Below are 57,671 nucleotides of genomic sequence, written 5' to 3'. Positions count from 1 at the left end.
TTCATCAGCCATTGCCCCGCTCCCAGCGTTTGGAGTCGCGGCGATGTGATGACCATCCCCACGGTGGCGAAATCGTCACCATGCGCGAACCACATAGCCGAACCTAGAACCCTGCCGATCTCGTCGAGGGCCACGACCCCCTCTCCCGATTCACGCAGAAATTGCCAGTCCTCGGCGCGATGCGGCCATCCCACAGCGAGCGAGTGCGCGTGCAAGCGGTCCAGTTCGACGCCTTCGATGTCGCCGATCCGCATCGAGAAAGTGTCGATCTTCAAGCTTCCCGACGGCTTCAAGTCCATGCCCCTAAAAGATTGTCGTCCTGAGCGCCGCACACCGATGGCCACCCTCTGCCCGCCAACGCTAAACGAGCGGACCGGTACGATTAGCTCGAAAGCCGTGCAGCAACGCAAGATTCAACTGAAACATTTCAGCTTTCGGCACGCAATAGCGCAAGAATGCACACACTCTCTCCGGAAATCTAGCAGCATATGGTCGACGGCACTGATCCCGGCGAACCCGAACGTTTTGAGGGCAGGAATGGACGTCTTCGACATCCTCGACCGTCTCGTCGCCTTTCCATCGGTCGCCGGCAAACCGAACGGCGACATCGCTGGCTGGATCGAAGCCTATCTCGCAAAACACGCGACGCAGGTCACGCTGCTTCCAGGGCCGGAAGGCGATCGTTCCAATCTTTTCGCGACGATCGGCCCCTGTGATGTCCCGGGCTATATCCTGTCCGGCCATATGGATGTCGTTCCCGCTAGCGAGCCGCAATGGAGTTCGAGCCCTTTCGCGCTGCGCAAGGAGGGCGAACGGCTCTACGGACGCGGCACCACGGACATGAAGGGGTTTCTGGCCGCAGTGCTCGCCGCCGTGCCCACGCTGGCGGCACTGCGCCTTGCCAGGCCGATCCATTTCGCCTTCTCCTATGACGAGGAGGTGGGATGCCGCGGCGTGCCGCATTTGATCGCCCGCCTTCCCGAACTCTGCGCCAAGCCGCTCGGCGTGATCGTCGGCGAGCCGAGCGGCTTGCGCGCCGTGCGCGGCCACAAGGGCAAGGCAGCCGCCCGCTTGATCATCAATGGGCGCTCCGGCCATTCGTCGCGGCCCGATCTCGGCCTCAACGCCATCCACGCCATGGCCGGCGCGCTAAGTGCGGCCGTGAGCGAAGCGGAGCGGCTGACGAACGGTCCGTTCGACCCTGATTTCGAGCCGCCATACTCCTCGCTGCAGGCCGGCGTAGTGGCGGGTGGACATCAGGTCAACATCGTTCCCGACACCTGCACGCTGGACCTTGAGGCGCGCGCCGTACCCGGCGTCGACCCTGCCAGCCTGCTCGCGCCCGTCAAGGCACGGGCAGAGGCGCTTGCGGCCCAAGGCTTTCGGGTCGAGTGGAAACCGATGAGCGCCTATCCGGCGCTGTCGCTCCCACAAGACGCGGCACTGGCGGCACTTCTGCGCGAGTTGACAGGCGAGGTGCCGCTTGCCGCCGTCAGCTACGGCACAGAGGCCGGACTTTACCAGGACGCCGGGTTCGATGCGATCATCTGCGGACCAGGCGACATCGATCGCGCCCACAAGCCTGACGAATACATTCTCGCGAGTGAACTCGCCGCCTGCCAGCGGTTGACCGAGGCGCTGGGCGCCCGCTGCGCGGCTTGAAGGGAACCGGAATGACATTCCTGTTCAATTCCGACGCGCGGCGCGGGGCGATCTTCGCCGAAGCCTTCGCCAAAGAACTGCCGGACGTACCCTTCACGATGGATGCCGCAACGGTCGATCCCGACGCGGTGCGTTATCTCATTGCCTGGACTGCACCAGAAGACCTCGCGCGCTACAGGAACCTGGAGATCCTGTTTTCCATTGGCGCCGGCGCGGACCAGTTCCACCTCGATACCGTACCGGAACAGGTGAAGATCGTGCGGACGATCGAGGCAGGCATCGTGCGCATGATGCAGGAGTATGTGACGCTTGCCGTGCTCGCCCTGCACCGCAACCTGCCGGCCTATCTCGCGCAGCAGCGCGCCGGCCAATGGCGCGACATCACCCAACTCCAAGCCGGGTCGCGCCGGATCGGCGTGCTCGGCCTCGGGCAACTCGGGCAGGCCGTCCTCGATCGCCTGAAACCCTTCGGCTTTCCGCTCGCCGGCTGGAGCCGCTCGCCACGGCAGATCGAGGGCGTATCCTGTCATCATGGCGAGCTTGGACTGAAGGAGATGCTCGCGGCCAGCGACATACTCGTTTGCCTGCTTCCGCTGACCAGGGATACGCGTGGTTTCCTCGATGCCGACCTGTTCGCGAAACTGCCCAAGGGCGCGGCGCTCGTTCACACGGGCCGGGGACCACAGCTCGACCACGAGGCGCTTGTCGCCGCGCTCGACCACGGCCACCTTTCGGCGGCGATGATTGACGTCACGGATCCCGAACCGCTGCCTGTGGGCCATCCCTTCTGGCGGCATCCGAAGATCATCCTGACCCCGCATGTCGCCAGTGTCACCCAGCCCGCGACAGCCGCGCGGGCCGTCATCGAAAACATCCGACGCCACCGCGCCGGCCTCGAGCCCATCGGGCTCGTCGACCGGTCGCGCGGCTATTGAATCCAACCTGAAAGGCCATCCCTTGTCCCTGCTCAAGACCGTCGACACCAGCCCCGCCTTCCCGCCGCGTGAATCCCAGGCGCTGCCCGAACGGCTGATTGCCGGCAACCCCGCCTTCAAGACCTGGGCGCAGGACACGGCCAAGGGCGATCTCGTCCATACCGGCGTCTGGGAAGCGACACCCGGCGAGACGCGCTCGATCAAGGGGGAGACCTTCGAGTTTTGCCATATCCTCACCGGCGTGATTGAGATCACGCCCGATGGCGGCGAGGCGGTGACTTACCGCACCGGCGACAGCTTCGTGATGAAGCCTGGCTTCACCGGTGTCTGGAAGACCATCGAAACGGTGCGCAAAATCTACGTCACAGTAGGGTAACGGCTCCGCCTGAGGTGCTGGCCTCCGCAACAGATTTTGCCGTCCCTCATTGCCAGCACGCAACAATCATCCGCGACCGATCGCCGAACGGCGCATGCTGCGCTCCTGCCCGCGCTAGGGTCGTCCAGCATAGCTGAAAGTAGGCGCCCATGGGCCTGAGCTTCGACCCGGATACCGTCTCCCTTCCCGTCGGCCATTTCATCGGCGGAGAACTCATCGCGACCGAGGGTGCGCTCGAGATGCGCCGACCGTCGGATGGCAAGGCATACGCCGCCAGCCCGGTGGCGGACGTTGATATGGTCGACCGCGCGGTGGCGAGCGCCAAGGCGGCGCTAAAGGCCAGCAACTGGGGCGGCGTCCGGCCGCGCGAGCGCACCAGGGCACTCCAGGCTTGGGCCGACCTGATCGAGGCGGAAGCCGAAACGCTGGCAAAAATCGAGGCGCTGTGCTCGACCCGGCCCGTCGGCCAGCTCGTCGCCGGCGACATCGGCGTGACTGCCGAGCAGATTCGCTTCTTTGCCGAATTCGCCGACAAGGAAGGCAGCGAGCTGGTGCCGACCGACGACACCACTCTCGGCATGATCATGAGCCAGCCCTATGGTGTGGTCGGCGCGATCACGCCCTGGAATTTTCCGATCTCGATGGCCGGGTGGAAGCTTGGTCCGGCGCTGGCGGCGGGCAATGCGGTCGTGCTGAAGCCGTCGGAAATGACGCCCTTTTCGGCAGTCTACATGGCACAACTCGCCGTCAGAGCAGGCTTGCCGGCGGGGCTCATAAATGTGGTGCTGGGCGACGGTTCGACGACCGGCACGGCACTGACCGGACATCCCGAGATCGCCAAGGTCAGCTTCACCGGCTCGACCCGCGCCGGCTCGGCCATCATGGAGAATGTTGCACGCACCGGCGTCAAGCCGATGACGCTGGAACTCGGCGGCAAGAGCCCGCAGATCGTCTTTGCCGATGCCGATCTGGCCAAGGCGGCGACCGCGATTGCCGGCAGCGTCACCTTCAACGCCGGCCAGGCCTGTGTGGCCGGTACGCGCCTGATCGTCAAGAAGAGTGTGGCAGACAGGCTGACGGCCGCGATCCTGGAGAAGATGAAGGCGGTACGGCCCGGCCCGACCTGGGACGAGGCGACGCAGTATTCGCCCATAATCTCGGAGCGGCAGCGGGCGCGTGTCGACGGCATCGTGCGGGCCGCGGTCGAAGCCGGCGGCCAATGCCTGACCGGCGGCGGGGTCATGGACAGCCCAGGCTATTTCTACGAGCCGACGCTGATCGCAGATGTAGACCAAGCCAATCCGGCGATCGTCGAGGAAATCTTTGGCCCGGTCTTGACCGTCCAGACCTTCGAGACCGAGGAGGAGGCGCTGGCGCTGTCCAGCCACCCGACCTACGGACTGGCTTCCGGCCTGTTCACTTCAGACCTGTCCCGCACCATCCGCTTCGCGCGCAAGCTCGAAGCGGGCACCGTCTGGGTCAACCGCTACAGCCGCTCGCGCGACCATATCCTGCCGACCGGCGGCTACAAGCGCTCCGGCATCGGCAAGGATCTCGGCCGCGAGGCCTATCTCGCCAACCGCAGGACCAAGAGCGTCCTGATCAGCCTCTAGAGAGATGCCGATGAAGTCCTATTCGATCGCCCTGATCCCCGGTGACGGCATTGGCCGCGATGTGACCGCCGCCGCCTGGTCAGTGCTGGAGACCGCAACCAAACACGCGGGCTTTGCCTTGACCGGAACCGAGTTCCCCTGGTCCTGCAAATTCTACAAGGAGACCGGCCGCATGATGCCGCAGGACGGCATCGAGACCTTGCGCGGCTTCGACGCCATCCTTCTCGGCGCGGTCGGCTGGCCGGCGGAGGTGCCGGATTCCGTTTCGCTGCACGGCCTGCTGCTGCCGATCCGCAAGGCATTCGTGCAGTACGCCAACATCCGCCCGCACCGGCTGCTGCCGGGCGTGACAGGGCCGCTGCGGGCGGAAGGTTTCGACATATTGTGCATCCGCGAGAACACCGAAGGCGAATATTCGGGCGCCGGCGGGCGCGTGCATCAAGGCACGCTGGACGAGGTCGCGGTGGAGACCTCGATCTTCACCCGCGCCGGTGTCGAGCGCATCCTGCGCTTCGGCTTCGAACAGGCGCGGTCGCGGCGGGGCAAGCTGGCCTCCGTCACCAAGTCCAACGCGCAGAAATACTCGATGGTGTTCTGGGACGAGATCGCGCGAAAGCTGGCTGCGGATTACCCTGACGTCGAAGTGACCAGCTATCATGTCGATGCGCTCGCCGCGCGCATGATCATGGCGCCGGAGAGCCTCGACGTGGTGGTCGCCTCCAATCTGTTTGGCGACATCCTCACCGACATCGGCGCAGCGATCCAGGGCGGGCTCGGTTACGCCGCCTCCGCCAACATCAATCCCGACCGCTCGGCGCCGTCCATGTTCGAGCCGGTGCATGGCTCGGCGCCCGACATCGCGCATCTGGGCATCGCCAATCCGATCGCCACCATCTGGTCCGGCGCCATGATGCTCGATCATCTCGGCGAAAAGGCCGCGGCCGACCGCGTCATGAAGGCGGTCGAAGCCGCAACCGCCAGAGGCATAGGCACCGTTGCCGGCAAGGACCGCACGGAAGCCATCACCGCCGCGGTCGTCGCGGCGCTCACCTGATTGCAAGGTCGTTTTCGATGAAAAACCTGAAAGACAAATATCTCTTCCGCGAAGCCGGCCTGATCGGCGGCGAATGGGTCGCTGCCGGCTCCGGCAAGACCGTCAATGTCATCGATCCGGCGACGCAGGTTGCCATCGGCACCGTACCGGACATGGCCGGCCCGGAGACCCGCGCGGCCATAGACGCCGCCTCCTCCGCCTATGGCGACTGGAAGAAGAAAACCAACGCCGAGCGTGCTGGCCTCCTCGAGGCATGGCACGGCCTGATGCTGGCGCATCTGGACGATCTCGCGCTGATCCTGACGACGGAACAGGGCAAGCCGCTGGACGAGGCCAAAGGCGAGATCCGTTACGGCGCCTCCTTCGTCAAATGGTTCGCGGAGGAGGCGCGCCGCATCAACGGCCACACCATCCCCTCGCCGACGCAAGACCGTCGCATCATCGTGCTGAAGGAGCCGGTGGGCGTTTGCGGCATCATCACGCCGTGGAATTTCCCCAATGCGATGATCACTCGCAAGGTCGCGCCGGCATTGGCCGCCGGCTGCACCGTGGTGATCAAGCCGTCCGAGTTCACGCCCTATTCGGCGCTGGCGCTCGGCGTGCTTGCCGAACGGGCTGGTATTCCCGCCGGCGTCATCAACATCGTCACCGGCATGCCCACGGAGATCGGCAACGAGATCATGGCGAACGAAACCGTCCGCAAAATCTCCTTTACCGGTTCGACGCGCGTCGGCTCGCTGCTGATGCGCGGTGCGGCCGACAGCGTGAAGCGGCTCAGCCTCGAACTCGGCGGCAACGCGCCCTTCATCGTCTTTGACGACGCCGATCTCGACCTCGCCGTCGAGGGCGCGCTGGTGTCAAAATTCCGCAATGGTGGCCAGACCTGCGTCTGCGCCAACCGCATCCTCGTCCAGGCCGGTGTCTACGAAACCTTCGCCGCCAAGCTTTCGGCTCGCGTCAGCGCCATGACGGTGGGACCGGGCACGCAGCCCGGCGTCGCTATCGGGCCGATGATCAACATGGCGGCGGTCGAGAAGATCAACCGCCACGTCGAGGACGCGCTCGCCAAGGGTGCTGCCATCATCACCGAGAAACCGGTGCTGCCGGAGGGCCCTCAGTATGTCGCGCCGCTGGTGCTGAGCGGCGCCACAAAGGACATGCAGCTTGCCGGTGAAGAGACGTTCGGTCCGGTCGCGCCGCTCTTCCGGTTCGAGACGGAACAGGAAGCGATCGCGCTGGCCAATGGCACGCCTTACGGACTTGCCTCCTATTTCTACACCGAGAATTTGAAACGCGCCTGGCGCGTCGGCGAGGCGCTGGAGTTCGGCATGGTGGGCTTGAACACCGGTTCGGTCTCCATCGAAGTCGCCCCCTTCGGCGGCGTCAAGCTGTCCGGCCTCGGCCGCGAGGGCGCGCAGGCCGGCATCGAGGAATATCTCGAGATGAAGAGCTTTCACATGGGAATAGGGCAGTAAGGGAGTAAGGGAGTAAGGCAATACGGCAGTACGGAAGACAGCACCCTACTGCCCTACTGCCCTACTGCCCTACTGCCCTACTGCCCTACTGCCCTACTGCCCTACTGCCCTACCGCCCTACCGCCCTACTGCCCTACCTCACCCGGTCGAGCGCCTTGTAGTAGAGGCCTACCATCGGCAGGAACCAGGGTTTGCCGGAATAGCCGGGAATGGATGGCCATTCGAGGCCCTTGAGCGGATTGCGGTCCTCGCGGCCGAGCATGGCATCGGCCAGGATCATGCCGAGATGGGTGGAAAGCTGCGCACCGTGGCCGGAATAGCCCATCGCGTACCAGACACCGTCATGGTAACCGGCGCGCGGAAAGCGGTCCTTGGTCATGTCGACCAGCCCGCCCCAGCAATAGTCGATCTCAACCTTGGCAAGCTGCGGAAAGATCGCCGCGAGGCCCGCCCGCAAGATCTGTCCGCTCCTTGCGTCGGAGCGCTGATCCGATGTCGCCGAAAAGCGTGCGCGGCCGCCGAAGATCAGACGATTGTCCGGCGAGAGCCGGAAGTAGTTACCGATGTTCATCGAGGTCACGCATGTCCGGTTGCCGGGCATGGTGGCAGTGATCTCGGCGTCGCTTAGCGGCCGCGTGGCGATGATGAAGCTGCCGACGGAAATGATCCTGCGGCGGAAATAGCTGAAGTCAGGCGTGGTGTAGGCGCCGGTCGCCACCAGCACGTTGTCGGCGCTAATGCGGCCGCGCGAAGTGGTCAGCTCATGCCTGCTGCCGGCCTGCTTGCGATCGGTCACCGCCGTGTTCTCATGGATGACGGCGCCATGGCGGGTGGCAGAAGTGGCGAGACCCGCCACATAGCGGCCCATATGCATCATGGCACTCTTCTTCGACAGCATCGCGCCATGGAAGGGCGAGCCGATCTCGGATTTGAGATCGGCCGCCGACAGCAGCGCCGTATCCGGGTCCACCTCGGCATGGAGGGCTTCGAAGTTGCGGGCGATCGCTTCGAAATGCTGCGGCTTCGAGGCGAGCTTCAGCTTGCCGGCGCGGCGGAAATTGCAGTCGATGCCCTCTTCGGCAACCAGCGCGTCGATGGTGTCGACGGAACTGTCGAGCGCCCGGTAGAGCGCGATTGCCCGCTCCTTGCCGAGCTCCGCCTTGGCCGAGAGATAGCTGTGGGCGAGGCCGTTGTTGAGGTGTCCGCCATTGCGCCCGGACGCGCCCCAGCCAACACGCTCCGCCTCCAGCACGGCCACCTTGGCACCGGCCTTCGCCAGCTGGCGCGCGGCGGCAAGGCCGGTGAAGCCGCCGCCGATGATGGCGGCATCATAGTGCCCCTCGACCGGGCCTTGCGCCCCGCCGGAAAAGACCGGGGCGGTATCGTGCCAGTAGGAGACGAACTTCATCGGCAATCCGCCTGTTTCAGAGCCCAACGACGCCCGCCAGACCGGAAATGTCCGATATCTCGACATAGCCGTAGTACGGGTTGGCCGGTTCGTGGCCGCGATTGACCCAGACCTTGTTCTTGATGCCGAGATCGTGCGCGGACATCAGGTCGTAGCGGAACGAAGACGAGCAGTGAAGCACATCCTCCGGGCCGCAACCCAACCTGTCGAACATGTATTCGAAGGCCTTGAAACGGGGCTTGTAGGCCTGCGCCTGCTCGGCCGTGTAGACTGCATGGAACGGCGCGCCGAGCTTCTCGACATTGGACATGATCTGCGCGTTCATGGCGTTGGAGAGGATGACCAGCGGAATTTCCTTGGCGACCTTCGCCAGGCCCGCCGGAACGTCGGCGTGCGGCCCCCAGGTCGGAACGCGCTCATAGACCATCCTGGCGTCGTCGTCGCTGAAGGCGACGCCGTTGCGCTTGCAGGTACGCTCGAGCGCGCTATGGACGACGTCGGCATAGGGCTTCCAGTCGCCCATGATCTCGTCGAGCCGATACGCCGAGAAATTCTTGATGAACTCCTGCATGCGCGGCTCGTCGAGGCGGCTGCCGTAGAGGTCGCGCGCCGCTTCCGCCATCTGGAAATGGATCAACGTGCCGTAGCAGTCGAAGGTGATGTATTTGGGCCTGAAGGAAGCCATGTCCGTCGATCTCCGGTGGAAGCACATCCGCGTTGGGATGTATTCATCATAGGACGGCAGGCAGCGGCCCACCTGACCGAAATCACCCTCTCGAAAGCAGAAAGTTCCGTATCCGCGGTCCGGTTTGGCACGCTGTAGCATCTGGCGTGCCGATTGTGGTGCCGCCCGCGGCGTGAGGCGCCTGCACCGCCAGCACAAGATGCGGCGCACCGCCTGCGCTACGGCGAAAGATACCGTCGAAGCCAGGGCCTTCAGACGATCTGCGGCGCGCTGATGGTCGAAACTTGGCATCAGACGGAAGGATGCCTCATGCCGCAGGGCGAGATCGAACTCCAGGCCTTCGGGCCGCACCATATCGAGGGCGCCGTGGCGCTTTCTCGCCAGGAGAATTGGCCGCATCGCCCGCAGGATTGGCAGATGGCGTTGCAGCTTTCGAGCGGCGCGGTCGCGCTCGATGGTCAGGGCCGCGTCACCGGAACCATCCTGGTCACGCCCTACGGCATGGATTGCGCCATGATCAACATGGTGATCGTCGACAGGAACGCGCGCGGCAAGGGGCTTGGACGCCAGCTTATGGATCAGGCCTTCGCCTTGGCCGGGAACCGTCCGCTGCGGCTCGTCGCGACGGCAGACGGCATGCCTCTCTATGAGAAATTGGGCTTCGTGCCGTCCGGCACCATCCTGCAGCATCAGGGCAAGGTTGCGGAGCTTGGTGCGCCCGGTGGCGTGGCAGCCGCAGGCATCGACGATCTCCCTGAAATCAAGGCGCTGGACCGCGACGCCTATGGCGCCGACCGCGAAGCTCTGATCGATGCGCTGGCGGAGCGCGGCCAGTTCGCCGTCATCCGCCGCAACGGCGCCATCGAGGCCTATGCCGCGATCCGCCCGTTCGGACGCGGCGAGGTGATCGGTCCGGTCATCGCGGGAAGCGCCGACGAGGCGAAGGCCCTGATCGGCTTCTTTGCCGCGCCGCGTCCCGGCGCCTTCCTGCGCGTGGATACCGGCAGCGTGACCGGCATCGCCAGCTGGCTCGAGGAAATCGGCCTCACCCATGTCGGCGGCGGTGTGGCCATGGACCGTCCACCCAGGACGGGCGCGGACCGGATCAGGCCGAAAGTTTACGCGCTCGCCAACCAGGCGCTCGGCTAGGAGGATAACAATGCTCGCCAATTCGCTGATCGAACTCGACCGCGCCCATCTCATCCACCCGGTCGCTTCATATCGTGGCCACGAGGCGCTTGGCGTGCGTGTGCTGAAATCGGCGAAAGGGGCGACCGTGACCGACGCGTCCGGCAAGCAACTCGTCGATGGCTTCGCCGGGCTGTGGTGCGTCAATGCCGGCTACGGCCATGACAGCATCGTCGAGGCGGCGGCCCGGCAGATGCGCGAGCTTCCCTACGCCACTGCCTATTTCGATCTCGGTTCGGAGCCCGCCATCCGGCTCGCCTCAGAACTGGCCGAGCGGGCGCCGGGCGACCTCAATCACGTCTTTTTCACGCTTGGCGGGTCGGACGCGGTCGACAGCACGATCCGTTTCGTCCGCTACTACTGGAATGCCAAAGGCGAGCCGCAACGCGACCAGTTCATTTCCATCGAACAGGGTTACCATGGGTCGTCGGTGGTCGGCGCGGGCCTGACCGCCCTGCCCGCCTTTCACGCCGGTTTCGGCATTCCCTTCGAATGGCAGCACAAGATTCCTTCACCCTATCCCTATCGCAACCCGGTCGGCGAGGACGGCAACGCGATCATCGCCGCATCGCTCGCCGCGCTGAAGGCCAAGATCGAGGCGATCGGGCCGGAACGGGTCGCCGCCTTCTATGCCGAGCCGATACAGGGCTCGGGCGGCGTCATCGTTCCGCCAAAAGGCTGGATCAAGGCCATGCGCGGACTCTGCCGGGAGTACGGCATCCTGTTCATCGCCGACGAGGTGATCACCGGTTTCGGCCGCACGGGACCGCTGTTCGCCTGCACCGACGAGGAGATCGTCCCCGATTTCATGACGACCGCCAAGGGGCTGACCTCGGGTTATGTTCCCATGGGCGCCGTGTTCATGGCCGATCATGTCTACAATGTCATTGCCGATGGCGCGGGCAGTTCGGCCGTCGGCCACGGCTATACCTATTCCGCCCATCCCGTCAGCGCTGCCGTCGCGCTCGAAGTGTTGAAGCTCTATGAAGACGGCCTTCTGGACAATGGCATCAAGGCCGGTGCTCGCCTGATGGCGGGATTGCAGGGCTTGAGGGGCCATCCGCTTGTCGGCGATGTACGCGGTCGCGGCATGCTTGCCGCCATCGAACTGGTGGTCGACAAGGACAAGAAGACGCCGCTTCCGGCGTCGGCAATGCCGGCACGGCGTATCTTCGACAGGGCGTGGGACAACGGCCTCATCATCCGTGCGTTTGCCAACGGGGTTCTCGGCTATGCTCCCCCGCTCTGCTGCACCGACGCCGACATCGACGCGGTCATCGAGCGCACACGCCGGACGCTCGACCAGACGCTGGCCGATCCCGATGTCCGCCAGGCTGTGGCATGAAGGCGGCGGAATATGTCGCGTCTCGAAATATCGCCGGGGCGGATGATTTCGCAATTTTGTGCCGCCCCTTCACGCCTTTTCGGCGAATCCAGCGCGGGGGAAGTGCCAGACTGCTCATAAGACAAGGCCAGAAAGCTTGGATCTCCGGGCCTTCGAAAGGCCACGCCCCAGGCAGCACGGAATTTTGTTCTGTTCAACACATGCAATTCGGCCGAACGCAGAGGAGAGCCAGTCTTGGCCAGGGGCTTTAGCGAATTCAAATATATGACCTTCGACGTGGTTGGTACGCTGATCGACTTCGAAGGCGGGATCACGACCTGCCTGGCGGGAATTGCCGCCGAGGCCGGCGTTTCGATCGATGGCGAGGAAGCGCTGAGCCTCTACCGGCAGGCCCGTTACATGCCCGATGCCGGCCTGTTTCCCGACGATCTCGTGCGTGTCTACACAGCCATCGCGCCGCAACTCGGCCTGCCGGCCGAGGAGAAATACGGCATCCGGCTGCGGGACTCGGCCAGCGTCTGGCAAGGCTTCCCCGACAGCGCGGCGGCATTGGCGGACCTTGCGAAGTCGCACAGGCTGATCGCCATGACCAATGCAAGACGTTGGGCACTAGATCATTTCGAAAAGCAGCTCGGTTCGCCCTTTTTCGCCACCTTCACGGCCGATGATACAGGCACGGAGAAACCGGACCCGGCCTTCTTCCAGAAGGTCTTCGATTTCGTGGCCTCCCGGGGCGACAGCAAGGATGACATCCTGCACGTCGCGCAAAGTCAGTACCACGACATCGGCATATCCCGAGCGCTTGGCGTGACCAATTGCTGGATCGAGCGCCGGCACACGCCCAGAAGGGCTATGGCGGCACGATCGAGCCCGATCGCTTCACCGCGCCGAACTACCACTTCACGTCAATGGCCGCCCTTGCCGCAGCCGTGCGGGAAAGCCTGAAGGAACGAACCTGAGCCCAAACCCGGAAAGCCGCAGCAAGACGAGCAAGCCGGAAAACAAACAGAAAGGGGAATGATATGACCGACAAGATCACGAACTGGACCAGCGCAGACGATGCCATGGTCGAAAATGCCATCCGGCGGGGCGCGAGCCGCCGCGAACTCCTCAAGATGCTGCTGGCCGGCGGCGCCGCAGTCGCCGCGGGCAGCATAGTGCTTGGCCGTGCCACCAATGCGGTCGCCGCCACACCGGTTTCCGGCGGAACGTTCAAGGCCGCCGGCTGGTCGTCCTCGACCGCCGACACGCTCGATCCGGCAAAGGCGTCGCTGTCGACCGACTATGTCCGCTGCTGCTCGCTCTACAACCACCTGACTTTCCTCGACAAGGACGGCGTCACGCAGATGGAGCTGGCTGAAAGCTTCGACAGCAAGGACGCCAAGACCTGGACGGTGAAGCTGCGCAAGGGTGTCACCTTCCACGATGGAAAGGCTCTCACCGCCGATGACGTGGTGTTCTCGCTGAAGCGCCATCTCGATCCGGCGGTCGGTTCCAAGGTCGCCAAGATCGCAGCGCAGATGACCGGCTTCAAGGCGGTCAACAAGTCGACCGTGGAGATCACGCTCGCCGACCCGAATGCCGACCTTCCGACCATCCTGGCGCTACACCATTTCATGATCGTCCAGGACGGCACCACGGACTTCTCCAAGGGCAACGGCACCGGCGCCTTCGTGCTGCAGACGTTCGAGCCGGGCGTGCGGTCGGTCGTCACCAAGAACAAGAATTATTGGAAATCAGGCAAGCCCTATCTCGACTCCTTCGAGTTCATCGCCATCAGCGACGACAGCGCCCGCGTCAACGCCCTGCTTTCTGGTGACATCAATTTTGCGGCTTCGATCAATCCACGCGCGATGAAGCTCATTGGCGGGCAGCAGGGCTTCGAGTTGTCGAAGACGACCTCGGGCAACTACACCGACCTCAACATCCGGCTCGACATGGATCCGGGCAACAAGGCCGACTTCGTGGCTGGCATGAAGTATCTGGTAAACCGCGAGCAGATCGTCAAATCGGCGTTGCGTGGACTTGGCGAGATTGGCAACGACCAGCCTGTCTCCCCGGCAAACATCTTCCACAATCCCGACATCAAGCCGAAGGCTTTCGACCCGGACAAGGCCAAGTTCCACTTCCAGAAGTCAGGCTTGCTCGGCCAGTCCATCCCCGTGATTGCTTCCGACGCCGCGACCTCGTCGATCGACATGGCTGTTATCATCCAGGCCGCCGGCGCCGATATCGGCATGAAGCTGGACGTCCAGCGCGTTCCGTCGGACGGCTACTGGGACAATTACTGGCTCAAGGCGCCGATCCATTTCGGCAACATCAATCCGCGCCCGACGCCGGACATCCTGTTCTCGCTCCTCTACGCCTCCAACGCGCCCTGGAACGAAAGCCAGTACAAGTCCGAGAAGTTCGACAAGCTGCTCGTCGAGGCGCGCGGCTCGCTTGATCAGGCCAAGCGCAAGGAAATCTACAACCAGATGCAGGGCATGGTCTCAGAGGAGGCCGGCACCATCATCCCGGCCTACATTTCCAACGTTGATGCTCTCTCCAGCAAGGTGAAGGGTTTGGAGGCGAACCCGCTCGGTGGCATGATGGGCTACGCAATGGCGGAATATCTCTGGCTCGAAGCCTGAGAGGCACCTGCCGGGGACCGGACAGCCGGTCCCCGGCACCTATTGCGCAACATGGCTTGGCCGAACGCAACCGCAGGAGCGCTTCAATGACGTCTGGGGTTCTAAACCTCGTGCTGAAGCGGCTGGCGATCGCGGTCGTCACGCTTCTGATAGTGCTATTCGCGGTTTTTTTCGCCACCAGCATGTTGCCTGGCGATACCGCGTCGATCCTGCTCGGCCAGGCAGCCACCCCGGAGGCGGTCGCCGGCCTGCGCGAAGCCATGCATCTCAACGATCCGGCAATCCTGCGCTTCCTGCGCTGGCTTCTCGGCCTGCTCCACGGTGACCTCGGCACCTCCTATGCCAATGAGATGCCTGTCGCGGCGCTGATCGGCGGGCGCTTTGTCAACACAATGGAGCTCGCCGGCATCACCACCCTGCTCTCGGTGCCGCTGGCGCTGACGCTCGGCATCACCGCCGCCATGCTGCGTGGCTCCCTCTACGACCGAACCGTCACCATCCTTTCGATCGGCGTCATCTCGGTGCCGGAATTCATGGTCGCGACCCTCGCGGTCCTGCTTTTCGCTGTCTATCTCAAATGGCTGCCGGCACTTTCCTCGGTCAATGAGGCGCACACGCTGACCGACCTGGTGCGCATCTATGCAATGCCCGTGATCACACTCACCTTCGTCATCTCCGCACAGATGATCCGCATGACCCGTGCGGCTGTGATCGAAACGCTCTCCACGCCTTATGTCGAGATGGCGCTTCTCAAGGGCGCTTCACGCGGCCGCATGGTGCTCAAGCACGCGCTTCCCAATGCGCTCGGGCCGATCGTCAACGCGGTTGCGCTGTCTTTGTCCTATCTGGTCGGCGGCGTCATCATCGTGGAGACGATCTTCAACTATCCCGGCATCGCCAAGCTGATGGTCGATGCGGTTGCGACCCGCGACCTGCCGTTGATCCAAAGCTGCGCAATGATCTTCTGCCTCGGCTATCTCTTGCTCATCACCGTCGCCGACATTATCGCCATCATGTCCAACCCGAGGCTCAGGTGACAATGGCGCGTGTGGCAGCTTCCCCACGGTCCTTCCTGGGCCACAGCTACAATCTCGTGGGCGTCGTGGCCGCGCTGGTCATCCTGGCGTGGACGCTGATCGCCATCTTCGCGCCCGCCATCATTCCCCATTCGATCGGCGACATAGTCGACGACGACTATTTCGGCCCGATGCGTCAGGGTCTATGGCTCGGCTCCGACTATCTGGGGCGCGACATGCTCTCACGGGTGCTCATGGGCGCGCGCTACACTGTCGGCATATCGCTCGCCGCCGTCGCCATCGCCTGCTTTTCGGGCGTGGTGCTGGGGATGGTCGCGGCCGTCACCGGCGGCTGGCTCGACACCTGCCTAAGCCGATTCCTTGACGCCATGAACTCCATCCCCAGCAAGCTGTTCGGCCTTGTGGTCGTCGCCGCGGTGGGCTCGTCGATCCCGGCGCTGATCCTGACGCTCGCCGTCATCTACATACCCGGCGCTTACCGCTTCGCACGGGCGCTCGCCGTCAACATCAATACCATGGACTTCATGACCGTCGCCCGCGTCCGCGGCGAAAGCACCGCCTATCTCATCGGGTCCGAGATCCTGCCCAACATCATCCGCCCGGTTCTGGCCGATTTTGGCCTGCGCTTCGTCTTCATCGTGCTCTTGCTCTCAGGCCTGTCCTTCCTCGGACTCGGCCTGCAGCCGCCGCTCGCCGACTGGGGCGCCCTGGTACGCGAGAACATCGGCGGCCTGCCCTTCGCGGCTCCCGCCGTCATCATTCCCTCGCTGGCGATCGCCAGTCTCACCATCAGCGTCAACCTGCTGATCGACAACCTGCCGCAGAAGATCAGGGACAGGGATACATGACCAATCTCGTCGAGGTCAGGAACCTGAGGATCGAGGCGACGACGGACGCCGGACGCATCGTCGAAATCATCAAGGGCGTCAGCATCGACATCGCCGACGGCGAGATCGTCGCCCTGATCGGGGAGAGCGGCTCCGGCAAGACAACGGTGGCGCTCTCCCTCATGGGCTATGCGCGGCCCGGCTGCCGGATCACCGGCGGCGAGATCAATGTGAACGGCAAGAACATGGCGGCACTGTCCGAAAAGCAGCGCGCCAAATTGCGCGGCACCGACATTGCCTATGTTCCGCAAAGTGCCGCCGCCTCCTTCAACCCCTCGTCGACGATCATGGAGCAAGTGATCGAGGTCACGCGCATCCACGGCCTTATGCCGCCCGAGCAGGCGCGAAAGCGCGCGGTCGAACTGTTCCGGGCTTTGTCGCTGCCGGATCCGGAAGGGATTGGCGCGCGCTACCCGCACCAGGTTTCAGGCGGGCAATTGCAGCGGCTGTCGGCGGCCATGGCGCTTATCGGCGATCCCAAGCTGGTCATCTTCGACGAGCCGACCACCGCGCTCGACGTGACCACGCAGATCGACGTGCTGAAAGCATTCAAGGCGGTCATGCGGGCGGGTGGGATAGCGGGGGTCTATGTTTCGCACGACCTCGCCGTCGTCGCCCAGATCGCCGACCACATCGTTGTGCTGAAGGGCGGCGAAGTGCAGGAGACCGGCACCACCGCTCAGATTCTTTCGGCCGCCCAGCACCCCTATACGCGCGAACTTTTGGCTGCCTTCGAGCCGAAGCCGCGGCAAGCGCACGCGGACACGGATGCCGGCGCGAAGCCGTTGCTGCGTATCGACAATGTGACCGCCGGCTATGGCGCGGTGCGGGATAACGGGCTGCCACTCATCCGGGCCGTCGATTCCGTCAGCCTGGTCGTCGAGAAGGGACGCAACCTCGGCATTATCGGCGAATCCGGCTGCGGAAAATCGACGCTGGCGCGAGTCATCGCCGGCATCCATCCGGCGGCGGCCGGCGACATCATATTCGACGGCAAAGAACTGCAGCGCGCCGCGGGGAAACGCAGCCAGGACCAGTTGCGCGAGATGCAGATCGTGTTCCAGTATGCCGATACCGCGCTCAATCCGGCCAAGCCTGTGGAGGACATCATTGCCCGGCCGCTGGCCTTCTATCACCAACTCGACAGGCAGGCGCGCTCGAAGCGCGTCGATGAACTGCTCGACATGGTTCGCCTGCCCAGGACGCTGCGCTACCGTCGGCCGTCGGAGCTCTCGGGCGGCCAGAAGCAGCGCGTGAACTTCGCGCGCGCCCTGGCGGCCGGACCCAAGCTCATCATCTGCGACGAAATCACCTCGGCGCTCGACACGGTGGTGGCGGCCGCCGTGATCGACCTGCTCAAGGAGCTGCAGCGCGAGCTGGGCCTTTCCTACATTTTCATCAGCCACGATCTCTCCGTCGTCGAAGCGATCTGCGACGAGATCATGGTCATGTATAACGGGCAGCGGGTTGAACAGATCACGCCCGACAGGCTGCAAGCGCCAAGCCACCCCTATTCGAAGCTTCTGTTCTCCTCCGTGCCCAAGCTCGATCCGACGTGGCTCGATGGCCTCGTCCGCGACCCGGAGCTCGTCAGCCAGTACGGCCATCGCTGATTACATCGGAAACAGGCTGGGCAGCGGCATATGCGCCTTGATGATGGGTGACTTCAGCACCACGAAGCTGAAACACTTGTCGATGCCGATATCCATGTCGGTGAGCCGCTCGACGATCGCCTGATATTCGGCAATCCCACCCGTGACGAATTTCAAGAGATAGTCATAACGGGCGGACACGCGGTGGCATTCGACGGCGGCATCAACCTTGTCGACGGCGGCAAGGAAGCGCGCGAAGTCGATCTGACGATGGTTCTTCAGCGTGATTTTCGTGAAGACGGTGAGCGTGCGCCCCAGCTTGGCGACGTCGATCTGCGCCGAAGAGCGGACGAAATAGCCTTCGGCCTGCGGCTTCTTTACCCGCATCAGGCAGGGGTTGGGGGAGAGATTGACCAATTCCGCCAGCTCCACATTTGTGATGCGGCCGTTCTTCTGCAGCTCGTACAAAATCTTGATGTCGATCCGATCGAGTTTCATAGGCCCTGCCTACAATTGCGAGCAGAGCCGGTAGGCCTCGTAGATCGACGAGTAGATGTCCCTGCTAGCAACGGCGTCGCCGATGCGGTGCAGGACGAAAGAACCGGCAGCTTGGGGACCTTTGTCCCCCTTCGTTTCCGTTCCCGTCATCAGTGCTATGTCGGTGACGCCGTTATTGGCTGAGCGCGCGCGCAATTCCTGGTAAGTGTCCTCCATCGGCACCGTGCCGCGCTCGACAATGAGTTGGGCCGCCGTCATTTCCGTTTCCGCACCGGTGAGTTCATGCCGAAACGTGGCGGCGATGCCGTTGCCCTGGCGTACCGCCTTGACCAGACGCACATCACAGACAACGCGGATGCCGCGTTCCGTGGCGCGTTTGCGAAAACTCACCCGGTCCGGATAGGGCGTCTCGATCGCCAAAGTGTCGTCGGCTATGGCCAGGCTGACCACGCGCCCCGGACGGGCCAGATGCAGGGCGCAGGAAATTGCCGCCTGGCGTCCGGTCTCGTCGTAGATGAGCACGTCGTCCTTTGCCGGCACGACCCCGGTCAGGACGTCCCAGACGCTGTCGCAATGTTCGGCACCCTCCAGCCATTCCATATCAGGAATGCCGCCGGTGGCCACGATGACCGCGTCCGGTCTTGCGGCAAGGACGATTTCTGCGTCCGCATAGGTGTTGAGACGGACTTCCACTCCAAGCCGAGCGAGTTCGTCGACGCGCCAGTCGACTATGCCGATGAGATCCTTGCGGTCGGACGCTGCAGCCGCGACGAGCACCTGCCCGCCGAGCCGTGCCGCGGCTTCGAGCAGGCTCACTCTGTGTCCGCGCTCGGCGGCGACCCTTGCCGCTTCCATCCCACCCGGACCACCGCCGACCACGACCACCCGTTTCGGCGTCTCCGCCCGGTCGATGATGTGGTTGACGATGGTCTCATGGCCGCTGGCCGGGTTGTGGATGCACTGCACCTTCTTGTACAGGCAGTAGGACGCGCCGACGCAGGGGCGGATGCGTTCTTCCTCTCCGCGCATCACCTTGTTGACGATGTGCGGGTCGGCGATATGCGCGCGCGTCATGCCGACCAGGTCGACAAGGTTTTCGCGGATCGCATGACGAGCCGTGGCGACATCCCTGATCGCTGCGGCGTGGATGACGGGCAGTTTGGTTTCCCGTTTGAACTGCCCGACCAGCGGCAGAAACGGCGCGCTCGGGCTGAACATGCCGGGCATGTTCTGCTCGGCCAGCGACAGGTCGGTGTCCATGCGGCCGAAGATGCAATTGAAGAAATCGACATGGCCTTCCCGCTCGAACAGCCTGGCGAAGGCTAGGCATTCCTCGAAATCCGACCCGTCGTCGACCGCCTCGTCGATCACCAACCGGATGCCGACAGCGAAGTCGTCACCCACCGCGCGGCGTATTGCCTCGTGAACCATCAGGCCGAAGCGCGCGCGGTCTTCCAGCGAGCCGCCGAAGCCATCCGTGCGCCTGTTGGTTCTGCGTGAGAGGAATTGCCCGATCAGATGGCCGCCGGTGACCGTCTCGACGCCATCCAGACCGCCGTCCACGCAGCGCCTTGCCGCTGTGGCGTAATCCTTGATGATCCTGTCGATGTCGGCGGCGTCCATCTCCTTCGGGAAATTTCGGTTTCGCGTCTCGCGAATGCGCGATGGCGCCACTGGCGGCAGCCAGTTTCCGGCATAGGCGGTGGCGCGCCGTCCAAGATGCGAGACCTGGCACATGACGGCGGCGCCATGGCGATGAACGCGCTGCGACAGCGACTGGAGATGAGGCACGATACGATCGCTGGAGAGGTCCAGCTGACCGCCGCCCCAACTGGAGTCGGGCGAGGTCATGGCCGAGCCGCCCGCCATGCTCATCGCCAGGCCGCCGCGCGCTTTCTCCTCATGGTAGCGCTGGTAGCGCTCGAGCGGCAGGCCGCCATCGTCCAGCATCGAAGCATGACTGGTGCTGACGACACGGTTGCGGAGCCTCAGGCCCTTGAGCCGAAACGGCTGCAGCAGGGGATCGCCGGATGTGCCGTCCGCTTGAGATGCCGCTGTCTTCACGCCCTGCTCCACCCCATTCATGAAGCTTATAGTTCGTCATTTGCGGAGCCGGAGAAAGCTTGAAAATTGTTGGGGTAGCTATACGCTGAGCGTATGGCTGGTTTCGCAAAACTCGTTCCTTCCGCACGCGGACTGCTGGTCTTCGAAGCGGCTGCCCGGTCGGGCAGTTTCACCGCCGCCGCGCGCGAATTCAACGTCACGCAACCATCCATCAGCCGCAGCATCGCCCAGCTCGAGGCCGATTTTGGCATCGCTCTTTTCACGCGGGGGCCAACCGGGTTGGCGCCGACCGCGGAAGGGCGTGCCCTTTACTCGGCCGTGCGGGAGGGATTTGACGGCATCGAGGAGGTGATCCGGAGAATCAAGCAGAACGATGCGGCAAAGCCGGTGGTTACCCTTTCCCTTTCGAGTTCTCTGGCGACGTATTGGTTCGTTCCCAGGTTAGGGGCTTTCAACACCAGGTTTCCCGATGTGGACCTGAGGTTCGAGCTGATCGCGGGCGTTCTGAGAGGCCCCGCCGAGAATGTCGACCTTGCCACGAGAATCCTGGCCGATGACGATACGCACTATCATCATTGGCCATTCTCGCCGGAAGTCATCGTTCCGGTGTGCAGCCCAGCCTATCTGGCGGCCCACGGTCGGCTGATCCACGCCGGAACCGGGGAAGGTCATGTCCTGCTGCACCTGAGCGACGCCAAGGAGCAGTGGCTGGACGCCTGGGGCAGCGTCGCAGACCGCAAGACCAGCAGGGCAAAATGGCTCGAATTCTCGGACTACGCGGTCGTGCTGCAGGCCGCGATGAACGGGGAGGGCGTGGCGCTCGGCTGGCTCAGCAACGTTTCAAGGGCGTTGCTTCAGGGAACCCTGGTCCCAGCCTCGGACAGGCAGATCAACACGGGCCGGATCCATCAGCTGATTGCACCGCGCTCACGGCCGGTGCGGCCTGTGGTCTCCGATATCCAGGCCTGGATGATCGCCGAGATGCAAGTCGAATTGAAAGCACTGCAGCCGATCTTGCGGCTGGACATCGCGTAGCGAGCCGCAGGCGACAGATGTAGCGCGGCGCTGCCACCGCCGACTACCTCGGAAACAGGCTGGGCAGCGGCATGTGCGCCTTGACGATGGGGGACTTCAGCACGACGAAGCTGAAATACTTGTCGATGCCGATATCCATGTCGGTCAGCCGCTCCATGATCGTCTGGTACTCGGCTATTCCGGCGGTCACGAATTTCATCAAATAGTCGTAGCCGCCCGACACGAGGTGGCATTCGATGACCTGATCGATCTTCTCCACCACGGCGAGAAAGCGGGCGAAGTCCACCTGGCGATGGTTCTTCAAGGTGATTTCGGTGAACACGGTCAGCGTCTGGCCAAGCTTGCCGATATTGACCTGTGCGGAATAGCCCTCAATGTAGCCCTCCGACTGGAGCTTCTTGACCCGCATCAGGCACGGGCTTGGCGACAGATGCACCAGGTCGGCCAATTCCACATTGGTGATGCGGCCGTTCTTCTGCAATTCGTGAAGAATCTTGATATCGATCCGATCCAGCTTCATGGTCGTCTCCGCAGAACGCACGCCACAGCACAAAATGCTGCCTTGCTTGTAGACATTGACACTACCACAGCCCGTTGGCCTGTCCATCCAAGCGGACAGCGCTTTGAAACGCAGTCGCTCCCGATTTTGACCGAGCTGCCGGAATAAAATTCTGCTTCGGCTTCAACTGCGGCAGCGGCTGCCTGCGCAACACGGTAGATTGGCGCTTCAAGGCAGAGAGACCATGCGCGCGCCGCTACAGCAAATCGAGACATCTGGCGAACTGCCGCGATCCGCGGACGCGGTGGTGATTGGCGGCGGCATCGTGGGTGTCTTCGCGGCCTATTATCTGGCCAGGCGCGGCATGCGGGTCGCGCTTGTCGAAAAAGGGCGCATCGGCGCCGAGCAGTCCTCCAGGAACTGGGGATGGTGCCGCCAGCAGAATCGCGACGCCCGCGAGTTACCGATGGCGACACGCAGCCTCGATTTGTGGGACAGCTTTGCCACGGAAACCGGCGAAGACACCGGCTTTCGCCGATGCGGTTTGCTTTATCTCAGCAATGACGAGGCAGAACTGGCCGGCTGGGCACGCTGGCGTGACTTCGCCAAAACGGCTGGCGTCACCACGCACATACTCGACGGCGCCGAGGCCAGCAAGCGGGGCTGTGCCACCGGCCGGGCCTGGAAGGGCGGTGTCTTCTCCCCGACCGACGGCACCGCCGACCCGTCGCGAGCTGCCCCATCTGTCGCCCGGGCCATCCTCAATCTCGGGAGCACCGTACATCAGAATTGCGCCGCGCGCGGCATCGAGACCGAAAGCGGGCGCCTGAGTGGGGTGGTCACCGAAAGCGGAACGATCAGGACGAAGGTGGCAGTGCTGGCCGGCGGCGCCTGGGCTTCGTCCTTTTGCCGGCAGTTTGGCTTCCGCTTTCCGCAAGCATCTATCCGCTCCTCCATCCTGTCCGTCTCGCCGGGCGCGGAGGGTCTGCCGGATGCGCTGCACACGGCAAGGATCTCGGCCACGCGCCGCGGCGATGGCGGCTACACGCTCGCCATAAGCGGACGCGGCCGCGTGGACGTGACGCCGCAGCAATTGCGTTTCTCCTCGCAGTTCCTGCCCATGTTCCTGAAGCGGTGGCGAAGCCTCGCGCCCGGCGGGGTGCAGGGCGCGCGCTCGGGCCACGAAACGCTCCGGCATTGGCGGCTCGACCAGCCGACGCCGATGGAGCGGATGCGCATTCTCGATCCGGTTCCGGACCAGGCAACAATCCGCTTGACCCATGCCCGGGCGCTCGAACTTCTGCCCGAGCTTCGAAAGACCAGGATAAGTGCTTCCTGGGCCGGCTACATCGACAGCACGCCGGACGGTGTGCCCGCCATCGGCGAGATTCAAAGCGTTCCGGGCTTCTTCCTGGCTGCCGGGTTTTCGGGACACGGCTTCGGCATTGGACCCGGCGCCGGTCACCTCATCGCCGATCTGATGATCGGGTCGCAACCGATCGTCGATCCGAAATCCTACGATCCGCAGCGCTTCGATGTTTCGGCCTGGGGAAAGGTCGCCGATTTCTAAGACGTGACCGATGCCGAGGCGCGGTTTTCGCAATGGCATCAGCCTTTCCGGAGAAAGGCGTCGACAGGCGCAGGCCGCGCAGGGGCCTGCCCGCGAAACCGGCCGACGGCGTCGGGCGTGCAGCCGGCGTGCGCCGCTGCGAGTTCGACGGCCGCCAACTGGCAGTAGCGCCCTTGGCAGCGGCCCATGCCTACGCGCGACAGCGACTTCACCCGGTTGGCCTCGCCGCCGCCGAAATCCAGACTCTGGCGTACCTCTCCGGCAGTTACGTTCTCGCAGCGGCAGGCGATCGCGGCGTCGGGGAGCGCCCGCACCATCGCTGCCGGCCAGGGAAAAGCGCAAGCCAGGCCGTGGGCAAAGCGCTCTAGCCGCGCAAGCTCACGCAGATCGGCCGCGTTGGAGGGCGCTGGAAATCCAAGATCGGCAAGGCATGCCGCCGCCGCGAGACGCCCAGCGATCTCCGCGCCGTCCGCTCCCAGAAGACGAACCCCATCGCCCGCAAGATAGACTCCGTTGCCGGCGCGACCCATCCGGTCTGTCATTGGCAGCCATTGCCGCCACTGCTCGTCGTAGGTGAAGGCGCATCCCGCCAGGTCGGCCAGGTGCGTCTCCGCCCGCAGGTGCCAGCCCATGCCTATCGTGTCACATGGAGTGAGGCGCTGCCTTCCGCCGGCGTCGCGCCAGCGCATCGCCGTGACACCTTGCCCGTCGGCCTCGATCTTTTCGAGACTGACGCCTGCGTGATAGCGACCGCCGAGCCTTGCCCGCAGGGCGAGGCCGCGCAGTGCGACGAACGGCCGGGCGGCCAGCTTCCAGAGCCCGCGCATCTGCTGATCCCAGGGAGAGGTGTCGAGCACCGCCGCCACATCCGCTCCAGCCTTGACGAGTTGGGCACCGACCAGCGACAGCAAAGGCCCCGACCCCATCAGGACGATCCGCCGCCCGAGCGCCACGCCCTGCGCCTTTAGCGCGATCTGCGCCGCGCCAAGGCTATAGACACCGGCACTCTGCCAGCCCGGGACTGGAGCGACACGATCGGACGCGCCCGTCGCGAGGATCAGACGGTCATAGAAGATCATCTGCACGCCGCCCTCGCCCAGCACGTGCAGCCGCCCCGCCTGCACGGCGATGACCGAGCTTCCCGTGCAATGGGTGAGTCGCCCGTCGGCCGCCAACCGGTCGAAGACCGCATGCAGCGCACGCGCCTTCGCCGCCTCCGACCCATAGAGGTGCTCCGGCGTGCGGACGAACCCGTCAGGCGGGCGACGATAGATCTGGCCGCCGGCGCGCTGCCCTTCGTCGATCACAACCGGATGGAGCCCCGCATCGACCAGCGCCGCCGCCGCCCTTATGCCGGCGGGACCAGCGCCGACGATCACGATCCGCGTCGACGGGGCCTCACTCACGGCCAATTCTCCGGCGGCGTGGTGCGCAACCGCATGCCTTCGGCGATCAGGGTTGTGCACGCCCGCAGGCGCGGTCCCTCCTCCTGCCACACCCAGCAATCCTGGCAGGCCCCCATCAAGCAGAAGCCGGCGCGCGGCTCAGGTCCGAACTCGGACATCCGCAAGGCATGCCCTGACGCCAGCATCGCGGTCAGCACATTGTCGCCCTCGAGCGCCCTACGGATCTGCCCGTCAAAAAAGAAATGCACCCCCGCCCGGTCGCGCTCGGCCAGCCGGACGATACGGCCGGTGGTGATCATTCCGCGGCCTCGCGCACGGGGAGAGGACGCGGCAGTTCGGGGAAGCGTTCGCAAACGGCATCGAAAGCCGCCTGAACACCCTCCGACCCGGAGCGTCCCTTCATGCGGCGGAAGATCTCCGTCTTGGCGAAGAACCGCCAATGGATCGGCAAGTCCCTTAGTATGGCGGTGAGCCGGTCATAGGCTGGCGGCGTCCACTGCGCCTCGTAGCCTTCGCGCTCCGGACCGAAATGGAAATGGCCGGTGGCCGGCTCGTGATGCGCGCGCACTTGCCCCGTTGCCTGCTCGTCAACCTCGTCGCCACGGAGGACGACGCCATAGTCGCGTTCGGCCGCACCCGGCGAAAGATAGCCGCGCCGCACATCCTGCGCGACCCGCCAGGGCTCTCGTTCATACGGATCGCCGCGCCCACCGCCTCCGGCGGAGCGGATCTCGAGCACGTCGCCGGGCTGCAGGACCGCAGTGTCGATATTGCCCAGCGGCCGCTCCCGCTCGCTGCCCGGATTGACGACCATGTCCGACAGTCCGGCGGCCTTGCCGCCCAGCACACCCCAGGGACGGAAGAAACTGCGGTCGCGGTTGCGCGCCGTGATCCTGGAGTCTGGGGCAAAGACGCGAAAGGCCATGTCGGTCGCCAGCCCGCCGCGCCAGCGGCCCGCGCCACCACTATCCCTGGCGAGCCCGTATCTCACGAATTCGATTGGGGTCTCGGTCTCGGTGATCTCGATCGGCGTGTTCTTGAGGTAGGCGGCATCCGCGCCAGAGCCGTTGGTGCCGTCGCGATGCGGCATCGCGCCGCCGCCGCCCACGACCGGGTTCACCGCCGCGATGACGGTGCGGCTGGTGCGCTCGTCCGTGGTCATGACGTTGACGATGCAGTTGTTGCCGGCCGGAGCCGCGGGCAGGCGCTCCGGCACGGCTTGCGAGAAGGCGCCGAAGATGACCGACCGCAGCCGGGCGCAGGTGAGCGAGCGCATGCCGACCGCGGCGGGATGCACCGGATTCAGCACCGACCCAGTGGGTGCGATGCAGGTGAACGGCCGGGTGAGGCCTGTGTTGAGCAGGATCTTTGGGTTCAGCGTATAGAGCACATAGTAGACACCCACCAGCAGCATAGTGTGACGCGGATCGCCGCCCGAAGGCACGTTGAGCGAGGAACCGAGTTGCGGATCGGAGCCGGTGAAGTCTAGCACCGCCTCGTCGCCCTTGATCGTCAGCGTCAGCTTCAGCCGGCATGGATTGGCCTCGACCGAATCCTCGTCGGCGTAGTCGGCGAATTCCCAGGTGCCGTCGGACATGGCGCGCAGCACGTCGCGCGCTTGCGCCTCCGCATGGTCGAGAAGCGCGGAAACACCTTCGATGAAACCGGCCTTGCCAAACTTCCGCACCATCGCCTGGATCTTGCGCTCGCCGGTGTTGAGCGCCCCGACCAGCGCCTTGATGTCGCCGATGTTGAGGTCGGGCTTGCGCACATTGGTGCTCATGATCCGCAGGATCGACTCGTCGAAGACACCTTCCCGCACCAGCTTCATCGGCGGAAAGCGGATGCCTTCCTGATGGATTTCGGTCAGTGCCCGGCTGAGCGACGCCGGCACCGCCCCACCCATGTCGGTGTTGTGGATATGCCCACCGGTCCAGGCGACAATCTCGCCGTCGACGAATACCGGCTTCCACAGATGCGTGTCGGGCGCGTGCGTGGCGACGTGGCCGGAATAGGGATCGTTGGTGAAGGCAATGTCGCCGGGCCGGTAGTCGCCGACCATCGCAATGGCGCGGTGATAGGAAAGCCCCGGATACCAGGTGGCGCCAAGCTCCATCGGCACGGCGAAGGTCGCTCCCGACCGATCCATCAGCATCACCGTAAAATCCTGCGTCTCCTTGACGAAGGCGGAGTGCGCGGTGCGATGCAGCGTATGGGCCATGTTCTCGGCGGCCGCGCGGGCATGGTTGGCCAGAACCTGGAGGTTTGTACGGTCAAACATGGCGTCACTCCGCGAAGGTCAGCAGAAGGTTGAGATGGCGGTCTACCCGTGCCTGCGCTCCGGCGGGAATGGCTAAGGTAGTATCTTCCTGAACGACCACGGCAGGCCCGTGGAACATGCTGCCCGGCACGAGGGCCTGGCGGTCGTGGAGGTCGACGGTTTCGACGCGGAGGCCCGTATAGACCGGGAGCCGGCGCGCCGGGATGGCCGCGACGTCCACTTCTTCGGTCTCCGGGAGAGAGAGTTTCGGCCCAGCGCCTATAGCGGACAGCCTGATATCCACAAGCTCGACCTCGCCATCCGGGTCATGGAAATCGTAAAGCCTCTGATGGGTAAGATGGAAGGCCTGCTCGATCGGGGCTACGTCGTCGCCTGTCAGCCATTCCGGCGAAAGGACGACCTCGATCTCATAGCTTTGGCCGAAGTAGCGCATGTCGCAGGAGAGAGTGAGTTCCGCCGCCGCGCCGTGGCCCTGCGCCGCAAGCCAGCCGCGGCCCTCATGCGCGAGCGCCTCGAAGGCCTTGCGAATTGTCGGGAGCGTAGCGCCCGACAGCGGGGTGAAGACCGTGCGGATGAAGTCGCCGCGCAGATCCGCCACCAGGCCGCCCAGCGCCGACACCACGCCGGGGCGGCGGGGCGCCATGACGCGCTTCATCCCGAGTTCGCGGGCAAGGAAGGCGCCGAGCATGGGGCCGCCGCCGCCGAAGGGCATCAGCGTGAAATCGCGCAAGTCGACGCCGGCGCGCGAGGCGAGTTTCTCGACCTCGACGAACATTTCCGACACCGCGATGTCGAGGATCGCCTGCGCCGTCTGCTCGATCGGGCGGCCGAGCCGGGCGGCAAGGTCGCCGACCGCGCGATGCGCCAGTTGGGTATCGATCCTGAGCTGGCCGTAGGCCATCTCGCTGTGGCCAAGCCATCCGCACACCACCATGGCGTCCGTCACCGTCGCGCGTTCGCCGCCACGGCCATAGCATGCCGGTCCTGGCGTCGAGCCGGCCGACTCCGGCCCGACCCGCAGCACTCCTTGCGCGTCTACACTGGCGATCGAGCCGCCGCCGACGCCGATCGAGCTCACTGACACGGACGGGATATGGAGCGGAAATTCGCCGATCAGTTCACCGGTGCCGAACTGCGCCTCGCCGTCGATGATGAGCGCGAAGTCGGCCGAGGTCCCGCCAATGTCGAGGGTAAGGACCTTGTCCTCGCCCGCCTGGCGCGCCAGCCACGAGGCGCCGATGACGCCGGAGGCCGTTCCCGACAAAAGCATGTTCACGCAGGCGCGCTTGCCTTCGGCAGCGTTCATCAGCCCGCCGTTCGACTTTGTCAGCATCGGACGGGCCGGCACGCCGCGGTCCTTCAGCCGCTCTTCCAGCGCCGTCAGATAGCCCGAGACGCGCGGATGGACATAGCCATTGAGGATAGCGGTCGAGGTGCGTTCATATTCGCGGATGACAGGCCACACCTCGGCCGAAGAGAAGACGAAGAGGTCTGGCGCGAGACGCGCGATCGTTGCCTTGACGGCGGCCTCCTGCGCGGCATTGCGCCATGAATGGAGGAAGGAGACGATGATCCCCTGCGCCCCATTCGCTTTCGCCGCCGCCACCGCCCTGGCCACCGCCGCCATATCAGGCGCCTGGGATTCGCTCCCATCGGCACGCATGCGAGCCGGGATGCCGAACACCATGTCGCGCGAGATCAGCGGGTCCGGCCGCGAGCAGAACAGCGAATACATGTCCGGCATGCGCAACCGCGCGAGTTCGATCACGTCCTCGAAGCCGGCATTGGTGAACAGCGCCAGCGGCGCGCCCTTGCGCTGGATGATGGTGTTGATGCCGACGGTCGTGCCGTGCACGAAGCGCGTCATTCGGTTGGGGTCAAAGCCTTCGCGCTCGGCAAGAAGCCTGAGGCCCGTCATCAGCTCGGCGCCCGGATCCTCCGGCGTCGTCAGCACTTTCAGCGAGGCGACGTGCCCGGAATTGGCTTCGAGCGCGCAGAAATCGATGAATGTGCCACCGATATCGACGCCGACCTTCCAGTCGGCTTCGTTCCGCGCCTCGTCCGCTGCGATGGAACCATCCATGATACGTCCCTTCCTGTGTGCCAACCAAAGCTGACACGACAGGATGGCCAGGGTCCAAGACGTATGACGAGGAACGATATAAGTCTTACTTATGCCCCTGTCTTGTCGTCGCCCAGCACAACGGAACAGGCCGCGCGAATCTGGTCGCGCATCATCTCATCGGCCCGCGAAAGAGCCCGTGTGCGCGAGGTGAGCAGCGCGATCGGGAATTCCGGGCCATTCGCGAGAGGCCGGACGGCAAGCCCGGCAAACTGGTGCCAGGGCAGCAGCGCATCGACGAGGGCGATCCCCAAACCGGCCTGGACGAAGCCAACCGCCGAGATGGAGACATCGATCTCGAGCGACGGCGAAACCGCCACACCTTGTGCGCGCGCGGCATGGGCCAGTTCGTCGGCGGGGCGGGTGTTTCCACGATAGGATATCAATTCCTCTCCGGCGAGATCGGAGAGCGTCAGCTCGGTTTTCCCGGCCAACGCATGCCCGATGGGCAGCAAGCAGGCGAAGCCGACGCTGCCGAGCACCTCCGCCTCGATGTCGGGAGGCAGGCGGTCGTCCAAGGCCACGCCAAGGCTGGCATCGCCGGCGCGCAGCATGTCGACGATGGCGGCGATCGGCGCCATGTGGGAGCGCAGCAAAATATCGGGATGCCGCGCCCGGAAGCTGGTGAAAGCGCGCGGCAAGATCGCCAGGGCCGGCGGCGGCGAGGCCGCGACCCGGACCAGCCCCGTCCGACCCAGACGCAGATCAGTGGTCTTGCGGCGCAAGCCCTCCAACCCCGCCGATAGACGCTCGGCATCGGCGAATATCTCGAGCGCCTCCGGGGTTGGCCGCAGCCGGCCCTTGACGCGCTCGAATAACGTGAAGCCAAGTTCGTCCTCGGTGTGGAGCAGGATCTGGCTGAGTGCGGGTTGGGAGATGTTCAGCATCCGCGCCGCGGCAGTCACGGTACCCGCGCGCATGACGGCGATGAACACTTCGAGCTGACGGGCCCGCATTGCCACTCCATAGGTCAAGCTTATGGCTGTTGTCCAAACCCATCTTTGACGCAACGAAGCGGTGCCGACAAGATCGGCGACTTCAGGATCATTCGCTCCGCGCAGGGAACAACCATGGATGTGATCGTGCTGGGCGGTGGATTGATGGGGACGGCTTCGGCCTATTTCCTCGCCAGGCGCGGTGCGCACGTGACGCTGATCGAGCGCAACCGGGTCGGCACCGGAGCGACCGTCGCTTCCTTCGGCAACATCCGGCGCACGGGGCGTCATCTGTCCCAACTTCCGCTGGCCCATCGCTCGCTTGAGCTGTGGCGAGAGGCCGATCAGATGCTGGGCCGTGACGTGGAATTCCGCGCCACCGGTCATATCCGGCTGATCTTTGATGAAGGTAGTCTTGCCGACATGCGGGCTTATGCCGAGGCGGCGCGACCTTGGGGGCTTGAACTGGAGGAACTCGGACAGCGCGAAACCTCCTCCCGGTTTCCCGGCCTCGGCCCTGACGCGATCGCCGCATCGTTCTCGCCGCATGACGGCAGCGGCAATCCCCGACTGATCGCGCCGGCCTTCGCCGAAGCCGCCCGCAAGCTTGGCGTGGCGATCGTCGAGGATGCTGAAATCGACACGATCAGGCGCTCGGGGTCCGGGTTCGTTGTGGTATGTTCCAAAGGTACATTCGCCGCCGAGTGTCTGCTCAATACCGCCGGGGCCTGGGGCGCGCGCGTCGCCGCGCAGTTCGGCGAAGAGGTTCCGCTCGACGCCTGCGGTCCGCAGATGGGCGTGACCGAGCCGCTGCCGCACCGGATTCTGCCGGTGATCGGCATCTGGACGCGCGACAAGGACCATGGCGCCTATCTGCGTCAGGTCGAGCGGGGCAACATCGTCTTCGGCGGCGCGGCCGAAAGGGTACCGGTCGACCTCGATCCAGGTCATGCGGTCGCCGATCCCACGCGCCTTCCGCTGCAATTGCGCGCGGTCGCGCGACTGCTGCCGGCAATCGCGCAGGTCGCGGTCATCCGCACCTGGTCCGGCTGCGAGGGTTATGTGCGCGACATGCTGCCGGTCATGGGACGCTCGGCGACGACGCCAGGCCTGTTCCATGCCTTCGGCTTCAGCGGACATGGCTTCCAGCTTGGTCCGGGCGTGGGCGACGCCATGGCCGAACTCGTCATGACCGACCGTTGCGAAACACCGCTCGACGATTTCAGGGTTGATCGCTTCGGCCGCGCAGCCTGATCGAGCAACTGACGACATCCGCGCCACGATGGTTCTCTTGGCCGCGAAAGGCGGGAGGTTACATGCGCCTTCGGGCATGACAATCTCAGGCGAAGAGGTGACGCTGTAAGGCGCGAACTTTTCTCAACGACCTTAGCCACCAACCCTGGCACCGGCGGCGTGCACGGCCGAAATCGGAACCGACCTAGTCGTAAACATTGCCGCCGATTGCCGCACGCATCGTTACAGGGTCTTTCGGTCCAACATCAGAGTTCTTTCGCGTCATCCCGTATCGTACCGCAACTCTCGTGCGCACAGGTGACTTTAGCTGGCATTGAATGCCACCTCGCAACAAGAGCGGCCCGTTCCGAACCATTCTGGAATGACCGCATTGGGGGCGTTTCGCATAAGGAAGGCTCGACCTGACCCTCGGGATCCGGGCTTGTCTGACCAGACGACATGCCAATTCAACGGGATTGCTTGATTGCTTGGCCGGCGCTTTTCACCCAGCGACCCCGAGCAGGCAGCAAAGCCCTTGTCTATTTGGTATGCTGGTATAATATGTACCTGACATAGCGTGTCCCCAAGGGTTTCCGCTGTGCTCATGTGGCAAGCCAAGCCGATCGTGTTTTTGGGAGGAAATACCATGAAATTTACAATCGTGGCGGCGCTCGCCAGCGCTGCGATGATGGGCGTTGCTGTGATGCCGGCAATGGCATCTTCGGACGCGCCGGTCATCGCGCTCACTAACGCCTATTACGGCAACACCTGGCGGCATCAGATGGTGGAGGCTTTCGAAGCGTCGGCCAAGGAAGCGAAGGCGGCTGGGCAGATCGCCGATTACATCGTCATGAATGGCGATGGTTCGGTGGCGCAGCAGAACAGCCAGATCGCCGAACTGATCCTCAAGAAGGTCGACGTGCTCGCCGTCGACGCCGCCTCGGAAACCGCGGTCAACGGCATCATCGAGAAAGCCTGCAAGGCCGGCATCATCGTCGTCTCCTTCGATTCTGTCGCGTCTGCGCCCTGCAACTACCAGCTCAATTTCGACTTCAAGGGCTACAAGGCGACCCAGGCGGAAGCTGTGTTCAAGATGCTCGGCGGCAAGGGCAACGTCATCCAGGTGCGCGGCGTCAAGGGCTCGGCCCCGGACAACGACATGTTCAACGCGCAGCAATCGGTGCTGGCGAAATATCCCGACATCAAGGTTGTCGCCACCGTCTATGGCCAGGCGACCGCCTCGGTGGCGCAGGCGGCCATCGCCAATGTCCTGCCCTCGCTGCCGCATGTCGATGCGGTGCTCGGCCAGGGCGGCAGCGACGATGTCGGCATTGCCCAAGCCTTCGTCCAGTATGGCGGCGAGTACAAGGACAAGATGCCGATCATCGAGGGCGGCGGCGGTACCGACTTCGTCAAATGGTGGGCCGACGAGAACGCCAAGAACAGCTACCAGACCGTCTCCATGAACACGACGCCGGGCATTGGCGGCGCTGCTTTCTGGCTCGGCCTGTCCCTGCTCAAAGGCGCCAAGGCGCCCAAGATGATGATCATGCCGGTCGCAACAGTCGATGCCAGCAACCTCAAGGAATACGCCAAGCTGCCAGGCGGCCAGATCATCAGCCCCAGCTATTCGCTCGACTGGGTCAAGCAGAATTTGCTGAGCAAGTAACGCGACAAGCACAAGGGATCGGACCGCTGAAAGCGCCCGATCCCTGACCGTGAAGAACGGAGGACGAATGTCCCACCTTGCCGTTGCCGATCAGAAGGGTGCAGCCGCCATGGCGCCCGCCTTTTCGATCCGGCAGGAAATCGTCTCGCTTTCACAGATCACCAAGAGCTTCGGGCCGACGCTGGCGAACGCCGAGATCGACCTCGCCGTTTCGGCCGGCGAGATCATCGGACTCGTCGGCGGCAACGGCGCCGGCAAATCGACGCTGATGCGCATTCTTTGCGGCACGATGTGGCCGACCCTCGGCTCGATCTCGTTCGCGGGCCAGATGCTCAGCTTCGCCGACTACAACACGATGGAAGCGCAACGGCGCGGCATCCGCATGGTGCATCAGGAACTGTCGCTGTGCGCCAATCTGTCCGTGGCAGAGAACTTCTTTCTGGAGACGCCGCAGGACGCGGCCAGCCGGCCCGGCTGGCGGATGCTTTTCAGAGGCCGCGCGCGCTCGGCGCTTGATGCCGTCTTTCCCGGCAACGGCATCGATGTGAATGCGGAAGTCGGCCAGCTGTCCATCGCCGAGCGGCAGATGGTCGAGATCGCGCGTGCCGCCGCCACACCCGGCGTCAGGCTGATCGTTCTCGATGAGCCGACCTCGTCGCTCGATCTCGATCGCTCCAAGCAGTTGCGGGCCTTCATCCGCGAGCGGGCCGAGGCCGGGCTCGCCTTCATCTTCATCAGCCACAAGCTGCAGGAAATCATCGACATCGCCGCGCAGGTTGTCGTGCTGCGCAACGGACGCATCGCCTGGCGCGGCGACGTGGCGGACACCTCGATAAGCAAGCTGGTGCAGCTCATGGGCGGCGACGCAAACTCGATCCACCAGCATGGCGCCACCGTCGCCAGCACCGGAGGCGCATTGGTGGGGCTGTCCGGGGCGCTGACATCCGAACTCGGCCGCGACATCGAGATCGCGCGCGGTGAGATCGTCGGACTGGCGGGGCTCGAGGGCAGCGGCCAGAAGGAGTTGCTGCACGCCATCTTCAAGCCCAATCCGGCGAAGGATGCCGCCGTCACCCGGTCTGGCGAAGCCGGCTTCATTGCAGGCGACCGCCAAAAGGAAGGCGTATTCCCGCTGTGGAGCGTGCTGGGCAACATCTCCATCGGCAGCCTTGCGCGCCGCCCGTCGCTGGGCCTGGTCTCGAACCGGGTCAATCGCGAGGCCGCGGCCGACGCCGCCGGCCGGCTGCGGCTCGACGAAAACCGCTTCGGGTCCAACATTCTGGAGCTGAGCGGCGGCAACCAGCAAAAGGCGCTGGTTGCCCGTGCGCTGGTCGCCGATACGCCGATCATCCTGCTCGACGATCCGACGCGCGGCGTCGACATCGCCACCAAGCAGGATTTCTACCGGCTCTGCAACGACATCGCACGCAGCGGGCGGACACTCGTCTGGCATACGACCGAGGACGCCGAATTGCTGGCTTGCGACCGCGTGCTGGTCTTTGCCGGCGGCCGGATCGTCAAGGAACTGACCGGCGAGGCGATCACCGAAGCGGCGATCGTCGGGGCGTCTTTCGTCCAGCCGACGGACAAGCGCATCGACGCCGCGCACGGCAAGGCCGGCGCGGCCGGGCTTGTCCGCGGGCTGGTGAACGCAGCCCCCTTCATCGGCCTCGCCGCCGTGCTGGCGGTGATGGCCTCGGCCAATCCGGCGGTCGCCTCGATCTTCGGCCTCGACCTGCTCTTGATGCCGGCGCTGTCACTGGTGCTGGTAACGGCGGCGCAGATGTTCATCGTCGGCGGCAGCGAAATCGATCTCGGCGTCGGCGCGTTCGCCGGGCTGATCAGCGTGCTCAGCGCCACGCTGCTCTACGATCAGCCATGGCTCGGCGCGCTAACGCTTTTTGTGGCAGTGGCCGCCTATGCTGGTCTCGGCGGGCTAATCCAGGCACGAAAGATCCCGGCGATCGTCGTCACGCTCGGCGCCTCCTTCATCTGGGTGGGGCTGGGCTATGCGCTGCAGCCGACGCCAGGCGGCGCCAGCCCTGAATGGCTTACGGCGCTATTCGGCTGGTCGCTCGACTTCTTGCCGACATCTATCATCCTCATCGCGGCGGTCGCCCTGGTGGTCTTGACGATCGACCGGTTGCCACTCGGCGTGGTGCTGCGCGGCTTCGGCAACAATCCGACGGCAATGGTCCGCTCGGGCTGGTCGCCAACACGCTACGCGCTGGTGCGCTATCTCATCGCCGGGCTGTTCGCCGCGGCCGCCGGCCTGTCACTGACGGCGATCAACACGGCGAGCGACATCAACTCGGGCAATTCGTTCACGCTGCTCAGCGTCGCCGCCGTGGTGATGGGCGGCTGCTCGCTGCTTGGCGGTATCGTCTCGCCGGTCGGCGCCATCGCCGGCGCAGTGACGCTGTCGCTGATCGGCGCACTGCTCGGCACGCTCAATGTCAGCAGCGACTTCAACGCCGCGACGCAAGGGCTGATCCTGATCGCGCTCCTGACGTTGCGCGGCCTGACCGCGGACCGCGAGAGCGAACAATGAACGCGTTGTCCGCCTTCACTCTTTGGGCCCAGAAAAACCGCTGGGTCTGGGCAGCGATCGGCGTGCTCCTGCTCTGGCTCGTGCTCTCTGTGGTCACCAACCGGTTCAGCCTGTCCAGCCTGTCAGGCATCGTGCTGTCGGCCTCGTTCCTGACCGTCGTCGGCATCGGTCAGATGTTCGTCGTCACCACAGGGCGCGGCAACATCGATCTTTCCGTCGCCTCGGTGATCACGCTCAGCGCCTTCGTCGCGCTGCTCACCATCAAGGGCCAGGATGCCAATCTTGCCATTGGCGTCACGGCTGCCGTCCTGCTCGGTCTCGCGGTCGGGCTGCTCAATTCGCTGCTTGTCGTCGGCCTCGGCATTCCGGCGATTATCGCGACGCTCGCCACCGGCTATGTGCTGGCGACCGCGACGCTGCTGTCGAACAAGGCACTCCCCGGCTTTGCCGTCAGCCCGGCGCTCAAGGATCTGGCGACGGGCCGCATCTCGGGCGTTCCGATCATGGCCATCATCGCCATCCTCGGCGTAGCGGCGGCTTCCTTTGTGCTGCGCTGCACCGTGTTCGGGCAGCTCCTGTCGGCGGTCGGCCAGAACCGCGCGGCCGCCCGGCTCGCCGCCATCAGGAATGGCCGGGTGATCGCGGCGGCCTTCATCATCTCGTCGGTGCTGGCCTCGCTCGATGGCCTGCTGCTCGGCGCCTATATCGGCGGCGCCTTCCTCGAAATGGGCCAGCCCTATCTGTTGCAGTCGATCGCCGCCGTGGTGCTCGGCGGCACGCTGATCTTCGGCGGCTCGGCGACCGCGCTCGGCACCCTGTTCGCCAGCATCCTGCTCATCCTGATCGTGACGACCATGCAGATTATCGGGCTGCCGCCCGGCGCCCAGGACATCGTCCAGGGCATCGTCGTCATCTTTGTCCTGGCGCTTGCCGGTCGACAGGTATTGGCGCGGCGCACCACTGCCGAGCCCGCAGATGGAGCGACGCCGAAGGCAAAGGCGGCCGCGTCGTTGCCGGAGTGACAGCCAGGCCGACAATTCCACTTGCCAAATTATGGTAGAGTGATCATACCAGTATATAAGATGACGATCGCCGACGATCGCCCAGGGTTCAAGGAGCAAGCCAGATGACAACGATTGCGCTTTTTGGTGCGGGCGGGAAAATGGGCTACCGTCTGTCGACCAATTTTCGCGGATCGGACTACACGATCCGCCATGTCGAGATCAGCGAGGCCGGCAAGGAGCGGCTGAAAACCGGTCTGGGCGTCGATGCGGTCGGCGTCGATGAGGCGCTCAATGGTGCTGAGGTCGTGATCCTGGCGGTGCCGGACACACATATCGGCAAGGTCGCCGCCAGCATCGAAAGCAAGCTGGCCCCTGGCACGATGGTGATCGTGCTCGATGCTGCCGCCCCCTTTGCTGGGCATCTGCCCGATCGTCCCGACCTTACCTATTTTGTGACCCATCCCTGCCATCCGCCGATCTTCAACGACGAGACCGAGATGACCGCCAAGAAGGACTTCTTCGGAGGCGTCGCGGCCAAGCAGCATTTCGTCAGCGCGCTGATGCAAGGGCCGGAGGAAGACTACGCCAAGGGCGAGAGGATCGCCCAGATCATCTGGGCACCGGTGATGCGCTCGCACCGCGTCACGGTCGAGCACATGGCCCTGCTCGAGCCAGGCCTTTCGGAAACGGTGTGCGCCTCGCTGCTCGTCGTCATGAAGGAGGCCCTCGACGAGGTCGTGGCGCGCGGCGTCGACCGGCAGGCCGCGCTCGATTTCCTGCTCGGCCACATGAATGTGCTCGGCGCCGTCATCTTCGGCGAGACCAAGGGGGTGTTCTCGGATGCCTGCAACAAGGCCATCGAGTTCGGCAAGCCGGTGCTGATGCGCGACGACTGGAAGCGCGTCTTCGAACCGGAAGAAATCGCCGCCAGCATCCAGCGGATCACGTGAAACGCGCCTTCCCTTCTCCCCTTGCGGGAGACGGATGAAACATCGACCACTCATATACAGATCATCTGAAATAGTGGTTGACTCATCATACCAGTTGGCTAAGCTGGCCGCGAACTCGGATCAAACAAGGTTTGCTGGGAAACCTGGACGAGTGGAGGACGGCGGGGAGCAACGATCCGTTCAGGAGGAGCAGGCACGCGGCTCTTGAATCCGGCGCCATCCGCAGCCTGACCAATTCAATGCATCAGCCTTGCTCGATCAAGGCACGAGCTTTCAAAGGGAGGACTTCATGAAACTTACTCGCAGAATGACGCTTGCGGCTTTCGCCGGCGTGTTGGCACTTGGCACGGCGGCACCGGCCTTCGCGGCCGACCTGATCGCCATCATCACCCCCTCGCACGACAATCCGTTCTTCAAGGCGGAGGCCGTCGGCGCCGAGGCAAAGGCCAAGGAGCTCGGCTACGAAGCGCTGGTGCTGGTGCATGACGACGACGCCAACAAGCAGTCCGAACTCATCGACACGGCGATCGGCCGTGGCGCCAAGGCGATCATCCTCGACAATGCCGGCGCCGACGCCACCGTCGCCGCGGTGCAGAAGGCCAAGGACGCCGGCATCCCCTCCTTCCTGATCGACCGCGAGATCAACGCCACGGGCGTCGCCGTGGCGCAAATCGTCTCCAACAATTACCAGGGCGCCCAGCTCGGCGCGCAGGAGTTCGTCAAGCTGATGGGCGAGAAGGGTAACTTCGTCGAACTGGTCGGCAAGGAATCCGACACCAATGCCGGCATCCGCTCCAAGGGCTATCACGACGTCATCAACGACTATCCAGACCTGAAGATGGTTGCGCAGCAATCGGCCAATTGGAGCCAGACCGAGGCCTATGCCAAGATGGAATCGATCCTGCAGGCCAATCCCGACATCAAGGGCGTGATCTCCGGCAACGACACGATGGCGATGGGTGCCTATGCGGCGCTCGCCGCGGCGAACCGCAAGGACGTCATTGTCGTCGGCTTCGACGGCTCCAACGACGTGCGCGACTCCATCACATCAGGCGGCATCAAGGCCACGGTGCTGCAGCCGGCCTTCGCCCAGGCGCAGATGGCAGTTGAACAGGCCAACGACTTCATCAAGAACAAGAAGTCGCCCGAGAAGGAAAAGCAGTTGATGGACTGCGTGCTTGTCAATGGTGACAACGCCGCCAAACTGGAAACCTTCGCGCTGAAGAACTGAACCTGTGCAACGCAAACAGCGGGGGGCGAACTCAGGGTTCGTCCCTCGCCTTCATTTCACCGGGATGCTTTGACCGCAATGTTGAACAAGCCGATCTGGCCGATTAAGTCGACTTGGCCGATCCTTGCGCTGGCCGCCGGCATCGGCCTCAGCGCCTGCAAGATCCTGCCGACGCCATCAGCGCAAGGCAGTGCAGGCGACGCGTCAGGCTTCAACCCGGACAAGATGGTCGAGGAGATCTGGGCCTCCAAGGTCATCCCGTATCTGCAGCAAAAGGCCGGGCCGTTTGCCGAGGTCCATGCTCTGGCGAAGACCGATCCGGCGGCGGCCGGCGCCAAATACGGCAATCCCAAGAAGCAGGCGAATTCGCCATGGACTTTCGCGGTCCGCGTCGAAGGCAAGATCATCGCCGCCAACACACAGTCGCGCGCGGGCACGATGGATATCGACGTCGACGGCGACGGCAAGGCGGATGCGCGCGTGCAGATCGGGCCGGCGGTGCGCGGCACGGCGCTGCGCGACAGCCTGGATTTCGTCCAGTTCAACGACTTCACCAACCAGATCGACTTTGCCCAGTTCGGCAAGGCGTTCAATGCCTATGCCGACAAGACCGTGCTGTCCAAGCTGCCGCGCGAGGCGCTGGAGGGCCGCACCGCCAAGGTGCTTGGCGCCTACACGATCGAAGGCGGCCAGGATCTGCCATTGGTGACCCCGGCGGAGGCTGAGATCGGGCCTAAGCCATGACCACGGCGCCCAGTGACGACGTCATCCTGAAGCTGGAAGACGTCTCGAAAGTCTATGCCGGCACCGTGGCGGTCAAGCAGGCCAATTTCGAGGTGCGCAAGGGCGCGGTCAATGTGCTCGTCGGCGAAAACGGCGCCGGCAAATCGACGCTGATGAAGATCATCGCCGGGGTCGAGCAGCCGACGGCCGGCCGCATTCTGCTCGACGGCAACGAGGTCTCCTTCTCATCCTCCGGTGACGCGGTGAACCGCGGCATCGGCATGGTGTTCCAGGAGTTGAACCTGTTCGGCAACATGACGGTCGCCGAGAACATTTTCGCCACGCGCGAGATCACCAACCGGTTTCGCAAGATTGACCGCAAGGCGCAGGAGCGGCGGGCTGGCGAATTTCTCGATCGGCTCGAAGCCGGTATCCGGCCGGACATGCTGGTCGAGGATCTGCGTATCGGCCAGCAGCAGCTGGTCGAGATCGCCAAGGCTGTCTCGCTCGACGCGCGCATCCTGATCATGGACGAGCCGACCTCGGCGCTGAGCGCGGCGGAAGTCGAGATCCTGTTCAAGGTGATCGCCGACCTCAAGGCGCACGGCGTGGCGATCGTCTACATCTCGCACCGGTTGGAGGAGCTCATCCGCATCGGCGACTACATCACCGTTTTGCGCGACGGCCGCATCACCGGCCAGGAGGAGATGAGAGACGTCGACACGCAGTGGATCGTGCGGCAGATGATCGGCTCGGACGCCAAGGATTTCGCCAAGGCCGACGGCCATGTTCCCGGCGAGGAGGTGTTCCGCGCCGAAGACATCTGCCTGCCGCGTGTCACCGGCGGACTGGCGGTCGACCACGTCTCGCTGTCGCTGCGCGCCGGCGAGATCCTGGGCATCTACGGACTGATGGGCGCGCGGACGCAGTGAGTTGTTCGACTGCATCATGGGCCGCCACGGCCATGCCAGCGGCAAGATCTTCATCGACGGAAAACAGATCAGGGAACGCGACACGACGCGGCGCATACGGCGCGGGCTGGCGCTGATCCCGGAAGACCGCCAACGCGAAGGCCTGGTGTCGATCCTCTCGGTCGCCAGCAATCTGACGCTGGCCAGCCTGTCGCGCTTCGTGCGCCTGTTCCACATAAGAGGCGGCGCCGAGCGGCAGGCTGTCTCGCAGATGGTGCGGGAGCTCTCGATCAAGGTCGCAGACCCGGCACAGGAAGTCTCTTCGCTTTCCGGCGGCAACCAGCAGAAGGTGGTGATCGGCAAGGCGCTGCTCACCGGACCGAAGGTGCTTTTGATGGACGAGCCGAGCCGCGGCATCGATGTCGGCGCCAAGGCCGACGTCTTCCGCACCATGCGCAAGCTGTCGCGCGATGGGCTGGGCATCCTCTTCGCCACTTCCGATCTCGACGAGGTGATGGCGCTGTCCGACCGGATCGCGGTGATGAGCAATGGCAGACTGACCGGCATGTTCGACCGCGCCGAGGCGAGCGAGGCCGCGATCGTCGCCGCATCGGCGTTCGGCCATGGCCCCGCCCCGCACATCTTGCCCCAGAATTTGGAGAGCAACACTGATGACTGACATTCCGGCCAGGGCAGCCCCCTCTTCGGTCTCCAGCGGCTCAGCGCTGCTGACGCTGATGAAGCTCAGGACCTTCATTGCGCTGATCGCCGTGCTGGTGTTCTTCTCCATCGCGGCGCCGAATTTCCTATCGGCCGCCAATCTGATCCTGATGGCCAAGCATGTGGCGCTCAATGCCTTCCTCGCCATGGGCATGACCTTTGTCATCATCACCGGCGGCATCGACCTTTCGGTCGGCTCGATCGTCGGCCTGTGCGGCATGGTGGCCGGCTATCTCGTGCTCAACGGCATCGATCTGCAGATCGGCTACACCATCTACTTCAACGTGGTCGAGATCGCCTTGATCACCTTGGCGGTCGGCATAGCGATCGGCGCCGTCAACGGACTGCTGATCACCAGGCTCAACGTCGCGCCCTTCATCGCCACGCTCGGCGTGCTTTATGTAGCGCGCGGCCTGGCGCTGCTGTCGTCCGACGGCCGCACTTTCCCCAATCTGGTCGGCAAACCGGAACTTGGCACCACCGGCTTCGGCTTCCTCGGCGCCGGCCGGCTCATCGGCCTGCCGGTGTCGATCTGGATCCTGATCGTGGTAGCGCTGGGCGCGGCCTATCTCGCCCGGTACACGCCGCTCGGCCGCCACATCTTCGCCGTCGGCGGCAACGAGCGCGCGGCGCGCATTTCGGGCGTACGCGTCAACATGGTCAAGATGTTCGTCTACATGTTCTCCGGCTTCTGCGCGGCGATCGTCGGCCTGATCATCTCGTCGGAGCTGATGGCCTCGCATCCGGCGACCGGCGAAAGCTTCGAGTTGAACGCCATCGCCGCGGCGGTGCTTGGCGGCACCTCGATGTCGGGCGGCCGCGGCACGATCGGCGGCACCATCGTCGGCGCCTTCGTCATCGGCATCCTGTCGGACGGGCTGGTGATGATGGGCGTAAGCTCCTTCTGGCAGATGGTGATCAAGGGTCTGGTCATCATCGTCGCCGTCGTCGTCGACCAGGCGCAGCGCCGGCTTCAGCAGCGTGTGACCCTGATGCAGATGGCAAAGGCGGGTTGATCATGGCGACTTTGAGTGGAGCGCTGATCGGTTGCGGCTTCTTCGCCGTCAATCAGATGCATGCCTGGCGCGACATCGACGGCGCCTCGATCGTCGCCATCTGCGACCGCGACCCGGAGCGGCTCAGGATCGTCGGAGACCAGTTCGGCGTGGCGAAGCGCTACACCGATGCAGCCGCGCTGTTTTCGGCCGAGACGCTCGACTTCGTCGACATCGCCACCACCGTCGGCAGTCATCGGCCGCTGGTCGAGATGGCGGCCGCCCACCGCGTCCCGGTGATCTGCCAGAAACCGTTCGCGCCGACGCTCGCCGACGCCAAGGCGATGGTCGCGGCCTGCGCCAAGGCCGGTGTGCCGCTGATGGTGCATGAGAATTTCCGCTGGCAGTCACCGATCCAGGCGGTGCGCGCGGTGCTCGACAGCGGTGAGATCGGCACGCCCTTCTTCGGGCGCATCTCCTTCCGCTCCGCCTATGACGTGTTTTCCGGTCAGCCTTATCTGGCGACGGGAAAGCGCTTCATCATCGAGGATCTCGGCATCCACATCCTCGACATTGCGCGTTTTCTCCTCGGCGATGTGTCGAGCCTCACTGCCCGTACCGCGCGCATCAACCCGGCCATCGCCGGCGAGGATGTCGCCACCATGCTGATGGATCACGAGAGCGGCGCCATTTCAGTGGTCGATTGCAGCTATGCCACCCGACTTGCGGCGGAGCCGTTTCCCGAAACGCTGATCGAGATCGACGGAAGCGACGGCACGCTCCGGCTGGCGCAGGGCTACCAGCTCACCGTCACCGGCAAGAGCGGTACGCTGGTCAGGGATATTTCGCCGCCGCTGCTGCCCTGGGCCTCGCGGCCATGGCACAACATCCAGGAAAGCGTGCTGGCGATCCAGCGGCACTGGGTCGACTGCCTTGCATCAGGCAAGGAGCCGGCGACCGCGGGCGCCGATAACCTCAAGACATTCGCGCTGGTCGAGGCCGCCTATGCCGGCGCCGCGAGCCGGGAACCGGTGCGCATCGACGACCTGCTGAAATGACCTGGGATCGCTTCCTCCTTTGCGGCACGAGCGCGGCGGAGACCGAACCGGTCCGGTTGACCGCCGGTCCGCTCAACGCCGATTTCGTCAACGGCAATCTGCGCATGATCCGCCACGGCGGCACGGAGGTGCTGCGCGCCATCGCCTATGTCGTGCGCGACCGCGACTGGGGCACCTATGAGCCAGCGCTGACGGACTTGACCATCGACCAGGGTGCCGATGCTTTCTCCGTCAGCTACGCGGCAAGCTGCACCGGGCCTGGCGGAAGCCGGCTCGCCTTCCGCGCCACCATCAAAGGCTCTTCTGATGGGCAGCTGGTCTTCGACGTCAGCGCCCTGCCCGACAGCGACTTCGAGACCAACCGCTGCGGCTTCTGCATCCTGCATCCGATCGCCGGCCTCGCCGGCAGCCCCGTGACGGTCGAGCACACGGATGGCAGCGTTGTGGCGACGAAACTGCCTGACCTGATCGACCCGTGGCAGCCTTTCAAGGATTTGCGCGCCATCACGCATGAAGTGCGGCCCGGCGTCACCGCGCAATGCCGCATGGAAGGCGACGTCTTCGAAATGGAGGACCAGCGCAACTGGTCCGATGCGTCCTACAAGACCTATGTGCGGCCGCTGGCGCTGCCGTGGCCCTATGTGCTGCCGGCCGGCGAGACCAACCGCCAGACGATCAGCCTGCGCATTGCCAGTGACGACAACACACCGGCCACCATCGAGGCATCCGGTCCGATCCGTGTGACGCTCGGCGACCTCGGTCCGGCGCTGCCGGATGTCGGCATGATCATCCACCCCGGCGATGTCGAGACGGCGCTGGCGAACCTCGCCACCCTGTCCGTGCTCGGCCCGCAACAATTGCTGTTTCACTACGATCCGACGCGCGGCCATGGGCTCGATACCTTGCGCTCCTTCGCCCGGGTCGCCGCTGCCTATCCCGCCCTTACAACGCTCGAATGCGTGGTCGCCTGCAGCGGCGATCTCGATGCTGAACTCGCAGAGGTCGCCGACACGGTGCGCCGGGCAAATCTGCGGCTCGACGCCATCGCGGTTTCGCCCTCTGTCGATCGGCAATCGACGCCGCCGGGCAGTGCCTGGCCGCCCTGCCCGCCGCTGGAAGATGTCTACGCCGCAGCGCGCCGCGCCTTCCCGGATATCCGTCTTGGCGGCGGTATGTTCAGCTATTTCACTGAGCTGAACCGCAAGCGCGTTCCGGCCGGGCTGCTCGATTTCGTGACCCATTGCACCTGCCCGATCGTACACGCCGCCGACGATCTCAGCGTCATGCAGTCGCTCGAGGCGTTGCCGTTCATTACCCGCTCAGTGCGGGCGATCTTCGGCGACAAGCCCTACCGGATCGGGCCGTCGACCATTGCCATGCGGCAGAACCCTTATGGCGGCGCCACCAAGGACAATCCGCAGGGACAACGCATCGCCATGGCGAACAGCGATCCGCGCCAGAATGGCCGGTTCGCCGCCGCCTGGACCATCGGCTATGCTGCGCGTGTCGCGCCGGTCGGTCTGGAGATGCTGACGCTGTCCGCCTTCACCGGGCCATTCGGCGTGCTGGCGGCATCCGGGGAACCCGTTGCGGAAAGGTCACCCCGGCCGATCTTCCAGGCCATCAAGGGGCTTTGCGAACTGGCCGGCCTTAAACACGTCGCGGCCAAAACGAGCGACGAGACCCGGGTACTGGCGCTGGCCGGGCGCTCATCCTCGGGCAAGACGGTCGTGTGGCTGACGAACCTGACGGCAAGCGACGTGGCGGTCGACCTTTCGGAGTTTGGCCGCGACCGTATTGTGATGACACCCTACGCGATCGCGCGGATCGGCTGAATCAGATTACTTTTCAGAATTCATCACATAGAGGGCGCGCGAGCGCTCCAGATGCTTGATCATCGCCTTCTCGGCGCCATCGGTATCTTTCTTCTCGATGCGTCCGATGATCTCTTCGTGCTCGGTCAGCGTGAACTGTTCCTTGCCGGTCCAGATCAGCATTTCGGTGTGATACTCCTTCAGCCAGCCCAGCATCGCCTCGCTGACAGCGACATAGATCGGGTTGCCGGAGATCGCAGCGATCTGCGTATGAAACTTCATGTCGGCCGATATAAAAGCTTCGGAGTCGCCGCTGAAGCCGCGCTGTTCGGCAAGGGTTGCGCGCAGCAGCTTAATATTCTCGGCGGTGGCCTTTTCGGCGGCTTCCCTGACCATGCCACGCTCGAAGAAGATGCGCGCGGTCTTGAGATGCTCCAGCGTGTCCTTCGATGACGACAGGATGATCTTGGCCGCGCTATCGACCTGTTTGATGATCGACTTGGCGGTCAGTTGCAGCACCTTGGCGCGCTCGCCATGCGAGATCGCCACGAGGCCCATATTGCTCAGCGCCTGCATCGCCTCGCGGATCGCCGGACGGCCGACCTCGAAACGCTCCATCAATTCACGCTCCGACGGCATATCGTCGCCCGGCATCAATTCGCCGCTGGTGATCAGGCGCTTCAGCCGCAAGAAGACCTCGTCGGAAAGCTTGCGCCGGACAATCGGTTCCGAACGGTTCATCGTCGCGAATCACTCCCTTGACCCGGCCCTATCTAACACTGCCGCCACAATTCGCGGAAATGCCGGCTGTCGACCTCGCAAACCTTCCAGCCGGATATGTCTTGCAATACTTATGTACTCATTATACCAGATTTCGAACACCGGTGAACCTTTTTCGAACGCCTGGGCTTGAGACAGCAGACTATGATCACCCTCACCTATCGCATCGAAACGTCCGAAAGCATCGAGGCCTTGGCAGCCAAGATCGCCAGCGACCAGTCGACTGGCACCTTCGTCGCGCTGCCCGGCGAGACCGAGGAACTGAAGGCCCGGGTGGCGGCGCGCGTCCTGGCGATCCGGCATCTACCCGAAGCCTTGCAGCCCTCCATTCCGGAAGCCGGCAATGGACCGTTTAAACGCGCCGATGTCGACATCGGCTTTCCCTTCGACGCTATCGGCACGGACCTGTCAGCGCTAATGACCATCGCCATCGGCGGCACCTATTCGATCAAAGGCCTGTCGGGCATCCGCATTGTCGACATGAAGCTGCCTGATGACTATCGCGGCGCCCATCCCGGCCCGCAGTTCGGCGTTGCCGGCAGCCGCAAGCTGACCGGCGTCGAGGGACGCCCGATCATCGGCACCATCGTCAAGCCGGCGCTGGGCTTGCGGCCGCATGAGACGGCCGCGATGGTGGGTGAACTGATTGCAGCCGGCGTCGATTTCATCAAGGACGACGAGAAGTTGATGAGCCCGACCTATTCGCCGCTGGCCGAGCGGGTGAAGGAGATCATGCCGCTCATCCTCGATTACGAGCAGAAGACCGGCAAAAAGGTGATGTACGCCTTCGGTATCTCGCATGCCGATCCCGACGTGATGATGCGCAACCATGATCTGGTGCTCGAGGCCGGCGGCAATTGCGCCGTGGTCAACATCAACTCCATCGGCTTCGGCGGCATGGCCTACTTGAGAAAGCGCTCCAGCCTGGTGCTGCACGCCCACCGCAACGGCTGGGACATCCTCACCCGCCATCCGGGGCTCGGCATGGATTTCAAGGTGTGGCAGCAGTTCTGGCGGCTGCTTGGCGTCGACCAGTTCCAGATCAACGGCATCGCCTCGAAATACTGGGAGCCGGACGACTCCTTCATCCGCTCCTTCGAGGCAGTGACGACGCCGATCTTTTCGCCTGACGATTGCGCGCTGCCGGTCGCAGGTTCCGGCCAGTGGGGCGGACAGGCGCCCGAGACCTACCAACGAACCGGCCGCACGGTCGATCTGCTCTATCTCTGCGGCGGCGGCATCGTCAGCCATCCGGACGGGCCAGGCGCCGGCGTGCGCGCCGTCCAGCAAGCCTGGCAAGCGGCAGTCGACGGCATCCCGCTGGCGAAATTCGCCCTGAAGCATCCCGAGCTGGCACGGTCGATCGAAAAGTTCGGCGACGGCAAGGCGGCCTGACGTCATGCAGCACCTCCTGCTCAGCTACTATGGCGACGACCTTACCGGCTCGACCGACGTCATGGAAGCGCTCGAGCTCGGCGGCGTGCCGACCGTGCTGTTCATGCGTCAACCCGACCAGCAGCTGCTAGGGCGGTTTTCGCATTGCCTTGCCATGGGGCTGGCCGGTACGAGCCGCAGCGAGACGCCGCAATGGATGGACGAAAATCTGGCGCCGGCCTTCGAATGGCTAAGCCGGCTGCAAGCGACGGTTTGCCATTACAAGATCTGCTCGACCTTCGATTCCAGCCCGGCGATCGGCAGCATTGGCCGCGCCATCGAGATCGGCCGGCGTGTCTTCAACCAGAAGAGCGTGCCGTTGGTTGTCGGGGCTCCCCAGCTCAAGCGATACACGGCGTTCGGCAACCTATTCGCGGCATTTCGCGGTACCTATTTCCGCATCGATCGCCACCCGGTCATGAGCCGGCATCCGGTGACGCCGATGAAGGAGGCTGATCTCCTCATCCACCTCCATCGGCAGACCGATCTCGGTTCCGGCCTTGTCGACCTGACGGCGTTGCAGGCGGATGATCTTTCGCAGACGGTCGACCAGGCTCTTCAGGACAAGGAAATCGTCCTGTTCGACGTCGAAAGCCGCCAGACGCAGGCACGCGTCGGCGAGCAGATCTGGCGGATTTGCGAACAAGGCTATGGTTTCGTCGTCGGATCCTCGGGCGTCGAATATGCGCTGCTCGCCGAATGGGCCGGCAAGGGCATCGCCGCGGGGCACGCGTCCTTCGCGCCACCCGGTCCGGTGGACCGGCTCGCCGTGGTCTCGGGCAGTGTGTCGCCAACCACAGAGAAGCAGATCCGCTTCGCGCTCGCCCATGGGTTCGACGGCATCCAGATCGATGCCATGCAGCTGGTCTCGGACAGCGCCGGCGGGGCGATCGAACGTGCCGTAGCGAGCGGCCTGGCGAGTCTCACGGCAGGGCGCAGCGTCATCCTCTACACCGCCCTTGGTCCCCAGGCCGATCGCAGTGCCGAGATCGACCATATTGAAGGTGCGCGAAACCGGCTCGGCCGGGCGCTGGGCGACATTCTGCGCCAGCTGGTCGTCGAGCAGAAACTCAGGCGCGCGGTCATCGCCGGCGGAGACACCTCCAGCCATGCGCTGGGACAGTTGTCCATCGACGCACTGACCGTGCGCATGCCATTGCCGCAATCACCGGGTTCGCCGCTCTGCCTTGCCCATGGCGGCGGCGAGGTCGACGGCCTCGAAATCGCGCTGAAGGGCGGCCAGGTCGGATCCGATCGCTATTTTAGCGCAATTCGCGACGGCCTCGGAGATTGACGGGATTGCCTAGCGGCAAATAGCGTCAGGCGGCTCGCGGCGTTCCGGGGCAAAAGACGGGAAAGCGACGTGGTCAGCACCGCGATGTCGAGCGCCGCCGTTGATCACTAGCCCGGCAACACTGGCGGCATCGACCGCACTGTCAGCACTTCACCCCAGAAGCCCGCGACGCCCCCCTGTCGCTAGGACGAGCACGCCGCCGCGTCGCTGGCAGAACCACCCCTCGAACATCCCGGACGGCCTATCGCCAAACATCATCAGATACGGCTTCCCGACGCCGGATCGAAGAAATGCACGGCCGACTTTCGTACGGAAAGCATGACGGTCTCATCCGGCTTCAAAGTGACGCGTTCGCGCAGCACGCAGACGAGTTCATGGCCCGCCATCTCGACCGAAAGATGCGTCTCGGCGCCCGTCGGCTCGACGACGATCACCTTCGCCGCGGCGCCGGTTTCGCTGTCGATATGAATGTCCTCCGGACGCACGCCCAGCACTAGGCGCCGTCCGGAGGCGCCGGGGGGAATGGCTGACAGCGGGATGATTGATCCGTCGTCCAGTTCGAGGCCGGGATGCGGGTCGTCGCGCACCGTTCCTTCGATGAAATTCATCGCCGGCGATCCAAGGAAGCCGGCGACGAACATGTTGACCGGCCGGTCATAGAGTTGGAGCGGGCTTCCAACCTGCTCGATCCTGCCGCCGTTGAGCACCACGATCTTGTCGGCCATCGTCATGGCCTCGATCTGGTCGTGGGTGACATAGACGATGGTCGATTTGAGCCGCTGGTGCAGCGCCTTGATCTCGGTGCGCATCTGCACGCGCAGCTTGGCGTCGAGGTTGGACAGCGGTTCGTCGAACAGGAACACCTTGGGATCGCGCACGATGGCGCGGCCCATGGCGACGCGTTGGCGCTGGCCGCCGGATAACTGGCGCGGATAACGCGCGAGCAGCGGCTGCAGCCCCAGGATCGATGCCGCCGTATCTACCTTTTCCTTGATCTCGGCTTTCCTGGCGCCAGCGAGTTCGAGGGCGAAACCCATATTCTGCGCAACGGTCATCTGCGGATAGAGCGCATAGTTCTGGAACACCATGGCGATGTCCCGTTCCTTCGGCTGGAGATGGTTGACCACCCGCTCGCCGATCGAAATCTCTCCGCCCGAGATCGTTTCGAGCCCGGCGATCATGCGCAGCAGCGTCGATTTTCCACAGCCCGAAGGGCCGACCAGAATGACAAATTCACCGTCCTCGATGTCGACGCTGACCCCATGGATCACGGGGGTCGCACCATAGGACTTCTTCACGTCGACAATCTGGACAGAAGACATCTTGTAACCCCGTTTACTAGCGCCGTGGCCTGACGCGGATGGCTTGGTAGGGCTTGCCGGGTAACTCGACCCCGAAAGCAGCGTCCGCCTTGCCCCCGCGCACGACCGAGCCATGGCGTGTTGGATGCGGAATTGGCGCCGCCACTTTCGTGGCGGGCGTCACGGTCATCTTCCAGGCATCGATCACATCGACGTCGTAGTCGCCATCTTCGAGCGGTAGGCCGGTAGACCAGATGACCGGCTGATGCTCGCCGAGATAGATGTAGCGAAGATCGCCCTCGCTGGCGCCGGAGACCCGGCTCCACGGCCAGGCACTGTTGTGGCCCATCGGCTCCAACCCATTGCTGACGTCCTCTTCGATGAGGTCGCGCAGGAAGCCGATCCGCTTCCACGCCTCGCCGTGAAGCCGGCCGCCCTTGGCCCACCAGATCAGATCCTGGGGGTGCATGTAGGTTTCGCCATGCCCGGCATAGCCGCCGCGCATGACGGTGAGCCAGAAGCGGTGCACCAGTTCTTCGGCACTGATGTTGCCCCATGGGAAGACGATGTTGCCTTCATATTCAGGTTCGTCGTTTACGACCGGCTTGCCGTAGGCGTCGCGCCATTCGGGCGTGCGTTTCACATCCCAGTTCTGGATGCAGACATGGCTGACCCACGGTTTGCGGTGGTCGAAATTCATCGACTGCTCGCCATTGTGGATCGATTTCAGATGTTGGTAGGGGTCGTTTTCCTCGAGGATATGGAAGTAGCGGTCCCACTGCGCCATCGGCTTGGTGTCAAGCAGGAAGTCGTACTCGTTGGCCAGCGACCACCAGACGTTGCGGTACGCGGCAAGCCGTGCTGCGAGGTAGGCGACATAACGGAAATCCTGGGCCGCGCTCATGTTGGCGTAGCCCCAACGGTCATAGGGATGGAAGATGATGATGTCGGCCTCGATGCCGAGATCGCGCAACGCGCCGACCTGCGCCTCGAAATGGCGGAATGCCAAAGGGTTCGGCCGGTCGAAATCTTCCTTGCCGTCCGGCCCGGCCTCGAAGATCGCGTGCAGCGCCGCATTGACGTTGAAGGGATAGTCTTTCGGGAAGACACCCATGCGCAGCTTGTTGAAGCGCGCATTCTTCAAGGTCGCCAGCGTCTCGGCCTGCATGTCGAGCGGCTGGTGCGTCCAGGCATAGCAAGTGGTGCCGAACGGGAAGTAGGGCGTGCCGTCGGCATAGGCGAAATGGAATTTGTTGCGCACGCGCACCGGACCGTGGTTGCCCGCGGACGGTGCGGTTGCCTCGAAGGCGCCGCTCTTGCCCGCCAGCGACGGGATGTTGGAGTGCGTGACATAGCTCCAGCTGCCTTCATTGTCCGGCATGAAACGGATGCGGTAGGTGCCGTCGCCATCGTAAAAGCCTGGAACCGCGATGCTGCGGTTCGCTTGCGAAAAGCTAGCGGACAACTCGATCTCGACGAAGGGGTTGCCATCCGCGGGGCCCTTCAGTGCGATCTCGAATATGTCCCATTTCTCGACTGTCGTGCCGTCGGCCATGCGTGGTTCCTTGCGTTGCTATTCCTTGACCGCGCCTGAGGTCAGCCCCGAGACGAAGTAGCGCTGGAAGATGAGGTAGACGATCGCCGCCGGCAGCACCGTCATCACGATCGCCGCGTTGAGCTGGCCGTAGTCGCGGGCGAACTGGCTCTGGAACGACATCAGGCCGAGCGGCAACGTCCAGCGATCCGGATCCTGCAGGATGACCAGCGCCATGGCGAACTCGTTCCAGGTGGCGACGAAGTCGAGGATCAGCAGCGCCGCAAGCACCGGCAGCGACACCGGCAGGAAGATACGCCGGAATACGGTGAAATGCGACGCACCGTCGATAAGCGCCGCCTCGCTGAGCTCCTTGGGCACCTCCTTGAAGAAGCCATGCAGGATGAAGACCTGATAAGGGACGCCGAAGGCGAGATAGGGCAGGATGATGCCGACATAGGTGTTGATCAGCCCGAAGCTGTTCACCTGCTTGAAGATCGGCGCCAGCATCACCTGGAACGGGATCATCGTGCCAAACACGATGGCAAGGAAGACCACCTTGTGTCCCCAGACCTGGATGCGGCTCAGCGAATAGGCGGCCATGGCCGATATCATCAGCCCGAGCGGCACCTTGATGACGGTGATGATGGTGCTGTTGACGACCGTTGTGCCGAAATCGCCGCGCCGCCAGGCATTGGTGAAATTCTCCCAGGCGAGGCTGGTGGGCGGAGAGAATGCGCCGGTCCCCATCACCGTGGCGTTCGATTTCAGCGACGTGAAGAGGATGAAGATGAACGGAGCGATCCAGACCACGGCGACGATGATCAGCGCGATCCACAATGCCACCAGCAGCGGATCCACCCGCTCCGCGCCGGCCTGGCGAAAGGGGCTGGCCACGCCGCTCATTGATAGGCCTCCTGCCGCTTGAGCGTCCAGCGCAGATAGGGGATGACGATGGCAACGGTGATGAGCAAGAGTACGACGGAGATGGCGCTGCCACGGCCGAAGTCACCGAGTTGCATGGCTTGCGTATAGGCCCACATGGCGAGCATCTGCGTCGATTGCGCCGGTCCGCCGCCGGTCATCCCGTAGACGATGTCGAAGGCTTTCAGCGAGTTGATCAGCGACAGGATCAGGACGATGGTTATGGTGGGCCTCAGCGCCGGCAGTGTCACATAGCGGAACAGCTGGAAGCGTCCTGCGCCATCGATGCGGGCGGCTTCGACCAGCGTCTGCGAGACGCCTTGCAGCCCGGCCAGGAACAACACCATCGAGAAGCCCGCGACCTCCCAGACATAGCCTATGAAGACCGAATAGAGCGCGACGTTGCGGTCGCCCAGCCAATCCTGGATCAGGTTGGGCCATCCGGCCGCGGAGAGCAAACTGTTGAACAACCCGAAGAAAGGGTCGAACATCCAGCGCCACATGGTTGCCACGGCGATCGGCGCTATGATCACGGGCATGTAGAACAGGGCGCGCAGCGGCGAGCGGCCAGGGATGTTCTGGTTCAGGCCAAGCGCCAGCCCAAAGCCGATCAGCGGCGGGAAGATGACCGACAGGAAAGTCCAGATCAGCGTGTTCTTGAAGGCGACCCAGAACACCGGATCGTCGTGCAGCACGTAGCGGTAGTTGTCGAGCCCCACCCAATGCTTGTCCGCGTTCAGTCCATTCCATTTCATGAAGCTGAGCTGGATGACGTCGATCATCGGATAGAAGGCAAAGACTGCGTAGGCCAGCACCGCGGGCGCCAACAGCATCAATCCCTGCAGGGTCGGATCCTGCAGTTTTCGGCGAAGCTGGCCTGACCGGGCAGGCATTCGCGCATGGCGATCGGCGGCGGAAATGTTCACGGCCATGTATCGTCCCAGGAGCGGTGCAAGAGAATCGGCTGGCCGGCCCCGGCCTGCGGCTTGTCGGGGCCGGCCATCGCGAGGTTCAATATCAGCTGCGGTTGCCGATGAATTTCTGCAGCTCGGCGGCTGCCGCCTTGGGATCGAGAGTGTCGCTAGCAACCTCGTTGATCACCCGGAAATATTCGGTGGTGACGTCGAGCGGGAAGGCCTGGTCGCCATTGACGAACGTCGACGGGAACTTGCCGAAGATCTCGATCCATTTCTGGTCGAGCGGTTCGGCGCTCGTGTACTTGACGTTCTTGTTGACCGAGATCGAACCGAAATCGCCAAGGTGCTTTTGCTGCACGTCGGTGGATTCGAGATAGTTCAGGAACTTGGCGGCGATGTCGGGAACTTTGCTCTTGGTCGAAATGTAGTTGTACTCGGCGAAGCCGTAGAGGCGGTCAGTACCGGTCGGGAATGGGAACAGACCAAAATCCGCAGTGCGGTTTTCGCCCTTAAGCTGACCCACCAGCCAGTCGCCTTCAAGCATCATGGCGGCTCGACCGCCGAGGAAGAGATTGAACGACTGCGCCTGATCGATCCCCATGAACGGCTTCAGCGTGTAATTCGATGTCCATTTGTGGAACTCCTCGAAGGAGGCCGTGGCGCAGGCCTCGTCTGCCCAGCTCACCTGCATCCCCATCAGACGGTCATGCTTCTCGACCCCGCATTTGGTTTCCAGGATCATGTCCATGAGACGCATGACGTGCCAGTTGACGGTTCCGCCAAAGGTGATTGCCGGGATGCCGGCGGCTTTCAGCTTCTCGGCGTCCGCGACAAGTTCATCATAGGTCGCCGGGGCCGTGGTGATGCCGGCCTTCTCGAACAACGCCTTGTTGTAATAGAGCGCCTCGCCGTGGAATGTGTAGGGCACGCCGTGCCTGCCACCCTCATACTGCTTGGAGAAGGAAAGCGCCGGTGAGAGCAGTTCATCGTCCCATTTGTATTCGGCGTAGTATTTGTCGAGCGGCAGGCTGAGTCCCGCCTTGACGAATTCGCCGCCAAGGCCAAGGCCGCCCCACATGAAATAGATGTCCGGTCCCTGGTCGGAACCTGAGGCGACCCGCAGCGCCGACTTGTGTTCATCGGTGCCGCGGCCTTCCACCTTGATGGTGACACCAGGATTGGCAGCCTCGAATTCCTTGACGATGTCAGCCCATGCCTTGTTGGCGGAATCATTGGCGAAGGTCAGGGTCCAGACCTTGACCTCTTGCGCGGACGCCGCGCCGGCGACCACCATGGCGATGGCGCCAAAAAGCGCTACGCGCCGAAGTTTCCTCGATGTCTGCATAGTCTCCTCCCTTGACCGTGTACCCGCATCCGCCGAGCCCTGACCAACCTTAGCGGCAACCATCATCATGTCAACTGGTATGATGAGATGAAGAGCAGAGTTGTTTGGCCAGGGCTTTCCCCGAACCGGCGGACCGGCGCATGCTGGTCGTACCTTTCCTTCGCCGACTGCGTGCGCCTCGTCGCTGCATTTCTCACCGCGCCGCGCGGCCACACGATCTCCTTCGGCATCTCGGTTGCCCTCAGCCATCGCGGAGCTTTCTTTTGCAATTCGCCAAGCGGATTCGACATCCCGCCTTGCTGCGGCTTCCGCTTCCTTGGGATTACGTGACCGGATGGCTTGGCCTGTCGAAACACGGATCATGATTTCCGTCCTTCTCCCGCAGGCTTTCAGGTCGGCGCTGCCGGCGATCGGCGGTCAGAACATCCTGCTGTTGAAGGGAACTGCCCTGGCCTCGACGACCACAGTCTTCGAACTTATGGGGGCGGCCAACCTCGTTCGCGCAGACCTTTCGGGTTTACGAGCCTCTGTTCGCCGCGGCTCTTGGATATTTCTTGCTAGCGGCATTGATCACGGTTGGTTTCGGTTTTTTCGAGAGACGACTTGTTCGACGGTATCGAGTGGCACCGGTTCGGATCACCTGTTTATTCCACACAGGGTACACTGAATCCGTCATTCGCTTCGGCCAGCCATGGCAGCGAAGCCGGAACTGGTGGTTCGATGGGTGGGGGAAAGGCGGTAGCGCTCTCCCGCCATCATCCCCCACGAGCAGAGAGCCATCCCTATTTGCAGGTCGCAGCCGCCGATAAGCGCCCGAACCGAACGCCGGCCTTCATTGCACCAGGAAAGTCCGCCCACCCACAAGGCAGGCTACATTCCACGGCCTTGCAGGAAACCCTTCAGCAAAACCAATAACTTGTCGGAGATGCCGATGGTACCGTTGGCTGGGATCGATACTCTCACCAAGTTATTGTTTTTATTCTATTTTTTTCGTTAAAATGCCAAATTTGTATCACAATAGGTATCACAATATGTAGCACATTCTCGGCGAACTAACCGACCGCAGGCGAGTGTCGAAGCCAGGGCACCATCCTCGCACAGCATCGACACCTCGGCGTCCTGCTACCCACTCCGCTGCGCTGGGCTGAACACTCTTCATCCACATGAAATTGGTGGGCCCGGACGGTCACCGTTGCTACAGGAAATCAATACGTTAGCAGATGGTTCGCCAAGCCGTTTCCTTCGTATTCTCTCGTATGGTCTGGCGAACCAAAGCACCAGGAAGACGACTAGTTTCCATGCAAGCGCCTCAGTTCTATCCACAAAGAAGGTCACTTAGTGCATCTTGACCAAGCGCAATGAGCGCGGCCGGATTGGGGCCGAAAGCAGGCCGTCCGGTATCCGACTGCACCCGGAGACAAGCTGCCGTTTAGCTTGTGGCCCTACAACAAACGTTGGAGCACTGTTGAATTACCGCGTCAGACGTGGGCTCTGGCGAGGCGTTGCAATGCCGCAGACAAGCTCAGATTCGTGCCTTAGCCCGCACGCCTCCACCATCCGACGGGATGGTAAGTTCGTTGGTGAGATAAGCTCGTAGACGTGGGTCGCGTTGAGATCGCGGAATACGCTGACAATCATACGCGCGTTGACATAGCTGCCCAACCCTTTACCCCGCTGCGCTTCCGCCACAGCAACAAGCCCGCCCCAAGCATATTGGTGATAGGGGCTGAAGGAGTTGTGTGGCAGGTAGCCGTGAGCCGCTGCCACTACAGTGCCGTCCTTTTCACCAATCGTCATAGTGGATGCGGGGCCTACGCCGCCCGTCAGCATTGAGCCTGAAAACGGCACCACGCCCGCATCATTCATAAGGGTCTGAATTCTAGCCATGTCCCTACCCTGCGGGTCGGCCGGCCGCTCAAGCTCCCTAAATTCGTCCGGTAGACCATGTGACAGGATTGCCTCCGAAGCTGCGAGAGCGGAACGGCGATCAGCGAGGAAAACGTCCCATCTATCGAAGCGGAAACCCTGCGCTTCCAGATGGGACTGTAGCTTGTCCGCATTGCTGGATGGGATAAGACGGAAGCCGCAGACGCCGTCGCGATCGAGAAATTCAGCAATCCGTGCCCAGCCCAGTCGCTCGGGGTCGTCGCAGCCCATGGTACGCCCTGTCTGGCAGGCACCGGCTGTTACGTTGATGAACTCAGCACTCGCCTCCGCCTGGGCCTGCAGGCGCTGCTGTATCGGCGTGCCGAAATAGCCTGTCATGATTGTTCCCTCCGAGGGTTCAACCTACCCAGAGAGAAATAACTTGCCAAGCAACCGTCGCCACGAACGCTAGCCGTCCCATCGCAAACATGCGGAGCCATACGCATGGCCACGGCGCCTCAGCCGTCCCGTCTGTTCGGTAATTGGCACGGCCACCGGTTTCATCACGATGTATTGTGTCCGATCTAATCGGACACGTTATGGTCCACGAGCTAGGATCGCATCGAAATTGCAATCAACGAGTCGGCGACGCGGTCGAGGCGGCAGGAGTTGTCAGCGTTGGCGACGGCGCAGCCCTCGTCGCCGGCCAGATTACTGAATGGCGGCTTTGGCAACATAGAATCGCGGCACGAATGACTGACTTTGGGCGCAAAGCAGCCGTTAGCCGCCAAATCCATCCTAGTCAAAACGCGACATGCCTATGTCTGGCAAATGACCGATTTCCGCACATCGCCTAGGTGGCGCCCGAATCGCGGTCCGGAGGATGGTTTCGTGTACGGAAACCATGTGCGGAATTCTATTGTGCGGATATCGCTCCACAAACCAAACCTCACATGACCGTTCGACGGAATTTGTACGTGAGCCCTAGTGGGCGATGCCGACAATCCAGGCCGCAATTTCTCGTCAAATTGTTCCCAAGCCGAACCCGATATTCGAATTTCTACCGCAAGCGCATGTAGTTCAGCCTGGGGCGCGGCCCAAAAAGTTCGAGAGGCTT

Annotated in this window: 44 protein-coding genes and 2 pseudogenes (1 of these 46 cut by a window edge); 28 read left to right on the top strand and 18 right to left on the bottom strand. The window is 63.6% G+C overall.

Features of this window, described 5'->3' with window-relative positions; translation table 11 throughout:
* Positions 1-299, bottom strand: partial view of a GNAT family N-acetyltransferase gene (locus ACVILI_RS10130; RefSeq protein WP_019860264.1) — the beginning only. The gene continues 604 nt to the left of window position 1, outside the view; 299 of the gene's 903 nt are visible here — the first part of the coding sequence; its start codon is at positions 297-299; the stop codon falls past the left edge of the window.
* Between the two features lie 238 nt (positions 300-537).
* On the opposite strand from ACVILI_RS10130, the gene argE reads away from it, so the two are divergent.
* From argE to ACVILI_RS10100, 6 genes are all read left to right on the top strand, one after another.
* Positions 538-1,662 carry an acetylornithine deacetylase gene (argE, locus tag ACVILI_RS10125; protein WP_038644704.1) on the top strand — a complete coding sequence of 375 codons (1,125 nt, stop codon included), beginning with the start codon at positions 538-540 and terminating at the stop codon, positions 1,660-1,662.
* Between the two features lie 11 nt (positions 1,663-1,673).
* Positions 1,674-2,597: a 2-hydroxyacid dehydrogenase gene (locus tag ACVILI_RS10120; RefSeq protein WP_038644702.1), complete on the top strand. Its 924-nt coding sequence runs from the start codon at positions 1,674-1,676 to the stop codon at positions 2,595-2,597.
* Between the two features lie 22 nt (positions 2,598-2,619).
* Entirely contained in the window at positions 2,620-2,973 is a 354-nt protein-coding gene (locus ACVILI_RS10115) for a cupin domain-containing protein (RefSeq protein ID WP_027047222.1), read from the top strand.
* 149 nt (positions 2,974-3,122) lie between these two features.
* On the top strand, positions 3,123-4,586 hold the full coding sequence (locus ACVILI_RS10110) for an aldehyde dehydrogenase family protein (RefSeq protein WP_038644700.1): 1,464 nt from the start codon (positions 3,123-3,125) through the stop codon (positions 4,584-4,586).
* A gap of 10 nt (positions 4,587-4,596) precedes the next feature.
* The gene (locus ACVILI_RS10105; RefSeq protein WP_038644698.1) at positions 4,597-5,640 is read left to right on the top strand and encodes a tartrate dehydrogenase; all 1,044 of its coding nucleotides are present in this window, start codon (positions 4,597-4,599) and stop codon (positions 5,638-5,640) included.
* 17 nt (positions 5,641-5,657) lie between these two features.
* Positions 5,658-7,115, top strand: coding sequence for an NAD-dependent succinate-semialdehyde dehydrogenase (locus tag ACVILI_RS10100; protein WP_240564819.1), 1,458 nt, complete (start codon positions 5,658-5,660; stop codon positions 7,113-7,115).
* 133 nt (positions 7,116-7,248) lie between these two features.
* On the opposite strand, the gene ACVILI_RS10095 is transcribed toward ACVILI_RS10100, so the two are convergent.
* Entirely contained in the window at positions 7,249-8,523 is a 1,275-nt protein-coding gene (locus ACVILI_RS10095) for an NAD(P)/FAD-dependent oxidoreductase (RefSeq protein WP_038644694.1), read from the bottom strand.
* 16 nt (positions 8,524-8,539) lie between these two features.
* Positions 8,540-9,208, bottom strand: coding sequence for a haloacid dehalogenase type II (locus ACVILI_RS10090; RefSeq protein ID WP_038652131.1), 669 nt, complete (start codon positions 9,206-9,208; stop codon positions 8,540-8,542).
* Between the two features lie 309 nt (positions 9,209-9,517).
* On the opposite strand from ACVILI_RS10090, the gene ACVILI_RS10085 reads away from it, so the two are divergent.
* The 7 genes and pseudogenes from ACVILI_RS10085 to ACVILI_RS10055 all read left to right on the top strand — a co-directional run bounded on the left by ACVILI_RS10085 (position 9,518) and on the right by ACVILI_RS10055 (position 17,911).
* Positions 9,518-10,357, top strand: coding sequence for a GNAT family N-acetyltransferase (locus tag ACVILI_RS10085; RefSeq protein WP_038644692.1), 840 nt, complete (start codon positions 9,518-9,520; stop codon positions 10,355-10,357).
* Between the two features lie 10 nt (positions 10,358-10,367).
* A complete protein-coding gene (locus ACVILI_RS10080) occupies positions 10,368-11,741 on the top strand; it encodes an aspartate aminotransferase family protein (protein ID WP_038644690.1) in 1,374 nt (457 codons plus the stop codon).
* Positions 11,742-12,005: 264 nt separating this feature from the next.
* Positions 12,006-12,700 (top strand): annotated as a pseudogene (locus ACVILI_RS10075) (HAD-IA family hydrolase).
* A 63-nt stretch (positions 12,701-12,763) separates the two neighbouring features.
* The gene (locus ACVILI_RS10070) at positions 12,764-14,374 is read left to right on the top strand and encodes an ABC transporter substrate-binding protein (protein ID WP_457102425.1); all 1,611 of its coding nucleotides are present in this window, start codon (positions 12,764-12,766) and stop codon (positions 14,372-14,374) included.
* 86 nt (positions 14,375-14,460) lie between these two features.
* Positions 14,461-15,411 (top strand): ABC transporter permease, encoded by a 951-nt coding sequence (locus tag ACVILI_RS10065; protein WP_019860281.1) that lies wholly within the window; start codon positions 14,461-14,463, stop codon positions 15,409-15,411.
* A gap of 2 nt (positions 15,412-15,413) precedes the next feature.
* Complete coding sequence (locus tag ACVILI_RS10060; protein WP_141700908.1) at positions 15,414-16,259, top strand: ABC transporter permease; 846 nt, start codon at positions 15,414-15,416, stop codon at positions 16,257-16,259.
* Entirely contained in the window at positions 16,256-17,911 is a 1,656-nt protein-coding gene (locus ACVILI_RS10055; RefSeq protein WP_038644683.1) for an ABC transporter ATP-binding protein, read from the top strand. Before ACVILI_RS10060 ends, ACVILI_RS10055 begins: the two co-directional genes overlap by 4 nt.
* On the opposite strand, the gene ACVILI_RS10050 is transcribed toward ACVILI_RS10055, so the two are convergent.
* Complete coding sequence (locus ACVILI_RS10050; RefSeq protein ID WP_038644681.1) at positions 17,912-18,388, bottom strand: Lrp/AsnC family transcriptional regulator; 477 nt, start codon at positions 18,386-18,388, stop codon at positions 17,912-17,914.
* Positions 18,389-18,397: 9 nt separating this feature from the next.
* The gene (locus tag ACVILI_RS10045; RefSeq protein WP_038644679.1) at positions 18,398-20,473 is read right to left on the bottom strand and encodes an NADH:flavin oxidoreductase; all 2,076 of its coding nucleotides are present in this window, start codon (positions 20,471-20,473) and stop codon (positions 18,398-18,400) included.
* Between the two features lie 72 nt (positions 20,474-20,545).
* Here ACVILI_RS10045 and ACVILI_RS10040 point away from each other — a divergent pair, with 72 nt between their 5' ends.
* The gene (locus ACVILI_RS10040; RefSeq protein WP_038644677.1) at positions 20,546-21,487 is read left to right on the top strand and encodes a LysR substrate-binding domain-containing protein; all 942 of its coding nucleotides are present in this window, start codon (positions 20,546-20,548) and stop codon (positions 21,485-21,487) included.
* Positions 21,488-21,530: 43 nt separating this feature from the next.
* Here the strand turns inward: ACVILI_RS10040 and ACVILI_RS10035 are convergent, their stop codons facing one another.
* Complete coding sequence (locus ACVILI_RS10035) at positions 21,531-22,007, bottom strand: Lrp/AsnC family transcriptional regulator (RefSeq protein ID WP_038644676.1); 477 nt, start codon at positions 22,005-22,007, stop codon at positions 21,531-21,533.
* A gap of 223 nt (positions 22,008-22,230) precedes the next feature.
* On the opposite strand from ACVILI_RS10035, the gene ACVILI_RS10030 reads away from it, so the two are divergent.
* Complete coding sequence (locus tag ACVILI_RS10030; protein WP_240564820.1) at positions 22,231-23,556, top strand: NAD(P)/FAD-dependent oxidoreductase; 1,326 nt, start codon at positions 22,231-22,233, stop codon at positions 23,554-23,556.
* Between the two features lie 38 nt (positions 23,557-23,594).
* On the opposite strand, the gene ACVILI_RS10025 is transcribed toward ACVILI_RS10030, so the two are convergent.
* From ACVILI_RS10025 to ACVILI_RS10005, 5 genes are all read right to left on the bottom strand, one after another.
* The gene (locus ACVILI_RS10025; RefSeq protein ID WP_038652128.1) at positions 23,595-24,962 is read right to left on the bottom strand and encodes an FAD/NAD(P)-dependent oxidoreductase; all 1,368 of its coding nucleotides are present in this window, start codon (positions 24,960-24,962) and stop codon (positions 23,595-23,597) included.
* Positions 24,959-25,261, bottom strand: coding sequence for a (2Fe-2S)-binding protein (locus ACVILI_RS10020; protein WP_038644674.1), 303 nt, complete (start codon positions 25,259-25,261; stop codon positions 24,959-24,961). Before ACVILI_RS10020 ends, ACVILI_RS10025 begins: the two co-directional genes overlap by 4 nt.
* Positions 25,258-27,243 (bottom strand): hydantoinase B/oxoprolinase family protein, encoded by a 1,986-nt coding sequence (locus tag ACVILI_RS10015; RefSeq protein WP_240564821.1) that lies wholly within the window; start codon positions 27,241-27,243, stop codon positions 25,258-25,260. Before ACVILI_RS10015 ends, ACVILI_RS10020 begins: the two co-directional genes overlap by 4 nt.
* A gap of 4 nt (positions 27,244-27,247) precedes the next feature.
* On the bottom strand, positions 27,248-29,326 hold the full coding sequence (locus ACVILI_RS10010; protein ID WP_038644669.1) for a hydantoinase/oxoprolinase family protein: 2,079 nt from the start codon (positions 29,324-29,326) through the stop codon (positions 27,248-27,250).
* A gap of 89 nt (positions 29,327-29,415) precedes the next feature.
* Positions 29,416-30,321 (bottom strand): LysR family transcriptional regulator, encoded by a 906-nt coding sequence (locus tag ACVILI_RS10005; protein ID WP_038644668.1) that lies wholly within the window; start codon positions 30,319-30,321, stop codon positions 29,416-29,418.
* 114 nt (positions 30,322-30,435) lie between these two features.
* On the opposite strand from ACVILI_RS10005, the gene ACVILI_RS10000 reads away from it, so the two are divergent.
* From ACVILI_RS10000 to apnL, 11 genes and pseudogenes are all read left to right on the top strand, one after another.
* On the top strand, positions 30,436-31,554 hold the full coding sequence (locus ACVILI_RS10000; RefSeq protein ID WP_038652126.1) for an NAD(P)/FAD-dependent oxidoreductase: 1,119 nt from the start codon (positions 30,436-30,438) through the stop codon (positions 31,552-31,554).
* A 625-nt stretch (positions 31,555-32,179) separates the two neighbouring features.
* Positions 32,180-33,202 carry an ABC transporter substrate-binding protein gene (locus tag ACVILI_RS09995; protein WP_027047226.1) on the top strand — a complete coding sequence of 341 codons (1,023 nt, stop codon included), beginning with the start codon at positions 32,180-32,182 and terminating at the stop codon, positions 33,200-33,202.
* A gap of 67 nt (positions 33,203-33,269) precedes the next feature.
* Positions 33,270-35,753: an ATP-binding cassette domain-containing protein gene (locus tag ACVILI_RS09990; RefSeq protein ID WP_084791408.1), complete on the top strand. Its 2,484-nt coding sequence runs from the start codon at positions 33,270-33,272 to the stop codon at positions 35,751-35,753.
* The gene (locus tag ACVILI_RS09985) at positions 35,750-36,775 is read left to right on the top strand and encodes an ABC transporter permease (protein ID WP_038644666.1); all 1,026 of its coding nucleotides are present in this window, start codon (positions 35,750-35,752) and stop codon (positions 36,773-36,775) included. Before ACVILI_RS09990 ends, ACVILI_RS09985 begins: the two co-directional genes overlap by 4 nt.
* A 104-nt stretch (positions 36,776-36,879) precedes the next feature.
* Positions 36,880-37,707 (top strand): phosphogluconate dehydrogenase C-terminal domain-containing protein, encoded by an 828-nt coding sequence (locus ACVILI_RS09980; RefSeq protein ID WP_027047227.1) that lies wholly within the window; start codon positions 36,880-36,882, stop codon positions 37,705-37,707.
* Between the two features lie 289 nt (positions 37,708-37,996).
* On the top strand, positions 37,997-38,938 hold the full coding sequence (locus tag ACVILI_RS09975; protein ID WP_019860299.1) for a D-ribose ABC transporter substrate-binding protein: 942 nt from the start codon (positions 37,997-37,999) through the stop codon (positions 38,936-38,938).
* 78 nt (positions 38,939-39,016) lie between these two features.
* On the top strand, positions 39,017-39,682 hold the full coding sequence (locus ACVILI_RS09970; RefSeq protein WP_019860300.1) for a DUF2291 family protein: 666 nt from the start codon (positions 39,017-39,019) through the stop codon (positions 39,680-39,682).
* Positions 39,679-41,251, top strand: a pseudogene (locus tag ACVILI_RS09965) (sugar ABC transporter ATP-binding protein). Before ACVILI_RS09970 ends, ACVILI_RS09965 begins: the two are co-directional and overlap by 4 nt.
* Positions 41,244-42,308, top strand: coding sequence for an ABC transporter permease (locus ACVILI_RS09960; RefSeq protein WP_038644660.1), 1,065 nt, complete (start codon positions 41,244-41,246; stop codon positions 42,306-42,308). Before ACVILI_RS09965 ends, ACVILI_RS09960 begins: the two are co-directional and overlap by 8 nt.
* Positions 42,309-42,310: 2 nt before the next feature.
* Positions 42,311-43,345: a Gfo/Idh/MocA family protein gene (locus tag ACVILI_RS09955; protein ID WP_019860303.1), complete on the top strand. Its 1,035-nt coding sequence runs from the start codon at positions 42,311-42,313 to the stop codon at positions 43,343-43,345.
* Entirely contained in the window at positions 43,342-45,180 is a 1,839-nt protein-coding gene (apnL, locus tag ACVILI_RS09950) for a D-apionate lactonase (protein WP_038644659.1), read from the top strand. Before ACVILI_RS09955 ends, apnL begins: the two co-directional genes overlap by 4 nt.
* A 6-nt stretch (positions 45,181-45,186) precedes the next feature.
* Here apnL and ACVILI_RS09945 read toward each other — a convergent pair whose 3' ends face one another.
* Entirely contained in the window at positions 45,187-45,900 is a 714-nt protein-coding gene (locus tag ACVILI_RS09945; RefSeq protein WP_019860305.1) for a transcriptional regulator NanR, read from the bottom strand.
* A gap of 183 nt (positions 45,901-46,083) precedes the next feature.
* Between ACVILI_RS09945 and oiaX the strand changes: the two genes are divergently transcribed.
* Both oiaX and ACVILI_RS09935 read left to right on the top strand, forming a co-directional pair.
* Positions 46,084-47,334, top strand: coding sequence for a 3-oxo-isoapionate-4-phosphate decarboxylase OiaX (oiaX, locus tag ACVILI_RS09940; protein ID WP_038644657.1), 1,251 nt, complete (start codon positions 46,084-46,086; stop codon positions 47,332-47,334).
* Between the two features lie 4 nt (positions 47,335-47,338).
* Positions 47,339-48,667 (top strand): four-carbon acid sugar kinase family protein, encoded by a 1,329-nt coding sequence (locus ACVILI_RS09935; protein WP_038644655.1) that lies wholly within the window; start codon positions 47,339-47,341, stop codon positions 48,665-48,667.
* A 257-nt stretch (positions 48,668-48,924) separates the two neighbouring features.
* Here ACVILI_RS09935 and ACVILI_RS09930 read toward each other — a convergent pair whose 3' ends face one another.
* From ACVILI_RS09930 to ACVILI_RS09905, 6 genes are all read right to left on the bottom strand, one after another.
* Positions 48,925-49,989 carry an ABC transporter ATP-binding protein gene (locus tag ACVILI_RS09930; RefSeq protein ID WP_038644654.1) on the bottom strand — a complete coding sequence of 355 codons (1,065 nt, stop codon included), beginning with the start codon at positions 49,987-49,989 and terminating at the stop codon, positions 48,925-48,927.
* A gap of 16 nt (positions 49,990-50,005) precedes the next feature.
* The gene (locus ACVILI_RS09925; protein WP_038644652.1) at positions 50,006-51,523 is read right to left on the bottom strand and encodes a DUF5060 domain-containing protein; all 1,518 of its coding nucleotides are present in this window, start codon (positions 51,521-51,523) and stop codon (positions 50,006-50,008) included.
* A gap of 18 nt (positions 51,524-51,541) precedes the next feature.
* Entirely contained in the window at positions 51,542-52,408 is an 867-nt protein-coding gene (locus ACVILI_RS09920; protein WP_051726721.1) for a carbohydrate ABC transporter permease, read from the bottom strand.
* Entirely contained in the window at positions 52,405-53,358 is a 954-nt protein-coding gene (locus ACVILI_RS09915; protein WP_019860315.1) for a carbohydrate ABC transporter permease, read from the bottom strand. Before ACVILI_RS09915 ends, ACVILI_RS09920 begins: the two co-directional genes overlap by 4 nt.
* A gap of 85 nt (positions 53,359-53,443) precedes the next feature.
* A complete protein-coding gene (locus ACVILI_RS09910) occupies positions 53,444-54,688 on the bottom strand; it encodes an ABC transporter substrate-binding protein (protein WP_038644650.1) in 1,245 nt (414 codons plus the stop codon).
* A 1,470-nt stretch (positions 54,689-56,158) separates the two neighbouring features.
* Positions 56,159-56,953, bottom strand: coding sequence for a GNAT family N-acetyltransferase (locus ACVILI_RS09905; RefSeq protein ID WP_038644648.1), 795 nt, complete (start codon positions 56,951-56,953; stop codon positions 56,159-56,161).
* Positions 56,954-57,671 lie beyond the last annotated feature (718 nt).

The sequence above is a fragment of the Mesorhizobium sp. USDA 4775 genome, assembly GCF_054062655.1.
Note: the sequence above shows the minus strand (reverse complement) of the source record. Positions and strands in the feature narration are given on the sequence as shown.

Coding starts and splice junctions, on each gene's coding strand:
- argE (WP_038644704.1), top strand. CDS start 538: ATGGACGTCTTCGACATCCTCGACCGTCTCGTCGCCTTTCCATCGGTC.
- ACVILI_RS10120 (WP_038644702.1), top strand. CDS start 1,674: ATGACATTCCTGTTCAATTCCGACGCGCGGCGCGGGGCGATCTTCGCC.
- ACVILI_RS10110 (WP_038644700.1), top strand. CDS start 3,123: ATGGGCCTGAGCTTCGACCCGGATACCGTCTCCCTTCCCGTCGGCCAT.
- ACVILI_RS10105 (WP_038644698.1), top strand. CDS start 4,597: ATGAAGTCCTATTCGATCGCCCTGATCCCCGGTGACGGCATTGGCCGC.
- ACVILI_RS10100 (WP_240564819.1), top strand. CDS start 5,658: ATGAAAAACCTGAAAGACAAATATCTCTTCCGCGAAGCCGGCCTGATC.
- ACVILI_RS10095 (WP_038644694.1), bottom strand. CDS start 8,523: ATGAAGTTCGTCTCCTACTGGCACGATACCGCCCCGGTCTTTTCCGGC.
- ACVILI_RS10090 (WP_038652131.1), bottom strand. CDS start 9,208: ATGGCTTCCTTCAGGCCCAAATACATCACCTTCGACTGCTACGGCACG.
- ACVILI_RS10085 (WP_038644692.1), top strand. CDS start 9,518: ATGCCGCAGGGCGAGATCGAACTCCAGGCCTTCGGGCCGCACCATATC.
- ACVILI_RS10080 (WP_038644690.1), top strand. CDS start 10,368: ATGCTCGCCAATTCGCTGATCGAACTCGACCGCGCCCATCTCATCCAC.
- ACVILI_RS10070 (WP_457102425.1), top strand. CDS start 12,764: ATGACCGACAAGATCACGAACTGGACCAGCGCAGACGATGCCATGGTC.
- ACVILI_RS10065 (WP_019860281.1), top strand. CDS start 14,461: ATGACGTCTGGGGTTCTAAACCTCGTGCTGAAGCGGCTGGCGATCGCG.
- ACVILI_RS10060 (WP_141700908.1), top strand. CDS start 15,414: ATGGCGCGTGTGGCAGCTTCCCCACGGTCCTTCCTGGGCCACAGCTAC.
- ACVILI_RS10055 (WP_038644683.1), top strand. CDS start 16,256: ATGACCAATCTCGTCGAGGTCAGGAACCTGAGGATCGAGGCGACGACG.
- ACVILI_RS10050 (WP_038644681.1), bottom strand. CDS start 18,388: ATGAAACTCGATCGGATCGACATCAAGATTTTGTACGAGCTGCAGAAG.
- ACVILI_RS10045 (WP_038644679.1), bottom strand. CDS start 20,473: ATGAATGGGGTGGAGCAGGGCGTGAAGACAGCGGCATCTCAAGCGGAC.
- ACVILI_RS10040 (WP_038644677.1), top strand. CDS start 20,546: ATGGCTGGTTTCGCAAAACTCGTTCCTTCCGCACGCGGACTGCTGGTC.
- ACVILI_RS10035 (WP_038644676.1), bottom strand. CDS start 22,007: ATGAAGCTGGATCGGATCGATATCAAGATTCTTCACGAATTGCAGAAG.
- ACVILI_RS10030 (WP_240564820.1), top strand. CDS start 22,231: ATGCGCGCGCCGCTACAGCAAATCGAGACATCTGGCGAACTGCCGCGA.
- ACVILI_RS10020 (WP_038644674.1), bottom strand. CDS start 25,261: ATGATCACCACCGGCCGTATCGTCCGGCTGGCCGAGCGCGACCGGGCG.
- ACVILI_RS10015 (WP_240564821.1), bottom strand. CDS start 27,243: ATGTTTGACCGTACAAACCTCCAGGTTCTGGCCAACCATGCCCGCGCG.
- ACVILI_RS10010 (WP_038644669.1), bottom strand. CDS start 29,326: ATGGATGGTTCCATCGCAGCGGACGAGGCGCGGAACGAAGCCGACTGG.
- ACVILI_RS10005 (WP_038644668.1), bottom strand. CDS start 30,321: ATGCGGGCCCGTCAGCTCGAAGTGTTCATCGCCGTCATGCGCGCGGGT.
- ACVILI_RS10000 (WP_038652126.1), top strand. CDS start 30,436: ATGGATGTGATCGTGCTGGGCGGTGGATTGATGGGGACGGCTTCGGCC.
- ACVILI_RS09995 (WP_027047226.1), top strand. CDS start 32,180: ATGAAATTTACAATCGTGGCGGCGCTCGCCAGCGCTGCGATGATGGGC.
- ACVILI_RS09990 (WP_084791408.1), top strand. CDS start 33,270: ATGTCCCACCTTGCCGTTGCCGATCAGAAGGGTGCAGCCGCCATGGCG.
- ACVILI_RS09985 (WP_038644666.1), top strand. CDS start 35,750: ATGAACGCGTTGTCCGCCTTCACTCTTTGGGCCCAGAAAAACCGCTGG.
- ACVILI_RS09980 (WP_027047227.1), top strand. CDS start 36,880: ATGACAACGATTGCGCTTTTTGGTGCGGGCGGGAAAATGGGCTACCGT.
- ACVILI_RS09975 (WP_019860299.1), top strand. CDS start 37,997: ATGAAACTTACTCGCAGAATGACGCTTGCGGCTTTCGCCGGCGTGTTG.
- ACVILI_RS09970 (WP_019860300.1), top strand. CDS start 39,017: ATGTTGAACAAGCCGATCTGGCCGATTAAGTCGACTTGGCCGATCCTT.
- ACVILI_RS09960 (WP_038644660.1), top strand. CDS start 41,244: ATGACTGACATTCCGGCCAGGGCAGCCCCCTCTTCGGTCTCCAGCGGC.
- ACVILI_RS09955 (WP_019860303.1), top strand. CDS start 42,311: ATGGCGACTTTGAGTGGAGCGCTGATCGGTTGCGGCTTCTTCGCCGTC.
- apnL (WP_038644659.1), top strand. CDS start 43,342: ATGACCTGGGATCGCTTCCTCCTTTGCGGCACGAGCGCGGCGGAGACC.
- ACVILI_RS09945 (WP_019860305.1), bottom strand. CDS start 45,900: ATGAACCGTTCGGAACCGATTGTCCGGCGCAAGCTTTCCGACGAGGTC.
- oiaX (WP_038644657.1), top strand. CDS start 46,084: ATGATCACCCTCACCTATCGCATCGAAACGTCCGAAAGCATCGAGGCC.
- ACVILI_RS09935 (WP_038644655.1), top strand. CDS start 47,339: ATGCAGCACCTCCTGCTCAGCTACTATGGCGACGACCTTACCGGCTCG.
- ACVILI_RS09930 (WP_038644654.1), bottom strand. CDS start 49,989: ATGTCTTCTGTCCAGATTGTCGACGTGAAGAAGTCCTATGGTGCGACC.
- ACVILI_RS09925 (WP_038644652.1), bottom strand. CDS start 51,523: ATGGCCGACGGCACGACAGTCGAGAAATGGGACATATTCGAGATCGCA.
- ACVILI_RS09920 (WP_051726721.1), bottom strand. CDS start 52,408: ATGAGCGGCGTGGCCAGCCCCTTTCGCCAGGCCGGCGCGGAGCGGGTG.
- ACVILI_RS09915 (WP_019860315.1), bottom strand. CDS start 53,358: ATGGCCGTGAACATTTCCGCCGCCGATCGCCATGCGCGAATGCCTGCC.
- ACVILI_RS09910 (WP_038644650.1), bottom strand. CDS start 54,688: ATGCAGACATCGAGGAAACTTCGGCGCGTAGCGCTTTTTGGCGCCATC.
- ACVILI_RS09905 (WP_038644648.1), bottom strand. CDS start 56,953: ATGACAGGCTATTTCGGCACGCCGATACAGCAGCGCCTGCAGGCCCAG.